Here is a 56,270-nt window from a genome sequence, read left to right on the forward strand (position 1 = left end):
AAGCCAAGATGACCGAAGAGTGCTCCGCCAAGTTCCCGAAATGGAAGAAGCTGAAGAAACAGCGCAACGCACTGAAGGCCTGCATCGAAGCCGACCGTCGCGTGGAACTGAACATCGACACCCGCAAGGAAGTCACCGTCGAGCAGCCGGCCAAGTAATTTTTACGGCCCGCGAAAAAAAGCCCTGCGTCAGCAGGGCTTTTTTCTTGTCGGCGCGCGCTGGACTGTCATGGCGCCGGGCGGCTAAAATCAACCGTTTCAGGATGTGACAGATAGGCGCCCGATGCGAGTTTATTTCGGAGATCCGACACGATTCGGATTGTCTCCTTGCGCGTTGACCATCGGTAATTTCGACGGGGTCCACATGGGGCACCAGAACATGCTGGCCCGCTTGCGGACCGAGGCGACCGCGCGCGGGCTGCCCGCGGCCCTCCTGACCTTCGAGCCGCATCCGCGCGAGTTCTTCGCGGGTGACAAGGCGCCGGCACGGTTGTCCACGCTGCGCGACAAATTGACGTTCCTTGCCGGTTTGAACTGGCTGGACTATGTTTTCGTATTCAGATTCAACCATGGCTTTTCCCGGATGCCGGCGGATGTTTTCGTCGACGAGGTGCTGGTACGCCAACTGAAGACCCGCTATCTGCTGATCGGCGACGATTTCCAGTTCGGCGCCGACCGGCGCGGCGATTTCTCCTTGCTGGCGGGGCATGGCGGTTTCGTGACCGAGGCCATGCCCTCCGTGCTGGTGGAGGGCGAGCGCGCCTCGAGCACGCTGGTGCGCGCCGCGCTGCGGGACGGAGACCTTGAGCGGGCCTGTTCCCTGCTGGGCGGCGACTACCGCATTTCCGGGCGGGTGATGCACGGCCGCAAGCTTGGACGCACGCTGGGGTTCCCGACGGCCAATGTCTACCTGCCTCACCGGCGCCCACCCCTGGAGGGGGTGTTCGTGGTCGAGGCCGATACGCCCTACGGCCGTCTCGGCGGCGTGGCGAGCCTTGGTTTGAATCCGACGGTCAGCCAGACCCGGCATCACAAGCTGGAAGTCCATCTGTTCGACTTCGCCGGTGATCTTTACGGGCGGCGGATCACAGTCCGTTTTTTGAAGAAGCTGCGTGACGAAGCGCGTTATGACGATTTGTCCGCATTGGTGGCGCAGATCCGCAAGGATGCGGCCGATGCGCGAACCTATTTGACCCAATTGCAGCGAGAGCAGGCATGAGTACCGATTATCGAAAGACAGTGAATCTTCTGGACACTCCGTTCCCCATGCGGGGTGACCTGGCCCGCCGCGAACCGGCCTGGGTCAAGAGCTGGCAGGAATCCCGCCGCTACGAAAAGCTGCGCAAAATCGCCGCCGGCCGTCCCAAGTTCATCCTGCACGACGGCCCGCCTTACGCCAACAACGACATTCACCTGGGCCATGCGGTCAACAAGGTGCTCAAGGACATCATCGTTCGCTCCAAGACGCTGGCAGGTTTCGATGCGCCTTACGTTCCGGGCTGGGATTGCCATGGCCTGCCCATCGAACTGATGGTGGAAAAGCTGCACGGCAAATCGATTCCCGCCGCGCGTTTTCGCGAACTGTGCCGCGAATACGCCGCCGAACAGGTCGCCCGCCAGAAAAAGGGCTTCATGCGCTTGGGCGTGCTCGGCGACTGGGACAACCCCTACCTGACCATGGACTACAAGACCGAAGCGGACATCGTGCGCACTCTCGGCAAGATCCATGACAACGGTTTCATGTTCAAGGGCGAGAAGCCCGTGCACTGGTGTATCGAATGCGGCTCGGCGCTCGCCGAGGCCGAAGTCGAGTACGAGGACAAGGTTTCGCCGGCCATCGATGTGGGCTTCTCCGTCGTCGACCCCGCCAAGCTCGCCGCGGCGTTCGGTCTTGCCGCGCCGGTCGCGGACGCGCGGGCCGTGATCTGGACCACCACGCCCTGGACCCTGCCCGCCAACCAGGCCGTCGCCGCCAACGCCGGGCTCGTTTACCGCTTGGTCGGCACGCCGCGCGGCGTGTTGCTTCTCGCCGCGGATCTGACCGAATCGGCGCTCAAGCGCTACGGTATCGAGGACGGCGTCACGATGCTTGGCGAGGCGCGCGGCGAGGCGCTCGAAGGGTTGATGCTCCGCCACCCCTTCCTGGACCGCGAGGTGCCGGTGATTCTTGGCGATCACGTGACGACCGACGCCGGTACCGGCCTCGTGCACACCGCGCCGGCGCATGGTCTGGAAGACTACCAGGCCGGGCTGGGTTACCGTCTGCCGATCGACAACCCGGTGGGGGATGACGGCCGCTACATTTCCACTGCGCCGGTATTCGCCGGCGTGTCGGTATGGGACGCCAATCCGCAGATCGTCGAACTGCTCGGGAAGACGGGCGCGCTGGTGCATCAGACGCGTCTCTCGCACAGCTACCCGCACTGCTGGCGCCACAAGACGCCGATCATTTTCCGGGCGACGGCCCAGTGGTTCATCGGCATGGACAAGGCGGGCAAGGACGGCGAGACGCTGCGCGCGCGCGCCAGCCGCGCCGTCGACGCCACCGAATTCTTCCCCTCCTGGGGGCGTTCGCGCCTGGAGGCGATGATCGGCAACCGTCCCGACTGGTGCGTGTCGCGCCAGCGCAATTGGGGCGTGCCGATGACCTTCTTCGTGCATCGCGAGACCGGCGAACTGCATCCGCGTTCGGCAGAGCTTCTCGAAGAGGTGGCGCTGCGCATCGAGCAGCGCGGCATCGAGGCCTGGTTCTCCCTTGACGCGCGCGAACTTCTGGGCGATGAGGCCGAGACGTACCGCAAGCTGACCGACACCCTCGACGTCTGGTTCGATTCGGGCTCCACGCATTTCGCGGTGCTCAAGGCGCGCCCGGAGCTCGCTTGGCCGGCCGACCTCTATCTGGAGGGTTCCGACCAGCACCGCGGCTGGTTCCAGTCGTCGCTGCTGACCGGCTGCGCGACGATCGGACGCGCGCCCTACAAGCAGCTGCTGACCCATGGTTTCACGGTGGACAGCCAGGGCTACAAGATGTCCAAGTCGCGCGGCAACGGCATCGCGCCGGACGAGATCTGCGGCACGCTGGGCGCCGACATCCTGCGCCTGTGGGTGGCGTCCGCCGACTACTCGGGCGACATGTCCCTGTCGCAGGAAATCCTCAAGCGCACCACCGAGAGCTACCGGCGTCTGCGCAATACCCTGCGCTTCCTCCTGGCCAACCTGTCGGACTTCGATCCGATCGAGCACGCCGTGCCGTTCGGCGACATGCTGGAGCTCGACCGTTACGCGACCTTGCGTGCCCGCCAATTGCAGGAGCAGGTCGCCGGCGAGCACTATGCGCGCTACGCCTTCCATCATGCGATGCAGGATATCGTGCTGTACTGCTCGGAGGATCTGGGTGCGTTCTACCTGGATATCCTGAAGGATCGGCTGTACACCACGCGCGCCGATTCGCGCGCCCGCCGTTCGGCGCAGACCGCGCTCTATCACATCACCCGCAGCCTGCTGTTGCTGCTGGCTCCGGTGCTGTGCTTCACGGCGGACGAGGCCTGGGCCGTGTTCACCCGCAGCGAGGAAGACTCCGCGCTGTTCCACACCCTGCACGAGTTCCCGTCGCTGACGGCGGAGGCCGAAACCGCCCTCGTCGCGAAGTGGGAAGCCATCCGCGCGCTGCGCGCCGAGGTGAACCGCGAAGTCGAGGTGCTGCGCGCGGCCGACAAGCTCGGTTCGTCCTTGCAGGCCGAGGTGGAGATCGAAGCCGCGGGGGATCTGCTCGCTTGGCTGCAGGGTCTGGGCGGCGATCTGAGGTTCGTGCTGATCGTCTCGGCCGTGACGGTGAAGGCCGGTGATGCGACCCGTATTACCGTGGCCGCGTCTTCGCATGCCAAGTGCGATCGGTGCTGGCACTATCGCGCCGATGTCGGCACGCACGCCGGCCATGGCGCCGTGTGCGGACGCTGTGTGGAGAACCTGGACGGCAAGGGCGAGGTGCGCGAACATGCCTGAGGCCGCTTCCTTGCGGCGTGCGTCGGGACGGGCCGTCTGGTTCGTCCTGGCGTTTGTCGTCATCGTGCTCGATCAACTGACCAAAGTGTGGGTCAACGGGAGTTTTCAGTACGGTGAAGTTCGTCCGGTGATCGACGGTGTATTCAATCTGACGCTTGCCTATAATCGTGGCGCGGCGTTCAGTTTTCTGGCCGACGCCGGTGGCTGGCAACGGCATTTCTTCACACTGTTCGCGCTTGGCGTATCCGGCTGGCTGGGCTGGCAGATCCTGCGCGGCGGGTTTTCCCGGCTGATGTGCTGCGCGGGCGCTTTCATCATCGGTGGCGCGCTGGGCAACATGGTCGATCGCCTGCTGCACGGACACGTGATCGACTTCATCCAGATTTATTACGGGAACTGGTACTACCCGGCCTTCAACGTCGCCGACTCGTTCATTTGTGTCGGCGCGGCGCTGATGGTGGTGGACAGTCTGAGAAAGGGCAAGGAGGGGGGATGAGCAAAACCGTCATGCTGGCGAATCCGCGCGGGTTCTGCGCCGGGGTCGATCGCGCCATCGCCATCGTTGAACGGGCCCTGGAGTTGTACGGCGCGCCCATCTATGTGCGGCACGAGGTGGTGCACAACCGCTTCGTGGTCGACGGCCTGAAAAGCAAGGGCGCCATTTTCATCGAGGATCTGGCGGATGTTCCGCGCGGCGCGACGCTGATCTACTCGGCCCACGGCGTGCCTCTTTCCGTCAGGGCGGAAGCCGAGGCGCTGGGGCTTACCGTGTACGACGCGACCTGTCCGCTGGTCACCAAGGTGCATGTCGAAGTCAAGCGCATGCACAAGGCGGGCATGGACATCATCATGATCGGCCATGCGGGACATCCCGAGGTCGAAGGCACAATGGGGCAGGCCGAGTCGGGCATGTATCTGGTCGAGTCGGTCGCCGATGTGGCCACGCTCGACGTGGCGCGTCCCGATGCGCTGGCGTATGTCTCGCAGACAACGCTGTCGGTGGATGAGACCCGTGACATCATCGCGGCCCTCAAGGTGCGTTTTCCGGCGATTTCCAGTCCGAAGAAGGACGATATCTGCTATGCGACCCAAAACCGCCAGGACGCGGTCAAGGAACTGGCGGCGCAGTGCGATGTGGTCATTGTCGTGGGATCGCCCAACAGCTCCAACTCCAATCGCTTGCGCGAAGTGGCGGCGTTGAGGGGAGTGGATGCCTATATGGTTGATAACGCGGACTTGCTCGACGAGGCCTGGTTCGCCGGCAAGCGCTCGGTGGGCGTGACCGCCGGCGCGTCGGCGCCCGAGGTGCTGGTCGAAGCGGTCGTCGAACGTATCCGTTCGTTCGGCGCCGGCGAGGTGACCGAATTGCCGGGCGTGGTGGAGAGCACGACGTTCGCCCTGCCTCCCGGCCTGCGGGAAAGCAAGACCCCGTAACGCGAGCGCAATCCCAACCGAAACGGCACCCTGGCGTGCCGTTTTTCATTGGGTTGCGCGAGCGGGGCGCGAATGCCAGATCAGGCTCACCGCCAATCCGATCAGACCGCCGAGAATCACGTCTTCCACCCGCATCATCCCGATCCCGACTCCTTCCTGCAGCGATGATGAGGCCAGCACGCACAGCGTACCACGCAGTCCGAAGGCCAGCGGGTAATGCTTGATCGTGTCGATGGAAACCCCGATCAGCAGGAGGCAAACACTGTAGAGCACCGGGCCGGCGGGCAGGACATGGGCGAGCACAATGCCGACGGGAACACCGGCGAGCACCCCGATCAGCCGGTCACGGTGTTTCCGGAGAGAGGTGGCCAGCTCCCCGGTCGAGACACTGGCCGATGACCAGATCACCCACTTTTCCGGTTCGATGTGACTGATCTTGACCCAACTGGCGGCCACAAGGACCGCGATGAAACGGATGATCGCAGCATCGCGGTATTGCCGGTACGCCCTCGTGTCGGGAGTCTGGCGGGCGAAGCAGCTGCGCCAGGTTTGTGCCGCGCCGTGGCGTTTGGCCAGCCGCCACGCGATCAGGGCGGGGGGAATGACCGCGGCGAGGTAGCCATGCCAGAACGCGGCATGGGGTGCGGCGCGGGACGCCAGTTCGCAGCCAAGATAGAACGCCGGCAAAAAGAGGTAGGTCGTGAAGGTGGCGGCGTTGGCCGAGCGCATGCCGATGCCGGACGACACGGAGGCGTAGCCCGCGCAAAGCAGCACAAAAACCGTCGCATGCGGTTCGGCAAGGATGAACAGCTCGATCGAGACGGCGATGAGCGTGGCCTGCCCCAGGACCCGTGCCACGGACGGGCCCAGGCGGTTGACCACGATCATCAAGTACACCGCGATGAATGCTTCCTTGAGCCAGACCGCCTCACCGGTCGCGAGGAACAGCAGAACGGCGGGCAGCATGCCAAGCACGGTCAGCCACAATCGCTCCCACTGGATCATCGGGTCCGGCAAAGAGAAGGCGAATCGCACGATGTGTCACGCCTGGCCGCGTATCCAGTCTTCCACGGTGGTGATGCTGGCCAGGTGGGACATCACCCCGGCGAGAGTCGCCGCATGGACGGCATCGCTGGCGGTCGCGCACGCATCGCCCAGCACCGTAACCCGGTAGTCGCGATCATGGGCGTCGCGGGCGGCCGATTCCACGGCGTGGTTGGTCGAGACGCCGGCGAGCACCAGATGCGAGATCCCGCGGGCCCTGAGCAGAGTTTCCAGTTGGGTGTTGTAGAACACGCCGATGCGCGATTTGACGATGACGAAATCTTCGTCGCGCACATCGAGCCCCGCGAGAAACTCGGTGCCCCAGTCGCCCAGCTTGAGGACGCCGTAGTCGGGCGCTTTGCCGAATACCGGCGAGTGCGCCGGGCAATTGGCGTAGTTGGGCTGGAAACCGACTTTGACATGAGCGATCGGGATGCCCAGTTGGCGGGCATGGGCAATCGCCATATTGGCCTTGTCGATAACGTGGTGGCGCGCAACCATCTCCGCGCAATTGGGGATTTTGCCGTCCGCATGACAAATATCGTTGATGTAATCGATCGTCAGTAACAGGGTATCGTGATGGGCCATGTGTTGTTCTCCTGATTGAGGGCGGGACCTGTCCGGCGTCGTAGCCGGAATTGCAGTGTAGATCAGCCCTGTATTGCCTGCTCCGGTGGCTTTGGGCATGATGGACCGTTCGATGAAACGATCTGAAAGCGAGTGACGCCAATGATGGACCGCACAGCGTTTCCCGACCATCGGACACTTCCCAACGTCGCCGTGCGCCGGGCCGGGCACGAGGATTTTCCGTCGGTGGTCCGGCTCTACGAGGAATGGGGCTACGGCGGCACCTACACCCCCTCCGACATGATCTGGCTCGCCGAAGCGGGCGCCGGGCCGGTCGGGGTCGTCCGCCTTGTCCATGAGGAGGGCACGGTTGTTCTTCGGGGCATGTTCGTGACGGCCGCATGGCGCAACAACGGCATCGCCGGCCGCCTGCTGGAGGCGGCGACCCGCGAGCTTGACGAGCCGTGCTGGTGCATTCCCTTTGCGTATCTCGAACCGTTTTACGCGCGTTTCGGTTTCGTCGCCGCCACCGAAACCGAGGCTCCCTCTTTTCTGGTCGAACGACTGGGCCGTTACCGCTGGACCGGGCGGGATTACCGCATCATGCGCCGTAGCGGTTCGTAAGCCAGGTTGTTATCGGCGGGGCTTGAAAAGTCTGGAGGCGTCCCTATCTGATGGCTATTGTCGTCAACCCTTCAGACTTATCCGCAAATCATGAGCGCACAGAAAGAAACACTGGGATTTCAAACCGAAGTCAAACAGCTGCTTCACCTGATGATCCACTCCTTGTACTCGAACAAGGAAATCTTCCTGAGGGAATTGGTATCCAACGCTTCCGACGCCGCGGACAAGCTGCGCTTCGAAGCGATCGCCCATCCCGCCTTGCTGGAGAACGATCCCGAATTGACCATTCGCGTCGAATTCGACAAGGAAGCGCGCACGCTGACCATTCGCGATAATGGCATCGGCATGTCGCGCGAGGAAGTCATCGATCATCTGGGGACCATCGCCAAATCCGGCACCCGCGCGTTCCTCGACTCGCTGACCGGCGATGATCGCAAGGATGCCAACCTGATCGGCCAGTTCGGCGTCGGTTTCTACTCGGCCTTCATGGTGGCCGACAAGGTCACCGTCACCACTCGCCGCGCGGGAGCCGATACGGCCGAAGGCGTGCGCTGGGAATCCAGCGGCGCCGGTGACTACACCATTGAAAACATCGTGAAACCCTCGCGCGGCACGGATATCGTCCTGCACCTGAAAGACGGGGAAGACGAGTTCCTCGACGGATGGCGCCTGCGTCACATCATCCGTACCTACTCCGATCATATCTCCCTGCCGATCATGATGCGCGCGCCGGCCAAGCACGACGACGACGGCAAGGAAATCGAATCGGACGAGATGGAGGCGGTCAACCAGGCCTCGGCCCTGTGGTCGCGCAGCAAGAATGAAATCAGCGACGAACAGTACCGCGAGTTCTACAAGCACGTTGCCCACGATTTCTCCGATCCGCTGGCCTGGAGCCACGCCCGCGTGGAGGGGCGCCAGGAGTACACCGAACTGTTGTACATCCCGTCCCGTGCGCCGTTCGACCTTTATGAACGCGAACGCAAGCAGGGCGTGAAACTCTATGTCCGCCGGGTGTTCATCATGGAGGACACCCAGAAGCTGATGCCGCAGTACCTGCGCTTCGTGCGCGGGGTGATCGACTCCAATGACCTGCCGCTGAACGTGTCGCGCGAAATCCTCCAGCAATCCCGCGATATCGATACCATCCGCGCCGGCTGCGTGAAGAAGGTGCTGTCGCTGCTGGAGGATCTGGCCGCCAACGATGCCGAAAAGTACGCGACTTTCTGGGATGCGTTCGGCCAAGTCCTGAAAGAGGGCGTGGGCGAAGACTTCGGCAACCAGGCGCGCATCGCCAAGCTGTTGCGTTTCACCTCGACGCTGTCGGACGGCGACGGACAGACGGTTTCCCTGGCCGATTACGTTTCCCGCATGAAAGAAGGTCAGGAAAAGATTTACTACATCACGGCCGAGTCGCTGTCGGCGGCGCGCAACAGTCCGCATCTTGAAGTGTTCAAGAAGAAGGGCGTGGAAGTCCTGCTGCTCACCGACCGCATCGACGAATGGGTGACCGGCAGCCTCAACGAATTCGAAGGCAAGGCGCTGCAATCGGTGGCCAAGGGCGCGCTGGATCTGGGCGCGCTGGAGGACGAGTCGGACAAGCAGGCGCAGGAAGCCGCCGAGGAAGCGGCGCGTCCGGTTGTCGAGCGCATCCGTAAGGCGCTGGAAGAGCGCGTGCGGGACGTTCGCGCCACGGCTCGCCTGACCGACAGCCCGGCATGCCTGGTGGTGGGCGAGCACGACATGAGCGCGAACCTGGAGCGCCTGCTCAAGTCCGTCGGCCAGAAAGTCGAAGGCAGCAAACCGACGCTCGAGATCAACCCCGAGCATGTGCTGGTGAAGCGCCTCGCGGACGAGCAGGACGAGTCGCGCGCCTCCGATCTTGCCCAGGTGCTCTATGACCAGGCTCTGCTGGCCGAGGGGGGCAAGCTGGAGGATCCAGCCGCCTTCGTCAAGCGCATCAATCGCCTGATGCTGGAATTGTCGGCCTGACGACTGTTCCGCTCCTCTCCGAAGCCGTCCGCCCTGAAAAGCGGACGGCTTTTTGTTTGTCTCCCGATCCGGGTTTCTCCGTACCTGTCACGCCATTTTTCACGATCGTTACTTAATTGAACCAATGGGTTCAGTTTTTCTTGACGTCATGCCTCGTTGAGATTATAACCGTACCGTTCAGTTTAGTTATGGTTGGTTTTTCATGAAACGCCCCGACTTCGCCGGTTTGCCGTCCCGGCATGCCTGCCTTGCCCTGCTGGTTTCCTGCGCGCTCGCCGGATGCGCCGCGCTGCCGGATCTGCCTGCGGCGGCCACTCCCCGTCAGGATCTGGCTTCCCCGAGACTGGAAAGCGGTACCGGCCAATGGGTTTCCGATCAATGGTGGCACGAGTATCAGGATCCCCAGCTGGATGCGCTGATCGAGGAAGCTCTGGCAGGCTCTCCCGATCTTGCCGCCGCCCGGGCCCGGCTGCTGGCCGCCGACGGGATGCTGCGTCAAAGCGGCGCGGCGCTGGAGCCGACGGCCGATATCGATGCGTCGGTCAGCCACACCAGACAAAGCTACAACAATGGCGCACCGGCCGCCTTCGTGCCGCACGGCTTCAACAACAGCGGGCGTCTGGCGCTGGATATCGGCTACCGGCTGGATGTGTTCGACCGCCATCGCGCGGCGCTCGCCGCGACCCGCTCGAACCGGGCAGCCGTTGCCGCCGAACTGGCCGAAGCCCGGCTGGTGCTGACCACCTCGGTGGCCTCGTCCTATGCCGAGCTCGCGCATCTGTACCGGCGCCGCGATACCGCCGCCGCAACACTGCGGATCCGGGAGCGGAGCGCCGGGATTTTCGCGTCGCGCCAAGCCGGCGGTCTGGAGACGCTGGCCAGCCTGCGAGTGGCCCAAAGCCGGTTGGAAACGGCCCGCGCCGAAGTGGCGATGGCGGACGAGGCCATCGGGCATCAGGCCACGGCGCTGGCCGCTTTGCTGGGCAAGGGGCCGGAGCGCGCGAGCGCGGTTACGCGCCCGGCCATGGATATCGGCCGTTTGCGCGAATTGCCGACCACCGTCGGCGCGAACCTGTTGGGACGCCGTCCGGATATCGTGGTTTCGCGTCTGCGTGTCGAGGCGGCCAGAGGGAGGGTCGATGAAGCTCATGCGGCGTTTTACCCGGACATCAATTTGAGCGCCTCGGTCGGTTTTCAGTCGCTCGGTCTGAGCTGGCTGACCCGGAACGGTTCGGAAACCGCCAGCGTCGGGCCGGCCCTATCGCTCCCGCTGTTCCGGCAGGGAGAGTTGCAGGGACGCTACCAGGTCAACCGGGCCACCTATGACGAGGCGGTGGCCAACTACGACAAAACGCTGGTCCGGGCGTGGCAGGATTTCTCCGATGTCATGACGTCGCGGCACGCCATCACCCCCGTCCTGCGTCATCAGCAGCAGTCCGTTGAGTTGGCCGAGCAAGCGCGAAACGTGGCGGAGCAACGCTATCGCGGCGGTTTGGCCACAGCTCTGGATGTGCTGAGCGCCGAAGACACCTTGCTGGCCGGGCAGCGTCTGCTCGATGACAGCCGGGCACGCCTGATGACGCTGGACATTTCACTGATCGCCGCGCTGGGCGGCGGCTATGGCGCCAACGCGCGCTGATGACTCCCACCGAATACGATCAAAAAGGAAAACTCATGCCGGATGCTTCCATCCTTCCCCCCCACGCCGCCCCGGACAGCCGTCTTTCCGAAGGCCGGAAGCGTAAAACCGCTTTTCTGGCGCTCGGCGGTGTCGTCGCGCTGGGCGCCATCGGTTATGGCGGCTGGTGGATTCTGTATGCCTCGCACCATGTCAGTACCGATAACGCTTATGTGGCCGCCGAAACCGCGCAGGTCACCTCGGCCGTCAGCGGTATCGTGGCCGAGGTGAACGCGGTCGACACCCGCCCGGTCAAGGCCGGTGAATTGCTGGTGAAGCTGGACGACACGGACGCCCGCCTTGCCGTGGCGCAGGCCGACGCCGAACTGGGGCGCGCCCGCCGGCGCGTGGCCGGTTATCTGGCCACCAACGAAAACCTCGCCGCCCAATTGGCGGCGCGCGACGCCGATCTGGCGAGAAGCCGCGCCGAGCTGGAGCGCCGCCAGGCATTGGCCGGCAGCGGCGGAGTGACCGGCGAGGAGGTTGGCAATGCCAGAAGCGCCTGGCTTGCCGCCCGTGCCGCCCGCGAGGCGGCCGCCGCTTCGCTCAAGGCCAACCAGGCGCTGACCCGCGATGCCGATATCGAGCAGAATCCGGAAGTCGCGCTGGCCCGGGCACGGCTGGAGCAGGCCCGTGTCGATTTGTCCCGTACCGACATCCGCGCCCCGCTGTCCGGCGTTGTCGGCAAGCGCCAGGTGCAAATCGGCCAGCGGGTGCAGGCCGGCTCGCCGCTGATGTCCGTGGTTCCGGTGGGCGCGGTTCATGTCGACGCCAATTTCAAGGAGGTGCAACTGGAGAGTGTGCGGATCGGACAAAAGGTCGAGCTGGTTTCCGATATCTACGGCAAATCGGTGGTGTATCACGGTAAGGTGGCGGGGTTTTCCGCGGGATCGGGCGCGGCCTTTTCGATGATTCCCGCCCAGAACGCGACGGGCAACTGGATCAAGGTGGTGCAGCGCCTGCCGGTTCGCGTGGAACTCGATCCCGCCGAACTGGCCGCTCATCCGCTCAAGGTCGGCCTGTCCATGACCGCCACCATCGATACCCGCACCGGATCCCGGTCATGACAACCGACACCTCGCAAGCTCCCCTGAGCGGCGGCATGCTGTGGCTGGCCGCTTTCCTGCTCGCCGCCGCGAACTTCGTGGTGGTGCTGGATACGACCATCGCCAACGTTTCCGTGCCCACTATCGCGGGCGGTCTGGCGGTTTCCTCGAGTCAGGGAACCTATGTCATCACGTCCTATGCCGTGGCCGAGGCTGTTTCGGTTCCGCTTACCGGCTGGCTGGCGTCCCGCTTTGGCACGGTGCGGGTGTTTGTCACGGCGATGATCCTCTTCGGCGTGTGCTCCGTACTGTGCGGCCTGGCCGGCTCGCTCGGCACGCTGGTGGCTTTCCGGGTGCTGCAGGGGCTGGCCGGCGGTCCGCTGATGCCCTTGTCGCAAACCCTGTTGCTGCGGATTTTTCCCAAGGAGAAAGTCGGCGCGGCCATCGGCCTGTGGAGCATGACCACGCTCATCGCCCCGATCATGGGGCCGATCCTGGGCGGCATTCTGTGCGACCACGTCGGCTGGCCGTCGATTTTCTTCATCAATGCGCCGATCGCGCTGGTGTGCGGTTACTTCGGTTGGCGGATGCTCCGGCGTTACGAGTCGGCGCTACTGAAAACGCGTATCGACGGGATCGGTCTGGCGCTGATGGTGGTATGGGTCGCGGCCTTGCAGATCCTGCTCGACGAGGGCAAGAACCAGGACTGGTTCGCTTCGGAAGAAATCGTCGCGCTGGCCATTGTCGCCGCGATCGGTTTTGTCGCTTTTCTGATCTGGGAGCTTACCGAACGGCAACCGGTCGTTGATCTGCGGGTCTTCCGGCACCGGGGCTACAGTGTCAGCGTCCTGACCATTTCGCTGGCGTTCGGCTCGTTCTTTGGCGCCACGGTGCTGACGCCGCTGTGGTTGCAAAGTTACATGGGCTACACCGCGACCGAGGCCGGTTACGCGACGGCGATGTCCGGCATTCTGGCGGTGCTGGTCGCCCCGCTGGCGGCGAAGCTGTCGTCCAGCATGGATCCGCGACCACTGGTATTCTGCGGCGTGATGTGGCTGGGCGGTGTGACGCTGTTCCGCAGTTTCTCGACATCGGACATGTCATTCTGGCAGGTGGCGCTACCCTTGCTGTTCCAGGGGATCGGCATGCCGTTTTTCTTTGTTCCGCTGACCGGTCTCGCGCTGGGGAGCGTGACCGAGGCCGAAACCGCGTCGGCCGCCGGGTTGATGAATTTCATGCGCACTTTGTCGGGGGCTTTCGCCACGTCGCTGGTGAACACCAGTTGGGAGGATCGCGCCACGCTGAACCGCTCGGATCTTGCCGGTGTGGTGGACCAGGGCGGCGAGATGATGGCCAGGTTGACCGACACCGGACTGGATGGCGGGACGGCGCGCCATCTCGTCGATCAACTGGTGCAGGCGCAAAGCATCATGCTGTCGACGAACCAGATTTTCTGGTTGTCCGGTCTGTCGTTCGTGGCGGCCGCCATGGTGATCTGGCTCGCGCCCCGTCCATCCCGGGTAGCCGACACCTCCGTCGCTCACTGAGCGCCGGGGACGCCATCCAGAAACAACGGGCCACCGATCCTTGCGGATGGGCGGCCCGCTGTTCTGCCTTGCCGGATCAGGCGGCGGGCGGGAGGGTATCGACGAACGAGGCGCGCAGCTGCAGTTTGTCCTGCAGGGCCTTCAGGTTGGGATAATCGTCTTTCCAGGCGATCTCGGGGAAGCGGAAGTCGAGGTAGCCCAGGCAGCAGCCGGTGGCGATATCCGCCAGGCTGTAACCGTCGCCATGGCACCAGGGGCGCTCGCCCAGTTCCCGGGACAGGGTTTCGAGGCCACGGTCGATCTTTTCCCGCTGGCGCTCTATGACATCCTCGCAGATCTTGTCCGCGGGGCGGCGGCGTTCGAGCACGATGGCGACCGCCGCATCGATGATGCCGTCGGCGAGGGCTTCCCAGCGGCGCACCAGGATGCTCTGGCGATTGCCATCGGGAAACAGCCGTGAAACCGGCGAGATGTTGTCGAGGTACTCGACGATGACCCGCGAGTCGTACAGGGTCATGCCGTCATCGAGTTCCAGCACCGGTACCTTGCCCAGCGGATTGTACCCGGACACGCGTGTCTCGCCCGACCAGGGATTTTCAATCTCGAGGGGACAGTCGATCTTCTTTTCCGCAAGGACGATGCGCACCTTGCGGGCATAAGGACTGGTGAGAGAGGCGATCAGTTTCATGATTGTCTGCGTGTTGGTCTGTTGATCCGCCGACACGCCGCCAGGCGGCGTGTCACGTCTCTTAACTGTAACGCAACGGAATCCGGACAGGAAGCCGCTTATTTCAGCTCCAGCCGGCCGGTGACCTGCAACTGGATTTCGCTCTGGCCCGGCTGCCAGTTCGGCTGCGCCACATCCATGGCTTCGGCGGCGGCTCCCATGGCCTTCATGCGCAGCATGACCGGACGCACCGGCGAGAGGTTGTTGCCGATTTCCAGCTCTTTCACCTGAACCGCCGATTTGCCGAGCGCCTGGGCGGCGATGCGGCCCTGTTCCTTCAGTTCGCCGATCGCGGCGGGAATCAGGGTTTTCTCGACGGCGCGGCGCGCCTCGTCGGACACTTCGAATTGCAGGTTGCCCAGCGCCAGGTTCTGTTGCAGTTTGGCAACCAGTTCGCTGGCCTGCTTTATGTCGCGGCTTTTGAGACGGATTTCGGCGCGCCCCTGCCATCCCTGGATCCTGCCGTTCTTGTCGTAGTCAGGCCAGGTGTTGTAGGAGCCCGAGGTGGTCTCGACTTTGGTGAACGGCTTCGCATCGGCCAGGGCGCGGTTGATGGCCCGGTTCAGCCGGTCGGCCAGTTGCGCCGGCTGGGCATTCTTCTCCTGCAGGTACAGCGTGGCGCTCAACTGGTCGTTGGCGATCTGGCTTTGGGCACTCGCGGTAAGGCGCAGGTCGGTGGTGGTGTCACCGGCCTGAGCGGCACCCGCTCCGAGGGCCAGGATCAGGCAGGGCAGGGCAATTTTTTTTTGCAGCATGTCGAATCCTTGTTGCTTGGATAAATGGTTATGACCCGTGTTATCTCGGCGGGTTCCTGCAAAACGAATGACTTTACGCATTTCATGATAGGGGCATGGGGCGCAAATGCCCAGCGACACGACAAAAAGCCCGCCATCAAGGCGGGCTTCGTGCGGGGGAGCTCAGGTCAATCGAGGTATTCGTAACCCGGCAGCGTCAGGAACTCGACGAAATCGTCGGAGGTCGTCAGCAGGTCGAACATATTGGCGGCGTCCTCGTACTGGCGTGTCCAGCGCGAACCGGCTTCGCGCTTGAGCGTTTCCACCTCGTCCGCGGCGAGTTGGCGGAACAGTTCGACGGTGACCTTGCGGCCGTCTTCCAGCACGCCCTTGGGCGAACGGATCCACTGCCAGATCTGCGAGCGGGAAATCTCGGCCGTGGCGGCGTCTTCCATCAAATTGTGGATGGGGACGCAGCCATTGCCGGAAATCCATGCCCCCAGATACTGGATGCCCACATTGATGTTCATGCGCAGGCCCGCTTCCGTGATCGGTGTTTCCGGCTGGAAGTTGAGCAGATCGGCGGCCTGGACATGCACGTCTTGACGCTGCTTGCCGATCTGGTTCGGACGCTCGCCCAGAACGGCCGTGAAGGATTCCATGGCGATCGGCACAAGACCCGGGTGGGCGACCCAGCCGCCGTCGTAGCCGTCGGTCGCATCGCGATCCTTGTCGGCCTTCACGCCGGCCAGGGCCTTTTCGTTGGCGATGGCGTCGTTCTTGATCGGAATCAGCGCCGCCATGCCGCCGATGGCCGGCGCGTTGCGCTTGTGGCAGGTCTTGAGCAGCAGCAGGGCGTACGAGCGCATGAACGGCACGGTCATGGTGATCATGCCGCGGTTGGCGAGGCAGAAGTTACGGTTGTTCTTGAACTTCTTGATGCAACTGAAAATGTAGTCCCAACGGCCCGCATTGAGGCCGGCGCTGTGTTCGCGCAACTCATACAGAATCTCGTCCATCTCGAAGGCGGCGAGGATGGTTTCGATCAGCACGGTCGCCTTGATCGTGCCGCGCGCCACGCCGAGCGCTTCCTGGGCTTCCACGAAGATATCGTTCCACAGCCGGGCTTCCAGATGGCTTTCCATCTTCGGCAGGTAGTAGTACGTGGCGGAGCCCTGTTCGATCAGGTAATGAATGTTGTGGAAGAACGACAGGGCGAAATCGAAAATCGCGCCGGAGACGATCTTGCCATCGACCTTGACGTGCTTTTCCATCAGATGCCAGCCGCGCGGGCGCAGCAGCAAGGTGGCGATGGTGTCGTTCAGCCGGTAGGCCTTGCCTTCCGGACTGGTGTAGCCGATGGTCTTGCGGTAGGCATCTCGCACGTTGATCTGCCCCGAGAGCTGGTTGTCCCAGCTTGGGCAGTTGGAGTCCTCGAAGTCCGCCATGAAGCTCTTGGCCCCGGAGTTGAGGGCATTGATCATCATTTTGCGTTCCACCGGGCCGGTGATCTCCACCCGGCGATCCAGAAGGTCGGCGGGCAGGGGGGCGATGCTCCAGTCTCCGTTGCGAACGTCGACGGTTTCCGCCAGAAAATCGGGCAGACGGCCCGCATCGAGTTCGCGCTGGCGTTCTTCGCGGGCCGCCATCAATTCCTGGCGCCGGCCTTCGAAGCGGCGGTGCAATCCGGCGAGGAACGACAAGGCGTCGTAACTCAGGATGGTTTCGTACTCGGGGGTCAGGGGAGCGAGGATTTCCACGCCCTGGGGCAGACGGATGGCCATGACAGTTTCTCCTGAAAACGGGTGCGCAGATGGGGTTGTTTTTTGGAATGGTGCGACGCAACCAGTTTAGATACGTTCCTGTTTATGAGAAAGGGGTAAAATGGCACAACATATTTTACTTTTTCGTCACGAATGGATGCCTTCAAGCTATTGGAAACCTTCATCAGCGTCGTGGATACCGGCAGTCTCACGGCCGCGGCGCGGCGCGAAGGGGTGGTGCCTGCGGTGATCGGCCGGCGTCTGGACGCGCTGGAGGAGCGCCTGTCGGCGCGATTGCTGGTGCGCACCACACGGCGCCTTTCGCTGACGTCCGAAGGCAGCGCGTTCTACGAGGATTGCCAGCGCATCCTGGCCGAGCTCGCCGACGCGGAAGCGGCGGTGTCGTCCGGCACGACGCGCGCGCGCGGCCATTTGCGGCTGAGCGCCCCGGCCGGCTTCGGGCGGCGCCATGTCGCGCCGCATCTGGCCAGCTTCCGCCTGGCTCATCCGGATATCCGTGTGACGCTGGACCTTTCCGACCGACTGGTCGATCTGGTGCGCGAGCAGGTCGACTGCGCGATCCGCATCAGCGATCTGGCCGACTCCGGACTGGTGGCGGTACGTCTTGCCGAGAACCGGCGGGTGGTGGTCGCTTCACCGGCGTATCTGGCTCGCGCCGGCATTCCCCGCTCGCTGGACGATCTGTCCGGACATACCTGCCTGTCGCTGGGCGAGAGCCAGAGCCGTGGCTGGACGTTCCAGCTTGACGGACGGCCGGTCAACCTCAAGGTGTCCGGGCCGCTCGAATGCAACGACGGCGCGGTATTGCACGACTGGGCCGTGCAGGGACTGGGGCTCGCATGGCGCTCATGGTGGGAAGTGAAGGACGATCTGGCCGAAGGCCGGCTCGTCACTGTGCTCGATGCCTTCGCCTCTCCCGATTACCCCATCTTCGCGGTGGTGCCGGAGCGCAAGTACCTGCCCCAGCGCGTGCGCAGCTTCATCGATCATCTCAAGGCGGTGTATGGCGCGCCGGGATATTGGGACTGAGCCGGTTCCCCGGGCTAGGCCAAATCCTTGTCCAGCTGGTGCAGGACGAAATCGCGTGTCCGGCCTGCCGGCATGTCCCGTTTCACGGCTGTCAGAAACTCGCTCCTGATCGATCGGTACAGGGCGTCGGTAAGTGGCCCGGCACAGAGCTTCAGGGTCTCGATGGCGGTTTTTTCCTCTGGCAGGAGCGATGCCGCGTCGCGTTGCTGCAAGCCCAGCCCGATATATTGCCGGTAGAGGCGCATGAAACTGAAGTCCTGGAACGCCCAGAGCGACGCATCCATGGCGCAGAGCGCGGCCATCGCTTCCCGGTGCGCGGCGGCGGCCATCGCCAGAACCCGACGGATGGGGCGCTCGGCGGGCGCGAGGTCGCTCGGCTCCGCCGGCCGGTTGAACAGCGCTTCGATCGTTGCGTCGCTTCCGTTCAGGGCGCCGCACAAGGCCTGACGCGGTTTCCCGGCCCGCAGTATTTCTGGCAACGGCCGGCCGGTCTGTCGCCACACCGCGGCGAGGGTGTCGGCCAGCATCTCGAGCCCGGTCCGTTTGGTGTCATCCGCGGCGGTTTTTTGCCGCGGGGGCGTGACAGGGCCGGAGGCTCTCGCTTCGAACGCGGCGGCAAGCTCGCTCACCTTGACGGCTTGTGCGCCAATGCGGCTGGCGAGCTGGATGGCCGGCGCCGGGGTGGGGCGCACGTGGCTGGGTGTTACCGTGAAACCGTCGCTCGGTTCTCTTCGGGCGCCGTTGGTGACGATGGACGGCGGGGCATAAATTCTCATGACCGGACTCCTGAGTCGGATGCAATCAGGCTCATGCTAGCCGTTGACGCGACACCGGGCTTTCAGATAATGCTGTTCCACAGTGATAGAATCCCGCCATCCCCGCCAAACAAAGGATCCATTCATGCAAGCCGTGGTCGATTTCATTCTGGAACTGGACAAACTCAAGGGCGTGACCCGCAAGACCCGTCCGCTCGGACTCGAACGTTACGAAAACTCCGCGGAGCACAGCTGGCAGATCGCGCTATTGGCGGCGTCGCTGGCGCCCTACGCCGAAGAGGCGATCGATATCGACCGTGTGATCGGCATGTTGCTGGTTCATGATATCGGCGAGATCGAAACCGGCGACACCATCGTGTACGCCGAGGATGGCTGGGAAGAGCGCAAGGCCGCCGAACTGGCCTGTGTGACGCGGATTTTCGGGATGCTGCCCGACGCCGTCGGCGGAAAATTCCTCGCGCTGTGGCAGGAGTTCGAGAAGGGCGCGACGCCCGAGGCGCGTTTCGCCCATGCCGCCGACCGGGCGATGCCGGTGCTGCTCAATCTGGCCAATCAGGGCCAGAGCTGGCGGGAAAACGGCATCAGCCACGAGCGGGTGGTGCGGCGCATCGCGGCGCCGATCCGCGAGGGCTGTCCGGCCCTGTGGGCTTATCTGGATGCGAGGCTGGATGCCGCGCGCGACGAGGGCTGGTTCGGCGCCTGACCGGGGGCGCGCAGCACATGATATTCGCCATCGGTGTCGTGGCCCTTCTCCTCGAAGGTCCAGCCTTGCGAGGCGTAGAAGGCCAACGCTTTGTGATTGGCCGACAGGCACTTGAGTGTCATCGTGTCGCGACACAGCGCGGCGCACCGCTCGACCAGCGCCTTGCCGATGCCCCGACCCTGATGGGCGGGCAGGATGTAGAGGTGGTGCAAAAAGCTGTCCGGCTCCCAGACCGAGGCGAAGCCGACCGCTTCGCCATGCCAGCAGGCGACGACCAGGCGTTCATCCTTCGTGGCCCGGTCGAAGTCTTCGGCAGTTTCACGCCCGGTATCTAGCCAGGAGAAGGTGGCCTTGCGGGTGGCCCGGTAAATCTCCTGTAGCGCAGCTCGGTCGTTTTCTTCGAAAGGCCGGATAGTCAGCATCGTGAACTCCTGTGGTGGAATCCCATTATCCTGTGCCGTCCGGCCCGCGGCAATGAGGGAGGGCGGGCCTCCCCGTTCGCCTGTCTAGCGGCGCTCCAGTTCCGCCCTGCCTGCCGGTTCCTGGCGCGGTTCGGTCGAAATCGCCTTCATGAACTCCATCAGCGCGTTCATTTCCATCTTGTTCAAGCCCAGCGAACGGATTTCCGGCGAGGTGACCGGGTACAGGGGATCATACTTGAATAATCCTGTCGGCAGCGTTTGCACCATTCCGGCGTTATACATGGCTAGCACGCCGGTGGTGTTGCTCATCGGGAAAAGCCCGTTGTGCATGTAGTTTCCGCTGTACAGGATATCGCGCAGCGTCGGCGTTCTGAAAAAGCCGACGTCCCTCGGGTTGCCGGTGACAAGATAGCGGCCCAGGTCTTCCAGTTCCCGTCCATAATAATGCAAGCCGTCGCTATGGAAACGGTTGTCCGAAAACAGCGGCGAGTTGTGGCAGTTGATGCAGCGCGCCTTGGTGCGGAACAGGTGCATGCCCCACAGTGCGTCATCCGACAGCGCGGAGGTTTCGCCCTTGAGGAAGCGGTCGAAGGCGCTGTCTTTGCTGATGATGGTGCGCTCGAAGGTCGCGATGGCGCGGGTCATGCGTTCGGCGGTGACGGACGCATCGCCGAAGGCGGCCCTGAACAGCTCGGCATATTCCGGAGCCGCCGCGATTTTGCTCACCGCGTGGCCAAGCGACTGATGCATCTCCAGCGGATTGGCGATCGGACCGGCGGCCTGGTCTTCCAGCGATTTCGCCCTGCCATCCCAGAACAGCTCGGTGACATAGGCGGTGTTCAAAATCGTCATGGCGTTGCGCTTGCCAAGCTGGCCAATGTGTCCTTCGGAGAGTTCCTTGCTGTCGCTCCATCCTGCCTTTGGATCATGGCAACTGATGCAGGCGGTCTTGTTGTTGCGCGATAATCTGGTATCGGAAAACAATTTCTCCCCGAGAGCGACTTTTTCCGGGGAATAGGGATTAGCGGCCGGGAAAGGAACCGGCGGCAGCAAACCGATGTCCTGAAAACCTGCCTTCACCGAATCGTCGATTTCCGGCGCGGGCCAGTCAGGCTGGGTGGCGCTGCCCGGAACGTAACGCGAATAGCTCGTGCGCCAGGCGGCGAATTGCCCCGCATCGGGACGGACGGCGGCCCCTGGCGTCTTGCGCACGAAAACCGGCCGCGACACGCGATGGAACAGCATCACGCGGGCCGTTTCGCCAGGCTGCGGAGCGCGGACCGAGCCGTCTTTGCCGATCAGCACCATCATCCCTTTATCGAGGGCCCACCAGGAGGCGGTCGGCACGAAGGACGGGAAAGCCGCCTTGAATTCGGGGTCGACCAGATCGGCGTTCTCGCTGCTCGCGGAGACGCTCAGCAGTTTGGCCAGATCGGCCACCTCCGGCACGCGCCAAGCGGCTATCCTGCAACGCTGGGCCTGGTTGCTGGCGTTGGCAAGACGCGTGGCGCCGGCGGCGTCGACCGGCAGGTTGGCGCTGTCCGTTACCGCTGCCGGGGACAGGACGAACATTTCGTTTTTCTGCAGATCTCCGGCGATCGATCGCAGATTGATGTCGACGCAGACCCCCGGCTCTCCCTTGCTCGCGGGGCGTTTCGCTTCGCCAAGCGCGATGAAGGACGGCTCGGGCGTATCGTCCTTGCTCGGCTCATCGGGCAGCACCGGCCCACGGACCAGCCGGACGGCCCCGTAGCGGCCCTTGGACAGCGTGGTGCTGGGCAGTGTCTTGTGGGTGGCGTCGAACCAGACCGCGAGGAAGCCCTGCACTCCACGCATCGTGTCGCTCCAGTAGAACGTCGGCTCCGCATCGGTGAAGACCTGGCGATCGATGGCGGCGAGTTGTTGTGAGGAATTGTATTGCGACGGATCCCACAGTGTCTTCAGTTCCCGCTCGGTCGGCACGCGCCAGTCGGAGAACCCGCAATACCCTGATTCGTTGACCTTTTCGGCATAGTCGCCGGCCACGCACTGCGCCATGGCCGGGTCGCAAGTACCGTCGTTGGATAGTCCGCGTTCGGTGGTAGGCTTGAAGCGGTGGCGGGCGGCGCGCAGTCCGTCGCTTGACTTGATTTCCCAGGTCAGGCCGGTTTCCTTGTCGCTCGCGCAGATATCACCGCCGGCGGCGTCACCATGCTGAACCGTGAAGCGGGCCGTCGGGGGGCGCCCCTTGAGGGCGGCAAGGCTGAGTTTGACATGACGGCGAGCGTAGTCGGCATCGACCAGCGTGCGGTCGACGCCGGCCCCGGCCAGCAGGGTTTGCAGATCCGCTTGCTCATCGAGTTTTGCTGCGCGGGCAAAACGCGCGCTGTCGGCCGCGTCGATCTGGATGCCGTTACCGGCGTCGTCGTCGGCATCGAGCGTGAGCAGCAGCTGGGCCATGCGCACCACCGACGGGTCGTCGGCGTTGGCCGCGCGGGTCAGGTCCAGTGGGGTCAGAACGGCCGATGCGGACGCGGCGCCGAGTTCCAGTTGTCCGATGCGGAAAGTGACGGTTTCACCCGGTAGATACCGGAATTCGCCGGCGGCGGTCGTGGTGCCGTGCTGGGTTGGCGTGTCGTAGGTCAGACCGGATACCGGGGCATCGACAAAGGTGCCGGTAAGTGGTTGGCCGGAAGTTGAACCGCCTCCTCCGGCGCAAGCCGCAAGCAGGCCGGCCAGAGGGAGGAGGCGAAGAAGACCGAGTTCTCTCATGTTTGCAGTAGTGATAATTATTATCATTACTATTGTAAACATGAATAACCCGTGCGTAAACAGCCGGGCCAGCGTCGCACCCGGAAGGGAGCGGCGGGAGCGCTGTCCATGAAAAACCCCGCCAGTCCTTGTGGGAGAGCGGGGCGGCGATGAAGGGCGGAGGGTATCCGCCCGGATCGGAACTCAGTGGAACTGCTCTTCTTCGGTCGAGCCCTTGAGCGCGGTGGTCGAAGACTGACCTCCCTGAATGGTCTGGGTCACGGCGTCGAAGTAGCCGGTGCCCACTTCGCGCTGGTGTTTCACGGCGGTGAAGCCCTTTTCGGCGGCGGCGAACTCGTTCTGCTGCAGTTCGACGAAGGCCGTCATGTTGTCGCGGGCGTAGCCGTAGGCCAGGTTGAACATCGAGTAGTTCAGGCTGTGGAAGCCGGCCAGGGTGATGAACTGGAACTTGTAGCCCATCGCGCCCAGCTCGCGCTGGAAGCGGGCGATGGTGGCATCGTCCAGGTTCTTCTTCCAGTTGAACGACGGCGAGCAGTTGTAGGCCAGCATTTTGCCCGGGAACTTGGCGTGGATCGCTTCGGCGAACTTGCGCGCGTAGTCGAGGTCCGGCTTGCCGGTTTCACACCAGATGAGGTCGGCGTAGGGGGCGTAAGCGAGGCCGCGGGCAATGGCTTGCTCCAGGCCCGGCTTGGTGCGGTAGAAGCCTTCCACGGTGCGCTCGCCGGTGCAGAACGGCTTGTCGCGGTCATCGATGTCGGAGGTCAGCAGATCGGCGGCTTCGGCGTCGGTGCGGGCGACCAGCAGGGTCGGCACACCGTAGATGTCGGCGGCCAGACGGGCGGCGACCAGTTTTTCCACGGCTTCGCGGGTCGGCACCAGTACCTTGCCGCCCATGTGGCCGCATTTCTTCACGGAAGCGAGCTGGTCTTCGAAGTGAACGCCGGCGGCGCCCGCTTCGATCATGCCCTTCATCAATTCGTGGGCGTTGAGCACACCGCCGAAGCCGGCTTCGGCGTCGGCCACGATCGGCGCGAAGAAGTCGATATCGTCATTGCCTTCGGCGTGGTGCAGTTGATCGGCGCGCTGGAAGGTGTTGTTGATGCGCTTGACGACCGCCGGTACGGAGTTGGCCGGATACAGGGACTGATCCGGGTACATTTCGCTGCCGAGGTTGGCATCGGCGGCGACTTGCCAGCCGGACAGGTAAATGGCTTTGAGGCCGGCCTTTACCTGCTGCATGGCCTGATTGCCGGTCAGCGCGCCCAGCGCGTTGATGAACGGTTCCTGGTTCAGCAGCGTCCAGAGTTTTTCCGCGCCGCGGCGGGCCAGGGTGTATTCGATCTGAACGGAGCCGCGCAGGCGTTCAACGTCGGCGGCGGTGTAACCACGGGTGATGCCTTTCCAACGGGGGTTTTCGTCCCAATCTTTCTGGATGGCGGCAATGCGCTGTTCGCGAGTAGTCATGTTATACCCTTCTCGATACGTTTTCTCGTCGCCCGGCACGCCATGTGCCCGGCCCTCCTCAGTCGCGGAGCCGGCTCCCGGTGGGTGAATCCGGGCCCGCTTCGGCCGAGGTCCCGGAATGGTCGCCGGAGGTCTCGGCCCTGGTGATCCGGTGGTTCCGGAATCTCGTTGTCGCGGTTCCGGAAGGGATCCGGAATCGGGAAAATCGCACGCTTCGCCGAGGGTGCCGGGAGCGCGGTTTTCCTTGTGCTGTTGCAGCATTTAAGCATAAAGAATGCCGTTTGTGTGCGGTGCAGCAGAAAAAAAGTTGTTGATTTTCAAAAGATCACAAAGCGGCGCGCAATCGAATATTCATAATGGGTTTTGAGGCGCGCAAATGAACAAAAAGTCCGAAAACGCGCATTTCGCATCGGCGCTTGAATTTGGCGAAAGTGCCCCTACCTAGCGTGAGGACTATGTTTTTGACTTTGCCGATTGGTAACCGAGGATTTGTTATGCAGGAAAAAGAGACCAGCCTACCGGAAGAACACGGAGAGAACACCGTCGCCCCCGAAACCGGATCCGAATCCCCTGTCGCCGATACAAGTCCGGACACGGCGGCCGAGCCGACCGCGGAACAACGCATCGCCGAGCTCGAGGCCGAACTGGCCCAGGTCAAGGATCAGTATCTGCGCAGTCTGGCCGATCTTGAGAACCAGCGCCGCCGGGCGAGCGAAGATGTCGCCAGCGCGCACAAGTTCGCCATCAACAAGCTTGCCGCCGAACTGTTCCCGGTCAAGGACAGCCTGGAGATGGCGCTGGCCGACCAGAGCGGCCAGTTCGACAATCTGAAGTTCGGCGTCGATCTGACGCTCAAGCAACTGCTCTCGGCCTTCGAGAAAGCGCAGATCAAGGAAATCAATCCGCTGGGCGAGATGCTCGACCCGCACCGCCATCAGGCGATCAGCATGGAAGAATCGGAAGCCGAACCCAACTCGGTGATCCGCGTCATGCAAAAAGGCTATATGGTGGCCGAGCGCGTGCTGCGTCCCGCCATGGTTGTGGTCGCCAAGGCGAAATAAGACACGACAAACCCGGCGATTTCCCCTCTTGAAAACAGGGATGTCGCCACGATTTTCCAGAACATGCGATAGATGGCCGGTTTCTTCCGGTCAACCAGGATTTGAAAATAAGGAATTGAGATTATGGGCAAAATCATCGGTATCGACCTTGGCACCACCAACTCGTGCGTTGCCGTCATCGAAAACGGCAACCCGAAAGTGATCGAGAACGCCGAAGGCGCGCGCACCACGCCGTCCCTCATCGCCTACATGGAAGACGGCGAGATCCTGGTCGGCGCGCCGGCCAAGCGCCAGGCCGTCACCAACCCGCGCAATACCCTCTATGCGATCAAGCGCCTGATCGGCCGCCGCTTCGAAGACAAGGAAGTGCAGAAGGACATCGACCTGATGCCTTACGAAATCAAGAAGGCCGGCAATGGCGACGCCTGGGTGTCGGTTCGCGGTCAGGACCTCGCTCCGCCGCAAATTTCCGCCGAAGTGCTGCGCAAGATGAAAAAGGCCGCCGAGGACTACCTGGGCGAGGAAGTGACCGAAGCCGTCATCACCGTGCCGGCCTACTTCAACGACAGCCAGCGCCAGGCCACCAAGGACGCCGGCCGCATCGCCGGTCTGGAAGTGAAGCGCATCATCAACGAACCGACCGCCGCCGCGCTGGCGTTCGGTCTGGCCAAGCAGGAAGGCGACCGCAAGATCGCCGTGTATGACCTGGGCGGCGGTACCTTCGACATTTCCATCATCGAGATCGCCGACGTCGATGGCGAGCACCAGTTCGAAGTGCTGTCCACCAACGGCGATACCTTCCTGGGCGGCGAAGACTTCGACCAGCGCCTCATCGACTACATCATCGGCGAATTCAAGCGCGAACAGGGCGTGGACCTGAAGAACGACGTGATGGCCCTGCAACGCCTGAAGGAAGCCGCGGAAAAGGCCAAGATCGAGCTGTCCTCCAGTCAGCAGACCGAGGTGACCCTGCCGTACATCACCATGGATGCGACCGGTCCGAAGCACCTGTCGATGAAGATCACCCGCGCCAAGTTCGAATCGCTGGTCGACGAACTGGTCGAGCGCTCCATCGAGCCGTGCCGCGTGGCCCTGAAGGACGCCGGCCTGTCCATCAACGATATCAGCGACGTGATCCTGGTCGGCGGTCAAACCCGCATGCCCAAGGTCATCGACAAGGTCAAGGAATTCTTCGGCAAGGAACCGCGCCGCGACGTGAACCCGGACGAAGCCGTGGCCGTCGGCGCCGCGATCCAGGGCTCCGTGCTCTCCGGCGAGCGCAAGGACGTGCTCCTGCTTGACGTGACCCCGCTGTCCCTGGGTATCGAAACCCTGGGCGGCGTGATGACCAAGCTGATTCAGAAGAACACCACGATCCCGACCAAGGCGACCCAGACCTTCTCGACCGCCGACGACAACCAGACCGCGGTGACCATCCACGTGCTGCAGGGCGAGCGCGAAAAGGCGGCGGCCAACAAGAGCCTTGGCCAGTTCAACCTGTCCGACATTCCGCCGGCGCCGCGCGGCATGCCGCAGATCGAGGTGACCTTCGACATCGACGCGAACGGCATCCTGCACGTCAGCGCCAAGGACAAGGCGACCGGCAAGCAGGCCAACATCACCATCCAGGCGTCCTCCGGCCTGTCCGAAGAGGAAATCCAGCGCATGGTGAAGGATGCCGAGGCCAACGCCGAGGAAGACAAGAAACTGCACGAACTGGTACAGGCCCGCAACCAGGCCGACACCCTGATCCACTCGGTGAAGAAATCGCTGGCCGACTACGGCGACAAGATCTCCGCCGACGAGAAAGCCGCCATCGAAACGGCCCTGAAGGAAGCCGAGGAAGTGGCCAAGGGCGACGACAAGGCCGTGATCGAAGCCAAGGTCGAAGCGCTGATGCAGGCGTCCCACAAGCTGGCCGAGAAAATGTACGCCGACCAGCAGGCCGACGGCGCCGAAGGCGGCGCATCCGCCGAAGCCAAGAAGGACGATGGCAACGTGGTTGACGCCGAGTTCGAAGAAGTCAAGGACAAGAAGTAAGCTTTCCCGGCCAAAGGCGGGCGCGGCCGGAGCCGCGTCCGCCTTTTCGCGGATGACAGAAACGGAACTGTATGTCAAAACGTGATTACTACGATGTGTTGGGGGTGAACCGCGACGCGTCGGAAGACGACATCAAGAAGGCCTACCGCAAGCTGGCGATGAAGTACCATCCGGACCGCAATCCGGACAGCAAGGAAGCCGAAGAGCGGTTCAAGGAAGTCAAGGAAGCCTACGAGATTCTCTCCGACGCCCAGAAACGGTCCGCCTACGACCAGTTCGGCCATGCCGGTGTCGATCCCAACGCCGGCGCGCGCGGTGGCGGTGCCGGCTTCGGCGATTTCGCCGATGCGTTCTCGGACATTTTCGGGGATATCTTCGGTGGTGGCCGTGGCGGCCAGGGCGGACGGTCCAACGTCTACCGCGGCGCGGACCTGCGCTACAACCTGGAAATCACGCTGGAAGAGGCGGCCCGCGGCTGCGAACGGCAAATCCGCATTCCGTCGCATGAAAACTGCGACGTGTGCCATGGCACCGGCGCCAAACCCGGCACCCAGCCGAAAACCTGCTCGACCTGCGGCGGGCATGGCCAGGTGCGGATGAGCCAGGGGTTCTTCTCCATCCAGCAGACTTGTCCGACCTGCCACGGCAGCGGCAAGGAAATTTCCGATCCGTGCGTGAAATGCCGCGGCGCGGGTCAGGTGAAGACCAACAAGACGCTGAACGTGAAAATCCCGGCCGGCGTCGACGAGGGCGACCGCATCCGCCTGTCCGGCGAGGGCGAACCCGGTCAGAACGGCGGTCCCGCGGGCGACCTGTACGTGGTTACCCACATCAAGCCGCACGCCGTATTCCAGCGGGATGGCAAGGATCTGCATTGTGAAATGCCGGTCAGCTTCGCCACCGCGGCGCTGGGCGGAGAGGTGGAAATCCCGACCCTCGACGGCGTGGTGAAGGTGAAAATCTCGCCGGAGACCCAGACCGGACGCGTCTATCGCGTGCGCGGAAAAGGTATCAAGGCGATCCGCGGCAACGATTATGGCGACCTGATGTGCCATATCGTGGTGGAAACCCCGGTCAGCCTGACCGAACGTCAGAAAGAGCTCCTGCAGGAGTTCGAGGCGATCAGCCAGGGCGACAGCGCCAAGCACAACCCGCGCGCCAAGTCGTTCATGGACAAGCTCAAGGATTTCTTCGCCTGAGAATCATGCGTCGTCAACCGCCCCCGCCGGACAGTGCTCCGCCGGGGGCTTTTGTTTTCCGGTCATGATGTTGTGGCTATTCATAACGTGTTATTGATCTCTTTTTCAATGACGAAAGGATTGTCTCATCCCGCAAAGGATGGGCACCAACCGGCAACCGGCGTACAATAGGCACGTTTAAAACCCACGGACTGAAAACATGGATCTGGTTCATTCGACCGGGTTTTGGGTCGTGATCATTCTGGGGCCGCTCGGTACCGTTCTCGGAATTTTCGCCCGGTTGTCGCAGAAGGAGCCACCTCCTGTCCTGCCGCCCGGCGTCGCTCCGGGAACGACACGGCCCCGCGCCGAAAAGGGCGACCCGCCGGCTTCCGATAACCCTTGAGAACTTCGAGTCTGACCATCATGATTTTTGCCAACCGCCGTTTCCCCGCCGCCCGTCCGCGCCGCATGCGCAAGGATGATTTTTCCCGCCGCCTGATGCGCGAGCATACCCTGACGCCGAACGACCTGATCTATCCGGTCTTCGTGCTCGCCGGTGAAAAACGCTCCGAGCCGGTGTCGTCCATGCCCGGCGTGAACCGCCAGAGCATCGATGTGCTGCTGCGCACCGCGGAAGAAATGCTGGAACTCGGCATTCCGATGATTTCGCTGTTCCCGTACATCGAATCGGGCAAGACACCGCTCGCCGAAGCCGCCTACGATCCGGAAGGTCTGATTCCGTCCGCCGTGCGCGCGCTCAAGTCGCGTTTCCCCGAGCTGGGCGTGATGACCGACCTTGCTCTCGATACCTATACCTCGCATGGCCAGGACGGCATCATCGATGAGAGCGGTTATGTCCTCAACGACCTGACCACCGAGATCCTCGTCAAGCAGGGGCTGTGCCATGCCGAGGCGGGGGTCGACATGGTCGGACCCTCCGACATGATGGACGGCCGCATCGGCGCGATCCGCGAAGCGTTCGAAAACGCCGGGCTCATCCACACCCGGATTTTCGCGTACTCGGCGAAATACGCGTCGGCCTTCTACGGCCCCTTCCGCGAAGCGGTCGGTTCCGCCGCCAATCTTGGCAAGGCCGACAAGTACACCTACCAGATGGATCCGGCCAATATCGACGAAGCCGTGCAGGAAGTGGCGATGGACCTGGAGGAGGGGGCCGACATCGTGATGATCAAGCCGGGCATGCCTTACCTGGACGTGATCCGCCGCGTCAAGGACACCTTCCGCGTTCCGACCTACGCCTATCAGGTATCCGGCGAGTACGCGATGCTGCAGGCCGCGTTCCAGAACGGCTGGCTCAAGCGCGAGGCCTGTATCATGGAAAGCCTGCTCGCCTTCAAACGCGCGGGCGCCGATGGTATCCTCACCTACTTTGCCATGGACGCCGCCCGATTGATGAAAGAAGGCCGCGGCTACTACTGAGACATCCCCCGAGGTGAACCATGAACCATACTTATCTTGCCCACCTTGACGCCACGCTCGCCCAGATCCGCGCCGACGGCTTCGAAAAACCCGAGCGGGTGATCGCCGGCGCGCAAAGCGCCGACGTCGCGCTGGCGGGCGGCAAGCGCGTCCTGAACTTCTGCGCCAACAACTACCTGGGACTCGCCGACGACGCCCGCCTGGTTGAGGCCGCCAGGAAGGGACTCGACCAGTACGGTTACGGTTGCGCCTCGGTGCGTTTCATCTGCGGTACCCAGTCGGTGCACAAGGAGCTCGAGGGGGCCATTTCGGCCTTCCTCGGCACCGACGACACCATCCTCTACTCCAGCTGCTTCGACGCCAACGGCGGTGTGTTCGAGACGCTGCTCGGCGAAGAGGACGCGGTGATTTCCGATGAGCTGAACCACGCGTCCATCATCGACGGGGTGCGGCTGTGCAAGGCGCGCCGTTTCCGCTACAAGAACAACGACATGGCCGATCTGGAAGCCCAGCTCAAGGCGGCCGATGCCGCCGGCGCGCGCTTCAAGCTGGTGGTCACCGACGGAGTGTTTTCCATGGACGGCATCATCGCCGACCTGAAAACCCTGTGCGATGTGGCGGACCGCTACGGCGCGCTGGTCATGGTCGACGATTCGCACGCCGTCGGTTTCATCGGCGAAACCGGCGCGGGCACGCCAGAGCTGTGCGGTGTCGCCGATCGCGTGGATATCTACACCGGCACGCTGGGCAAGGCGCTGGGCGGCGCTTCGGGCGGGTATGTGTCTGGCCGCCGGCAGATCGTCGATCTGTTGCGCCAGCGCTCGCGCCCCTACCTGTTCTCGAACAGCCTCGCGCCTGCGATCACGGCGGCCAGTCTGGAAGTGTTCCGCATCCTCAAGGAAGACGGCGCCGAACTGCGCGCCCGTCTCAAACGCAACGCCGAGCACTTCCGCCGCGATATGGCCGCCGCCGGCTTTACGCTGGTGCCCGGCCAGCATCCGATCATTCCGGTCATGCTGGGCGACGCGCGTCTCGCCTCCGAGATGGCGGCCGCGCTGCTGGCCGAGGGGGTGTACGTGGTCGGTTTCTCCTTCCCGGTCGTTCCCAAGGGCAAGGCGCGCATCCGCACGCAGATGTCCGCCGCGCACACTCCGGAGCAAATCGACCGCACCGTGGCCGCCTTCATCCGGGTCGGCCGCGAGCTGGGTGTGATCAAGCACGCCTGAGCAACTGACGCATCCGACGATCACAATGACAACAGACCGGCGCCCCGAGGGAGCGCCGGCAGGAGACATGGCATGAAAGTGCTATCCAAACTGAAATCCGAGCGCGGCCTGTGGATGGCCGACGCGCCGGTGCCGGAAGTCGGCCCGAACGACCTGTTGATCCGCATCCGCAAAACGGCGATCTGCGGCACCGACATTCACATCTACAGCTGGGACGAGTGGGCGAAAAAAACCATTCCCGTGCCGATGCATGTCGGCCATGAGTACGTCGGCACCGTGGCCGGCATGGGCTCCGAAGTCCGCGGCTTCAAAATCGGCGACCGCGTATCCGGCGAAGGGCATATCACCTGCGGGCACTGCCGCAACTGCCGCGCCGGGCGCCGGCATCTGTGCCGCAACACCGTCGGCGTGGGGGTCAATCGCGAAGGCGCGTTCGCCGAGTATCTGGTGATCCCGGCTTTCAACGCCTTCCCCATTCCCGACGATATTTCCGATGATCTGGCGGCGATTTTCGATCCGTTCGGCAATGCGGTGCATACCGCGCTGTCCTTCAACCTGGTCGGCGAAGACGTGCTGATCACCGGCGCGGGTCCGATCGGCATCATGGCCGTGGCGATCGCCCGCCATGTCGGCGCGCGCCATGTGGTGATCACCGACGTGAACGACTACCGTCTGGATCTGGCGCGCAAGATGGGCGCGACCCGCGCGGTGAACGTCGCCCGCGAAGATCTGCGCGCGGTGATGGCGGAACTGGGCATGACCGAAGGCTTCGATGTCGGCCTGGAAATGTCCGGCAATCCCCAGGCGTTCCGCCAGATGCTCGACACCATGAACCATGGCGGCAAGGTGGCGCTGCTGGGCATTCCGCCGGCCGATACGTCGATCGACTGGAACCACGTGATTTTCAAGGGACTGGAGATCAAGGGCATCTACGGCCGCGAAATGTTCGAGACCTGGTACAAGATGGTTGCCCTGTTGCAATCCGGACTCGATATCTCGCCGATCATTACCCATCATTTCCCGGTCGATCGTTTCGAAGAGGGGTTCGAGGCGATGCTCTCGGGCCAGTCCGGCAAGGTCATTCTCGATTGGGCCGACGCGGCGGTCTGATCGCCCGGTCAAACGGAGCAAGCACGGAGCCGTACGGCGACTCCGTGTTTTTTGTTTATAAACCAGTTTTGATTATTCTTTTTGTATAAAAGATTGACCCGTTGATGGCAGTCAACGCCGGTCTCCCGGCTCCTCGTGAGAATGAGGCGGAAACAATAAGTGGGAACTGGGGACATGATTGCCGTTATCGGGGCCGGGATTTCCGGCCTGTCCTGCGCCTGGTGGTTGAAAGAGGCGGGACTGGATGTCGAAGTATTCGAAGCGGAGCCGCATTGCGGCGGTAAAGTGGATACGGTCAGCGATGTCGGCGCGTGTTTCGAAACCGGACCCAACACCTTGCTGTTGAATGCCGGACATCGCGAGTGGCTGACAAAACTCGATCTGACGGTGGTGCCGGCCAACGCGATCACCGGCAACCGCTTCATCCTGCGCAACGGGCGCTACCGCATGCTGCCCGCCGGTCCGGTCTCCTTCCTGTTCTCTCCTCTCTTTTCCGCGCGGGCCAAGTGGTGCCTGCTTCGCGAACCCTGGCGCCGGCCCGTCGCGCCGCCGCACGAAACGGTGGCGGATTTTTTCCGGCGACGGCTCAATGATGAGTGGGTGGACACATTGGTCAGTCCCTTTGTCGCCGGCATCTACGCGGGCAATCCCGACACTTTGCTGATGGAGGAGTGTCTTCCCTCCATGCAGCGGGCCGAGCAACGCTCGGGTTCGCTGGTCGGCGGCATGGCGTCGGCGCTGTGCTCCGGCGCGCTCAAACGCCGCGAGGCCTGTACGATCGAAGGGGGGCTCGCCGCCTTGCCAAGAGCGCTGTCGCGCGGCATGAACCTGCATGCCGCGGAGCGGGTCGAGCGCCTGGTTAGGCAGTCCAGCGGCTGGGGGATCGAAACCCGGCACGGCCTGTACCGGGCCGAAGAGGTCGTGCTGGCGGTGCCCGCACCCGAGGCATCCTGTTTGCTGAAAGACGCTTTCCCCGACCTTGCCGGAGCGCTGGACGCCATTGTGTATGCGCCCATGGCCGTTGTGATGTCGCTGGGGGCCCGCGCCGACATGACGCGGCCCATACGCGGATTCGGCGGGCTCAATCCGGTTCGCGAGTCGCCCTTCGCCGCCGGTCACCTGATGGCGGGCGACATGTTCGACGACCGCTGCTCCATCGACGACTATCTGATCGCGAGTTATGTGGGCGGCGAGCTCTTTCGCGACCGTTACGCGCTGTCCGACGCGGGCCTGCTCGATGCCTTGAACCGCGAGCTGGCCGCCTTGTTCGGCCTGACACGGGCGCCGCGCCGGCAGTGGCTGGTCCGTCATGAGGCGGCGTTGCCACAGGCCACGGCGGCGATGCCCGCGGTGCGCCGTCACCTGGCCGCCCTGGATGACACGGGGCTGCATGTGTGCGCCAACTGGCTTGGCGGGGTGTCGGTGCCGGACTGCCTGGACAAGGGCCGCGATCTCGCCGCGCGTTTTGTCCGGCGCTATCTGGCCCTCTGAAACAGGAGTCGGCTTTTCCCGCACCGCGTGAACCGGTAGAATCGATCTTTATTTCTTTATCTATCGATCAGCGGTCATGCTTACTTTCCAGGAAATCATCCTTACGCTGCAGAACTATTGGAACCGTCAGGGCTGCGCCTTGCTGCAACCTTACGATATGGAGATGGGCGCTGGTACTTCGCATACCGCCACTTTCCTGCGATCCATCGGACCCGAGCCGTGGAACGCGGCCTATGTCCAGCCCTCGCGTCGTCCGAAAGACGGCCGTTACGGCGAAAACCCCAACCGTCTGCAACACTATTACCAGTTCCAGGTCGTGCTCAAGCCGTCGCCGGACAATATCCAGGACCTGTACCTGGGGTCGCTGAAGGAACTGGGCATCGATCCGACCGTGCACGATATCCGCTTCGTCGAGGATGATTGGGAAAACCCGACCCTGGGCGCCTGGGGCCTGGGCTGGGAAGTCTGGCTCAACGGCATGGAAGTGACGCAGTTCACCTACTTCCAGCAGGTCGGCGGCCTCGATTGCAAGCCGGTGCTCGGCGAGATCACCTATGGTCTCGAGCGTCTGGCCATGTACCTGCAGGGCGTGGAGAACGTCTACGACCTGACCTGGACCGTGTACCCGAACGGCCAGAAGGTCAGCTACGGCGACGTGTTCCATCAGAACGAGGTCGAGCAGTCCCGCTACAACTTCGAACACTCCAACGTGCCGTTCCTGTTCGAGCAGTTCAACCATTTCGAGGCGGAGTCGCGCCGCCTGCTCGAGGCCGGGCTCGCGCTGCCGGGCTATGAAATGATCCTGAAAGCCGCCCACACTTTCAACATGCTCGATGCCCGCGGCGCGATCTCGGTGACCGAGCGCGCGGCCTACATCGGACGCATCCGCGCCCTGGCGCGCCAGGTGGCCCAGGCCTACCACGACTCCCGCGAGGCGCTCGGTTTCCCGATGTGCCGGAAGGACTGAACACCATGAAACGCAGGACCTTCGTCCCTTGCCTGACGCTGCTGGCGGGAACCGCCTTCGCCGCGCCGATGTCCGACTGGGTGGTCTACCAGCAGGGCAGCGCGCTGGAGCTGGCGGTCGACCGCAATGCCATCGGCCTCGACAAGGACGGTCTGGTCCGCTTCGTCAACCAGGAGCGGTTTGCCGAACGCCAGCATGACAAGGATCATGATGTGGACTTCCACATCCGCCGCGTCGAAGGGGTCGCCGACTGCAACAAGGCGACCTATGCCTTCACCAGCGTGTCGTTCTACAGCAAGAGCAACCGCCACGTCTGGTCGCAGATGTACCCGGTGCCCCGCTACGCCTGGCGCTGGGAGCCGGTCGTTTCCGGCTCCGTCGCCCATGCCATGATGCGCCAAGTCTGCACCCTGGCCCGATCCGCCCCCAAAACACGAACCGAATGAACATGAACGCCACTTTGCTGATTGAGCTTCTGACCGAGGAGCTGCCGCCCAAGGCCCTGTCGAAACTGGCCGACAGTTTCGCCTCCACCATTACCGACGAACTGAAAAAGCTGCAGTTCGCCGATGCCGCCGCCGAGCCGGCGATTTTCGCCAGCCCTCGGCGCCTGGCGGTATCCCTGCCCGGCGTGCTCGCCATTCAGCCCGAACAGCGCATCGTGCGCAAGGGACCGGCGGTGTCCGCCGGTATGAAGGATGGCCAGCCGACTCCCGCGCTCGCCGGTTTCGCCCGTTCCTGCGGCGTGGATGTTTCCGCTCTGACCACCCTGCACGACGGCAAGCAGGATGTGTACGCCTACTCGTCGGTCAAACCGGGCGAGACGCTGGATGCCGTGCTGGCCGGCATCGTCGCCACCGCCCTGAAAAAACTCCCGGCGCCCAAGATGATGCGCTGGGGCGACTCCGAGCACCAGTTCGTGCGACCCGTGCACGGCCTGATGATGCTGCACGGCGACCGCGTGGTCGAAGGCGGCGTGCTCGGCCTGTCGAGCGGCAGGACGACGCGCGGTCACCGCTTCCTGTCCTCCGGCGAGGTGACCGTGCCGGATGCCGGAAGCTACGCGCGCGTGCTCTTCGAGCAGGGCAAGGTGGTGGCGAGCTTCGCGGCCCGCCGTGAACTGATCGGCCGGCGTCTTGCCGAGGCCGCCGACAGGCTTGGCGCCCGCATCGCGGCCGACGATGCCCTGTTCGATGAGGTGGCCGGGCTTGTCGAGTGGCCCGTGGTGCTGGAGGCCGGCTTCGAGGAGGACTTCCTCAAAGTGCCCCAGGAGTGCCTGATCCTGACCATGCAGCAAAACCAGAAGTACTTCCCGCTGCTGGATGCCCGGGGCCGCCTGCTGAACCGTTTCCTGCTGGTGTCCAACCTGGAAGCCGGGGACCCGTCGCATATCGTGCGCGGCAACGAGCGCGTGCTTCGTGCCCGGCTGTCCGACGCGCGCTTCTTCTTCGAGCAGGACGGAAAGACCCGCCTCGAGGACCGTCTGCCGCGTCTTGGCGAGGTGGTCTACCACAACCGCATCGGTACGCAGCTGGAGCGCATCGGCCGTCTGGAGACCATCGCCGCGTCGATCGCCCGCGAACTGGGCTGCGACGAGGCGCTGGCGCGCCGCGCCGCGCGCCTTGCCAAGGCCGATCTGGTTTCCGATATGGTGGGCGAGTTCCCCGAACTGCAGGGCGTGATGGGCATGTACTATGCCCGCCACGATGGCGAAGCGGAGGAGGTGGCGCTGGCGATCGAAGGGCACTATCACCCGCGCTTCGCCGGCGACAGCCTGCCGGAGGGCCCGATCGCCACCGCCGTTTCGCTGGCGGACAAACTGGAAACCCTGGTGGGCATCTGGGGTATCGGCCTCGTGCCGACCGGCGACAAGGACCCGTTCGCGCTGCGCCGCGCCGCCCTCGGCGTGCTGCGCATGGCGCTGACCCTGCCGCTTGACCTGAAAACCCTGATCGGCGCGACGGCGGCGGCCTTCCCGGAAGGCAAGCTCTCCGCCACGGTGGGCGAAGAGGTGTTCGCGTTCTGCCTCGAGCGCCTGAAGCACTACCTGGCCGGCGACTACCAGGGCGACGAGATCGATGCCGTGCTGGCGCTCGTGCCGAGCCGCCTTGACGAGATCGGCGCGGTGCTCGACGCCGTGTCGGCGTTCAAGGCGCTGCCCGAAGCCTCGGCGCTCGCCGCGGCCAACAAGCGTGTCGGCAACATTCTGCGCAAGGCCGAAACCGAGCCGGGCAAGGTGGATGCCTCGCTGCTTTGCGAAGACGCGGAAAAGGCGCTCTTTGGCGCGGTCGACCGCGTCGCGCCGGACGTCGAGGCGCGCTTCGCGGCGCGCGACTTCGCCGGAGCCCTGTCCTTGCTCGCCACGCTCAAGGTGCCGGTCGACGCGTTCTTCGACGGCGTGATGGTGATGGCCGACGACGCGGCGGTCCGCGCCAACCGCATCGCGCTCTTGGCGCGTCTGGCGGGGCTTTTCAACCGGGTTGCCGACATTTCGCTCTTGGCGGATTGACAGGGAGGGCTGCCATGAAACTCGTCATTCTCGATCGCGACGGTGTGATCAACGAAGATCGCGACGACTTCGTGAAGAACACCACCGAGTGGGTGCCGATCGAACACAGTCTGGAAGCGATCGCCAACCTCACGCAATCGGGGTGGCGGGTCGTGGTGGCCACCAACCAGTCCGGTATCGCCCGCGGGCTGTTCGATGTGCACGCGCTCAATGCGATGCACGAGAAAATGCACCGCCTCGTCAACCAGGCCGGCGGCAGGATCGACGCCGTCGTGTTCTGCCCGCACAAGCCGGACGACGAATGCGAGTGCCGCAAGCCCCTGCCGGGCATGGTCAACGAGATCGCCGAGCGTTTCAACGCCCGCCTGGAAGGGCTGCCGCTGATCGGCGACAGCCTGCGCGATCTCGTGTCCATCGACGCGGTGGGCGGCCAGCCCATTCTGGTGCGCACCGGGAAAGGCGAGGCGACCCTCGCCAAGGGCGGTCTGCCGGACGGCAGCCTTGTGTTCAACGACCTGTTCGATGCGGCCGAGTACCTCATCGAATCGCGCCAATCCTCGTAAACGGAAAACCGCATGCTGTTGATCCGCAACCTGTTGTACTGGCTCGTGGTGGTGTTCATCACGCCGGTCTTTTTCGTGCTGCTGATGATTTCGCTGCCCTTGCCGCGCCGCCGGCGGCATATCTTCGGTGTGACCTGGGCGATGACCCTGCTGTGGACGCTCGAGCACGTGGTCGGGCTCAAATGGCGCGTGATCGGCGCGGAGAACATTCCCGACACGCCGTCGGTGATCTGCTCCAAGCACCAGTCCGGTTGGGAGACCTTCGCCCTCCAGAAAATCTTCCCCTACCAAATCTATGTCGCCAAGCGCGAATTGTTGTGGATTCCGCTGTTCGGCTGGGGCCTTGCCGCGATGAATCCGATCACCATCAATCGCAGTGATCGGGCACGTTCGAACCAGCAGATCATCGAACAGGGTCGCGAGCGCCTATCGCACGGTTTCTGGATCACGGTGTTTCCGGAAGGGACGCGCGTGCCCCCGGGGGTGCCGGGCAAATACAAGCTGGGCGCCGCGCGCATCGCCACCACGCTCGGCATGCCGCTGGTTCCGGTGGCCCACAATGCCGGTGAATTCTGGGCGCGCAACGCGTTTCTCAAGCATCCCGGCCTGATCACCGTGGTGGTCGGCAAGCCGATCCTGCCGGTCGACGGCGCGACGCCCGAGAGCATGATGGCCGAGGCCTCGGCATGGATCGAGGCCCGCCAGAGCGAGATCGGCGGCACCGGTCCCAATGCGCATCCCGGGCAGAAGCGGGTCCACAGTGAAGACACTCGCGCTGCCTGACGCGAATCTGGCCGTCACGGTGATTCGCCGCCCGCGTAAAAGCATCGGCTTGCGGGTGACGGCAGAAGGGGTCGAATTGATCGCGCATCCGCGCGTATCGAGCGAAACCCTGCAGGAAATATTGCTGACAAAGCGTGATTGGATACTCAAGCACCATGCCCGTTTACTGGAGCAGCGGGCAAATGCTGACACCGATCGGCGAAATGTGACGATTGTCGGGGAACCCCTGCCAATTGTTCAAGTCGAAGGAATACGCCGTATCGCCAGAAGGCTGCCGGACCGCATAGAAATCGCGGGAGCCGCCGATGGCGATGCCCTGCGGGACGCGGTATCCCGTCTGCTCAGGCGCGAAGCCGCGCTGCTGTTTCCGGCGCGGCTGGCGCGTTTTGTTCCGGTCCTCAAACGCCAGCCCGGCCGGCTGTTGCTGTCCTCGGCCCGTTCCCGTTGGGGCAGCTGCTCGGCCGCCGGGGCGGTGCGCCTGAACTGGCGCCTGATCCAGGCGCCCCTGCCGGTGCTGGACTATGTGCTGGCCCATGAATTGGCCCACCTGGTGCACATGAACCATTCGCCCGCTTTCTGGGAGGAGACCGCCCGCCTGTGTCCCGATTGGCGGGATCGGCGGCGCTGGCTCAAGGATCATGGAAGCGGGCTGTTCGATTTTGGATGACGGGTCGCGGCCTGTCGAAACCTGGAGAAAATCATGCGTCTTTTGCATACCATGCTGCGAGTCGGCAACCTTGAACGTTCCCTGGCCTTCTATACCGAGGTGATGGGCATGCGGCTTCTGCGCCGCAACGATTTTCCAGAGGGACGCTTCACGCTGGCGTTTGTCGGCTACGGCGATGAAGAAGACAACACGGTGATCGAGTTGACCCACAACTGGGATACCGAAAGCTATGACCTGGGCAATGGCTTCGGCCATCTGGCCGTCGAGGTTCCCGATGCCCATGCCGCCTGTGAGGCGGTGCGCGCCAAGGGCGGCAAGGTGGTGCGCGAAGCCGGTCCGATGAAACATGGCACCACGGTCATCGCTTTCGTCGAGGATCCGGACGGTTACAAGATCGAATTCATCCAGCGCGGTACCCGGTAATCCGGTTCAGTTTTCGACCAGGCCGGTACTCCCGGCCTTTTTTATTGTGGGTTAATGATGAGCGTATCCCGTATTCCTGTTGCATGGGGGGCTGGCTTGTTGGCCTGTCTCCCCGTCTCGGCGCTGGCTTCCGCGCCCGGTGGTCCGGACCTGAGCCTGGCCTGGGTCGTGCCGTTCGCCGGCATTCTGTTGTCCATCGCGCTGTTTCCGATTTTCGCGGAATCGGTCTGGCACCACCACGCCGGCAAAGTCGTCGCCGGCTGGACGGCCCTGTTTCTGCTGCCCTACGGCCTGTACTTCGGCCTCGCGTCGGCCGCCCACCTCGTGGCGCATGCCATGCTGGCCGAATACCTGCCGTTCATCATTCTGCTGCTGACGCTTTACACGGTGTCCGGAGGCGTGCTGGTGGAGGGCAATCTGCACGGATCGCCCGCGCTCAATACCGGCCTGCTGGCGCTCGGCACCCTGCTGGCTTCCGTGATGGGCACCACCGGCGCCGCCATGCTCTTGATCCGGCCGTTGCTGCGCGCCAACGACAACCGCCGCCACAGGGTGCATGTCGTGGTGTTCTTCATTTTCCTGGTGGCCAATGTCGGTGGCGGCCTGACCCCGCTGGGCGACCCGCCGCTGTTTCTCGGGTTTCTCAACGGTGTGAGCTTTGGTTGGACCTTCCTGCACATGATCACGCCCGTCGCGATCGCCGCCGCTGTCTTGCTGGCGCTGTTCTATGTGCTGGACAGCTGGTGGTACCGCAAGGAAGGCGTGGAGCCCGTCGACCCGACCCCGGATTCGCCCTTGCGCTTTCGCGGCCTGTTCAACCTCGTTCTGCTGGGATTGGCGGTGGGCGCCGTGCTGCTGTCCGGTTTCTGGAAGCCGGGGATCCGTTACGAGGTGCTGGGTACGCCGATCGAGCTGCAGAACGTCACCCGCGATGTGTTGCTGCTGGCCATCGCCGGTTTGTCCTTATGGCTGACGCCGCGGGCCATCCGCGAGGGAAACCGCTTCAACTGGGGGCCGATCGAAGAGGTCGCCGTGCTGTTCGCGGGGATTTTCATTACCATCGCGCCGGCTATCGCCATTTTGCGCTTGGGCGAGGCGGGGCATTTCGCCGACGTGCTGCGCATGGTCAGCCGCCCGGACGGTACACCGATCGATTCCATGTACTTCTGGATGACGGGGCTGTTGTCGAGCTTCCTCGATAATGCGCCGACCTATCTGGTGTTCTTCAACCTGGCCGCCGGCGATGCCCATACCCTGATGGGGCCGATGGCGAGCACACTGCAGGCCATTTCCATGGGGGCGGTGTTCATGGGGGCGAACACCTACATCGGCAATGCGCCGAACTTCATGGTGAAGGCCATTGCCGAGGAGCGCGGTGTCGCGATGCCGAGCTTTTTCGCCTATATGGCCTGGTCGATGGCGATTCTGCTGCCGCTGTTTGTCCTGCTGACCCTGCTGATGTTCTGAGCCGTGCGGCGGGGCTTCTTCTTGAGGCTCCGCCGTTTCCGGCGTAAGCTAGCCGGTTTGTCGTTTTCTGGTTTGGCATCGATCATGCATATCCACATCCTGGGCATTTGCGGTACCTTCATGGGCGGTATCGCCGCCATCGCGAAAGAAGCCGGCCACACGGTCACCGGTTGCGACGCCAATGTTTACCCTCCCATGAGTACCCAGCTTGAGGCGATGGGCATCGGCCTGATTCCCGGTTTCGATCCTTCCCAGGTGTCGATCGGCGCGGACCTGTTCGTCATCGGCAACGTGGTGAGCCGCGGCAACCCACTGATGGAAACCATTCTCGACCTGGGGCTGCCGTATTGCTCCGGCCCGCAGTGGCTCGCCGAGAACGTACTGGCTGGCAAATGGGTGCTCGCCGTGGCGGGAACGCACGGCAAGACCACCACCAGTTCCATGCTGGCCTGGATTCTCGAGGATGCCGGATTGGCTCCTGGCTTCCTGATCGGCGGCATTCCGGCCAATTTCGGCGTGTCGGCGCGTCTGCCGGGGCGTCCCGCGCAAGATACGGCCAGTGTCAGCCCGTTCTTCGTCATCGAGGCCGATGAATACGACACGGCCTTCTTCGACAAGCGTTCCAAATTCGTTCACTACCATCCCCGCACGGCTGTTCTCAACAACCTCGAATACGACCACGCGGACATCTTCCCGGATCTTGCGGCGATCGAAACCCAGTTCCACCATCTGGTGCGCACCGTGCCGCGCAACGGCCGCCTGATCGCCAACGGCCGCGAGGCCAGCCTCGATCGCGTGCTCGAGCGGGGGGCCTGGACGCCGGTCGAACGTTTTGGCGGACCGGACGGCTGGCGGGTCGGCGACGCCGATGCGGACGGCGCGTTCGATGTGTATCTGGATGGCAAGCTCGAGGCGCGTGTCGAATGGCCACTGATCGGCGAGCACAATCGCCTCAATGCCCTGGCGGCGATCGCGGCGGCGCGGCATGTGGGTGTCACGCCCCGGCAGTCCGCCGAGGCGCTGTCGCGTTTTCTGAGTGTCAAGCGGCGCATGGAAGTGCGTGGCGTGGTGAATGGCGTGACGGTTTACGATGATTTCGCCCACCATCCGACCGCGATCACGACGACGGTAGAGGGTTTGCGCCAGAAAATCGGCGCGGCGCGCATTCTCGCGGTGCTCGAACCTCGCTCCAACACCATGAAGCTCGGCGCCATGAAGGAGGCGCTGGCGCCGTCGCTGGCTCGGGCCGACAAGGTGTTCTGCGCGGCGCACAATCTGAACTGGAATCCGGCCGAAGCGCTCGCGCCGCTGGGCGACAAGGCCGCGACGTTCGGGGCGTTCGCCGATCTGGTCGATGCCATCATCGCCGAAGCGCGCCCCGGCGACCACATCCTGGTGATGAGCAACGGCGGCTTCAACGGCATCCACGCCAAGCTGCTCGAGCGGCTGGCCCAAGCCGGGTAAATCGGCGGCCCGTTTGGCGCGTCAGCGATCGACGATGGCGCGCCGGTGACGCCGGAACACCCACTTTTCCCACATGGGACGGGTAATCTCGCCCAGTCCCTCGCGAATGTCCGCCACCAGGTTGTAGTGACCGTCCGCCGCGCGCGCGCAGCGGGTCACCACCCCCGGCAGTGCCAGGCGCAGGGCGGAGTCGGGATTGGGGTACAGGGTGAGGAGCACCGCGTCGCCAGCCTTCAGGGGCGCCGCCTGGCTCCAGGACAGCGCTTCCAGCCCGACCCGGCATGGTGTCAGCGGCGGCCGCTCGGTGTGGCGGTTCCGGAGGCTGACTTCCAGCGCCAGATCCAGCTTGGCTTCGAGTCTCAGAAGAATCGGCGCCGGATCCTCCTGGGCGTCGGACGGCGCGGCCAGGACTTTCATGGCAAGCCTCGTTTCGCGCAGCATGTCGTCAAGCTCGTCAGCGCTTTCCCTTTGTGCGCAGGCGAACGGCAACAGGGCGCTGAAGCTCGCCGTGTCCAGCGCGGCCAGGGTATCCAGCCGGTTCATGATGTTTCTCCCGCGAAAAGACCGACAATGCCGTCAAGGCCCATGTGGTTGATCGCCACATCGGCCTGGCGGCGCACCACGGGCTTGGCGCGGAACGCGACGCCGATCCCCGCTTCGCCAAGCATCGCCAGGTCGTTGGCGCCGTCCCCGACCGCCAGCACCGTGCCGGGCGCGAGTCCGAGTTCGTCGCGCACGCGCACCAGCAGGTCGCGCTTGGCGCGGGCGTCGACGATGTCGCCGATCACCCGGCCGGTCAGCCGGCCGTCCCTCACTTCCAGCTGGTTGGCGAACGCGTAATCCAGCCCCAGCTGCGCCTTGAGCCGGTCGGTGAAGAATGTGAAGCCGCCCGATACCAGCATGAAGGCGACGTTCGAGGCATGGCACGTGTCGATCAGCGTTCGCGCGCCGGGCGTCAGTGCCAAGCGTTCGCTCCACACCCGCTCCAGCGCGCTTTCTTCAAGTCCGGCGAGCAGCGAGACACGTTCCCTGAGCGACGCCGAAAAGTCCAGCTCACCGCGCATCGAGCGCTCGGTGATGGCGGCGACCTTGTCCTTGATGCCCTGCATGTCGGCGATCTCGTCGATGCATTCGATGGTGATCAGCGTGGAGTCCATGTCCGAGACGACAAGGCCCAGGTCGGCGAAACGGAGACCGGCCGGCATCAGGGCCAAGTCGCAGCCGAGCTGTTCGGCCAGCGCGCAGGTTTCGTCCGAAAGCGGAGCGGATACGCCCGAGAGACGGGCCGCCGTGGGCGACACGCGAAGAATGTTGTTCGCGCCACAGGCGCGGGCCAGTCGGTCAAGGGGGGCGTCGTCCAGGGAAGAGGGGGCCTGGACCACCAGAATAGGCTCAGAATGTGTCATGCCGCAGCGCATCGGTGGTGGATGATGACAGAATTATGCCACCGCGCGGGCCGGCAGGGCGAGGGGGAGACCCCCTCGTACCCCGGTCGGGATTATTTTTTCTCGGGTTGCGGCTTGCCGCCCATTTTTTCGCAGGTGCCCTTGGCAACGTACTTCCAGTCGGCGGGGGCGTTGTCGGTCTTGGCCTGGCCCGCGCAGCTGTGGGAACCATCCGGCGCGGCGCAGTCGTTCTTGCCGGCCTGGGCGATGCCATAGCATTTTTCCTTGTCGGCGGCATGGGCCGCGGGACTGGACAGCGAACCGGCCGCCACCAGGGCGCCAATGGCGGAAAAAACGAGTGCGCGCGACGTTTTCATCGGGTCTCCTGATCAGCGAATGTTGACGATCTTGTGCGTCTGCACCGACAGCCGCCATTCGGGGTGCTTCATGCACCAGTCGATGGCCGCCGCGGTGTTTTCGGCCCGCTCCGGGCCGTCCATCGGTTGAACGAAATAATGCGCGAAATCCGTGTCGCCGAGCATGTCAGGCAACAGGGCCGGTTGCGGGTACACCAGCTTGAGCTCGTGGCCCTGGCGCTGCACCAGCGGCGCGCCGGCCTTGGGGCTCACGCAGATCCAGTCAAGCCCGGCCGGCGCCGGCAGCGTGCCGTTGGTTTCGACGGCCACTTCGAAGCCCAGCCGGTGCAGGGCGTCGATCAGGGGCGCATCCAGTTGCAACAGCGGCTCGCCGCCGGTGCAGACCACATAGGGCGTTCCGCCGGCATCGGCCGGCCACTGCGCCGCGATGCGCGCCGCGAGCTCCCCGGCGTTGGGGAACTTGCCGCCGTCAGGGCCTGTGCCGACGAAGTCGGTGTCGCAAAAGCGGCAGACGGCCTCTTCACGGTGCCGCTCCTTGCCGCTCCACAGATTGCACCCGGAGAAGCGGCAGAACACCGCCGCGCGGCCGGCCTGGCAACCTTCGCCCTGCAGGGTGTAAAAGATTTCCTTTACGGTATACATGAAAACCCTACCTTTGCACCAGAGGCCAGTGCATGTCGTGGCGGAACGTCAGGGATGCGCCGCGGTCGTCGTTTTCCATGATGTCGATGCGTGACAGTTCCGGCACCAAGGGCGAGAGGTGGGCGTGCACCCATTCGGCCACCGAGGCGCTGTGGCCGTCGCGCACACCGGCGAGCTTGTCCAGCGGATTGTGGTCGAGCTGGCGATACAGCGGCTTGAAGCGGTCCTTGACGTCGCCAAAATCGAGCAGCCAGCCCATGGTCCGGTCAAGATCGCCGGAGAGCATCAGGCGGATCAGGTAGCTGTGACCGGTGTACTGGCCGTTCTCCCCGAACGGGGTGGCGCTTTCGAAGCGCTGCTCCTTCCAGATCCGGAACACTTTTCCGTCGAACTGGCTGCCGGCGGTGTGGGTTTCACGCACTTCGACCCATTTGAGACCGGGAAGCGCCGGCGCCAGTTGTCCGAACAGCCAGGCGGCCAGCACCTCGCTGGTCGGGTTGGCGAGACCTTCTATGTCGTTCAGGTAGCGGTGATGCAGGCGAGCGCGCAGCGGGAGCCAGGCCCGTTCGATCGCGCTCGCGTCGGCGGCCTGCGCATCCGCCACCAGGCGTACGCCGAAGCCGTGTCCGTGCAGGCGACCGCACTTGTGCCCGGCCGGGACATGGGGCAGATGGTGGGCGGCTTCGAAACCGGTATCCAGCCAGGCCAGCGCCGTGCCGTTGTCCACCACCACTCCGCGGTCGGGGGCGCCGCGCAGCATCAGCGTGACCGGCATCGGCAGCCGTTCGGCGATGCCGCGCGCGATGGACAGGTCGCCGGCGTCGAAGACGCAATCGTTGAGCAGTGTGTAGTCGAGCGGAGCGATGGCGTCGCCCAGCGCGGCTTCCAGCGTCGGCATGTCGGTGTGGGTGGTGTCGGCGCGGGCGAGCACACGAAAACTGTGACCGTGCATCCGCGCCAGGCGCGGATCGGTCTGGCCGGCCAGTTGCCGGGCGGCTTCGAAGCCCGTTCCGGCCAGAATCAGGGAAGCATGCATGGCTCAGCGTCCCCCGGTGCGTTCGACCAGCGGGTCGGGGATGCCGGCCTCGGCGAAGCCCTTGGCGCGCAGCAGGCAGGAGGCGCAGTGGCCGCAGGGGGGCTGTTCCCCGTTGTAGCAGGTGTGGCTGTGGGCGAGGGCGCCCAGCGCGCCGACATCGCGCGCCAGGAACACCGTTTCGGCCTTGCTCAGGTACATCAGCGGCGCATGGATTTCCAGGCGGGTTTCCATGCCGAGCCGGATGGCGACTTCCAGCGCCTTGAGGGTGTCTTCGCGGCAGTCGGGGTAGCCCGAGTAGTCGGTCTGGGCGACGCCGGTCACCAGATGCCGGATGCCGCGGGTGTAGGCCAGCGCGGCGGCGAAGGTCAGAAACACGAGGTTGCGGCCCGGCACGAAGGTATTGGGCAGCGTCTTGTCGTGATCGGCGCGCACGCCGTCTTCCGGCTCGATGCCGCTGTCGGTGAGGGCATTGCCGCCGATGGCGGCGAAGGTGTCGATCGGCAGCACATGCTGGACGACGCCGGCCATCGTGGCGATGTCGCGCGCGCAATCGAGCTCGATGCGGTGACGCTGACCGTAGTCGAAGGTCACGGCTTCCACGTTGCCGGCGCCGAAGCGTTGCAGGGCCCAGTAAAGGCAGGTCGTCGAATCCTGTCCGCCGGAGAGCACGACCAGGGCTTTTTCAGGTGTTTTCATGAGTTCGCTTTCCATCGATACACAGTCGAGGCAAGGTTGGGGCTGAGGCACGGGATCGGTCTCACCCGGCCGCCGATTAAAAATCAACCCGTTATTTTAACAGCCGGGCGTCCGGCCAGCCAGCATCTCTCGTCACCTGTCGCCGCGGTCCGATGGCATGTGCGCGGCACACTGGCATAATGCTTTTTTGACCGCCTCTTTACGTATTTGTTATGGCTCAACCCAAGATAGCTTTCATCCTCCACGGCAAACGCTGTCCGCGCGGCATGCCCGACGATCTGCTCAAAGTGTTCGCTAACGACTTTCAGGTGGACATTCATATCACGACCTCCTCCGTGAGCGCCGAGGAGGTCGCGTTCCAGGCGGTCAGGGACGGATGCGTTTATCTGATCGCCGCGGGCGGCGACGGGACGATCCACGAGGTGGTCAATGGCGTGATGCGCTGCCCGGCCGAGTCGCGCGGGCATGTGGCGGTCGGCGCGTTGCCCCTGGGCAGCGGCAACGACTTTGTCCGTTCCATCGGAATGACGGGAGGCATCCGCGAGTTGCGCGCGATGATCCGCGACGAGGCCGTGCGCGCCATCGATCTGGGGCTGGCCGTGGTGACGGAGCCGGATGGCGGAGAAAAACGCGTGTATTTCGACAACATCGCCTCGCTTGGCATCGGCTCGGCGATCGTCGAGAAGGTCAACCGCCGGCCTTCGTGGTTGTCCGCGTCGGCGGCCTTCCATGGCGCGATCCTGTCGACGCTGGTGACCTGGCGTCCGCAGCGCATGCGCGTGAGGGTGGATGGCGGCGAATGGATCGATGGGGCGTTTCAGGCGGTGTGTATCGCGAACGGGCGGTTTTTCGGAAGCGGTCTGGGGGTGGCGCCGGATGCCCGCCTGGACGATGGCCGCTTCGAGGTGGTGCTGATCCGCGATGCCGGCGCGCGTGATTTCGTGCGCTTTTTGCCGCAGCTGAAAAAGTCGCAACGGATCGCCAGCCCGAAAATCGAGTACCTGTCGGGCGGTCTTGTCGAGGTGGCGGGAGTCGGAGGGGCGCCCTCCATCGAAGCCGATGGAGAGCACCTGGGGCGGGGAGCGGTACGGTTTTCCGTGGTGCCCGCCGCGTTGCGTTGCCTCGTTCGTCAGACCTGAGCTTCGGCGAGCGTCGGGTAGTCGAGGTAGCCCTCCGCGCCGCCGCCGTAGAAGGTGGAGGCGTCAGGCGTGTTCAGCGGCGCGTTTTCGCGGATGCGCTCGGCCAGGTCAGGGTTGGCGATGTAGCTGCGTCCGAAGGCGGCGGCATCGATGAACCCCTTGCCGACCATCTCTTTCGCCTTGTCGGCGGTATACCCGCCGGCGCCGATGATCACGCCCGGGTACAGCGCGCGCAGCTCGGTGCGGAAGCTGTCCTGGTAGGCGGGCCCGCCCGCCCAGTCCGGCTCGGAAATGTGCAGGTAGGCCAGTTTGCGCTTGGCCAGTTCGCGGGCCAGATAGCGCGCCATGTCTTCCTGGCCGACATCGGACAGACCGTTGAAGATGCCCAGCGGCGAGAGGCGGATACCGACGCGGTCGGCGTCCCATTCGGCGACGACCGCGTCGACGACTTCCAGCAACAGCCGGGCGCGGTTTTCCACGGAGCCGCCATAGCGGTCCTCGCGCAGGTTGGACGACTCGGACAGGAACTGATTGATCAGATAGCCGTGCGCCGCGTGGATTTCCACGAGATCGAAGCCGGCGCGCCGGGCGTTGTCCGTCGCGGTGCGGTAGTCTTCGATGAGGTCTTCGATTTCGGGCAATTCCAGCGCGCGGGGCGTATCGCACGGGGCGCGCACGAGATCGCCGTTCGCCGTGCGGATATTGGTGTTGCTGTCGGCCTTGAGCGCGGAAGGGGCCAGCGGCGCTTCCCCGCCCGGTTGCAGCGAGCGGTGGGAGATCCGTCCGGTGTGCCACAGTTGCATGGCGATGAGACCGCCGGCCCGGTGCACGGCGTCGGTGACGCGAGTCCAGGCGCGCACCTGTTCTTCGCTATAGATGCCGGGCGCGCCCGCGTAGCCCTTGGCGGTCGGGGAAATGTGCGCGGCCTCGGAAATCAGCAGCCCGCCGCTGGCGCGCTGGGCATAGTACTCCGGCGCGAGCGGGGTGGGAACATCGCCAGGCTCGGTGCTGCGCAGCCGGGTCAGCGGAGCCATGACAATACGGTTCTTCAGGGTAACGGCGCCGACTGTCAGCGGGGTGAAAAGCGTCTCGTACATTCGGGTCTCCTTAAAATTAGACCGGTCATCTAGTCAACATCGAAAAAACAATCCGCGAAAAGCGGATTGCCGTTATTCAGTGCGGCCGGCCAACAGTTCGGCCGTCCGTTCCAGCGCGCCGTCCAGTATCGCCGGATCGTGCTGGACTTTGAACAGCAAGGACGCGCCGATCCACAGACTGTACAGCGAGCGGGCCATGTTTTCCGGCGCTCCCGCGGTGCGGATCGATCCATCCGCGGCGCCTTCGCGCAGCGCGTCGGCGATACGCCGCATCACTCGGTCCATGCCGCGCGACAAGGCTTCGCGCATCGGTTCGGAAAGATCCGAGACCTCCCCGGCGAGTTTGACGGCAAGGCAGCTCATGTGTGAACTGCACTCGCAGTGCCGGTGCATCCACCGCTGAAAATACCCCAGCAGCCTGTCGCGGGCGGAGCCTTCCGCCTGAACGAGCAGTTCGGCAAGACGCGCGTCGTAGTTGTCGAAATAGCGCTCCAGCATCTGCACGCCAAACGCTTCCTTGGACGGGAAGTAGTGGTAGAACGAGCCCTTGGGTACGCCGGCCGTGCCGAGAATCTCGGACAGCCCCACCGCCGCGTAACCCTTGCCCAGGATGATGTTCTCGCCGGTGGCCAGAAGGTGTTCCCGGGTATCGCCAAAGTGTGTCATGCGTGTCATGGACGAATAATACTAGACCAGTCGTCTAGTTTGCAAGTCCCGACTGCGTCCGAATGCCGCGGGTATGGCGCCGCATCCGTGCCGGAAGGTTCAGAGCGCTTTTTTCAGGTAGTAGAAACAATTGCCGCCGGCGTAACCGTCGCGTTGCAACTCCACCTCGAAGCCGAGCCTGGTGTAGAAGCCGGGCGCCTGATGACCCAGTGTTTCGACAAAGGCGAAGCGGCATCCTTCCGATGCGCCGAATGCCAGGGCCTGTTCCATCAGCGCGTGTCCCCATCCTTTGCCGCGCTGCGTTTCGTCGACCAGAAGGTACTTGATGTGCAGTTGCCCCCAAAACAGCCGCACCACCACACAGCCGACCCAGTGACCGTCTTCACGGGCTTCGAAGGCGACCGGTTCGCCGACCATCCGTTCCGCGCCGGCGCTTTGCCGGTCGTGTCTGGCGAAGGCCGCATAGATTCGTTCTTTCAGTTCGGCGTTCAGTGGTGTTCGGGTGAGGGTACGGTTCATCGCGCGCGAGGAGGGGGAAGGGAACCCGCAGCAGTGTAATGGCGCGCGCGGGCCGGAACAAGGGCGCGAGGATGGCCATGCGGCCATCGGCCTGCGCTCGGGAATATTTGATCCTGGCCAATGAAATACGTGTTCTTGCCGACCGGATCGCGCCATGCCAATTCGCTTTGAAAACAATATCTTGCGACGGTGTAAGCGCGCGCTGTCCGGTTTTTCTCATTGCGCCATTGTGAGATGTGCGTAGACGCTTGCCGGATTTGCGTATGCCGGAGCCGGATGCCCCGCCGCTAGAGTGGAGGTCGTGAAAGAGGATGAACGGTAACAAAAAAGGAGGCGTCCATGAGACAAGTGGCATGGGCTGTGGGGCTCGCGCTGATGGCCGGCACTGTCCGGGCCGCGTCGGCGTTCGATGCGGCGTCGGTCAAGCGGGGCGAATACCTGGCCCGGGCCGGCGATTGCATCGCGTGTCATGCCCGGCCAGGCGGTTCGCAGATGTCCGGAGGACTGGGGCTGCCGACTCCGGTCGGCACCCTTTACGCGACCAATATCACGCCGGATCGGGAGACCGGGATCGGGCGCTATAGCTTCCGGGAATTCGCCGCGGCGGTTCGCGAAGGTGTCCGCAAGGATGGCGCGACGCTGTATCCGGCGATGCCGTATCCCTCGTATTCGATCATTTCCGACGAGGACATGAGGGACTTGTACGCCTATTTCATGGCGGGAGTGAGGCCGGTCAGGCAAGTCAACCGGGCGGCCGATATTCCCTGGCCGCTTTCCCTGCGCTGGCCGCTGGCGTTGTGGCGCCGGTTGTTCGCGCCACAGGTCGCGGCCTATCGCCCCGATCCCGCGCGCGATGCGATCTGGAATCGCGGCGCCTACCTGGTCAAGGGGCCGGGGCATTGCGGCGCCTGTCACACGCCGCGGGGCGTGGCCTTTCAGGAAAAAGCCCTGGATGAACGGGACGGCCCGGCATTCCTGGCCGGCGCCACTATCGGCGGCTGGTTCGCCAAGAGTCTGCGGCGTGAGGGCGCCGACGGTCTGGGACGCTGGAGCGAAAAGGAGATCGCCGAGCTGCTTGGCACCGGCCGCAACAGTCACAGCGTGGCGTTCGGCGCCATGGCGGAGGTCGTGGCGCACAGCACCCGTCACTTGAGCGAAGGTGATCTGGGCGCGATAGCGCGCTATCTGGCCAGTGTTTCCGGCGGAACCGCCGCAAGAGAGCTCGCCACCCGGTCGACCACCTTCCAGGATCTGGCCGCCGGCCGTTATTCGGGCGCCGGCGCCGTGATCTACATGGAGCGTTGTGTCGTGTGTCACCGTCAGGATGGCGAAGGGGTCGAGCACCTGTTTCCGGCTCTGGCGCGCAGCAGTGTCGTGAACAGCCCCGATCCGGCTTCGCTGATCCGCATCGTGCTGGAAGGCAGTCGCCTGCCGCCCGTCCGTCACGAGGCGTTCGTGCCGGCCATGCCGTCCCTTGCCGCGTTGAGCGACCGGGAGGTGGCCGATGTGATGAGTTTTGTGCGCGCGTCGTGGGGCAATACGGCCCCGGAAGTGACCGAGCGCGATGTCGGCAAGGTGCGCCGGCTGTTGTCCGCCGAGGTTGATTCGTTGAACGCGGCTCGTTGAGGAGTGTGTCGTCATGATGAGAATCGTTGCCGTTTCCCTGTTGCTCTGTACCGGCGCCGCCATCGCCGAGGCGCCGTTCGCGCCGCCCGCGGATACGGCCATTCCGGGTACGCCAGAAGGGGCGAGGATCCGCCTGGGGCAGCGGCTGTTGTCCGACACCGCGCGGCTTTTGCCCGACAAGGTCGGCGCGGCGATGAATTGCACCAGCTGTCATCTGGGGGGCGGCAAGGTCGCCCACGCATCGCCGTTTGTCAGGGTGTGGAACAAATACCCGTCGTATAACCCGAGAGCCGGGCGCGAGGTCACCCTGACCGACCGCATCAATGGCTGCATGCTGCGCTCCATGAACGGCAAGAAGCTGGCTCAGGACTCGCGGGAAATGCGCGCCATGCTCGCTTACATGCAATGGTTGTCCAAAGACGTGCCCAAGGGGACGAAGATGGGGGGCGGCGGCATTGGCGCTATCGACAAGACCCTGACGCCCGATCCGGTGCGCGGCAAGGCCCTGTATGGCACCTATTGCGCGGTATGCCACGGCGCCAATGGCGAAGGCCGCTGGCGCAAGGGCGCGCTGGTGTTCCCGCCCTTGTGGGGCGAGAAATCGTTCAACATCGGCGCCGGCATGGCACGCACGTTCACGGCGGCGGCCTGGGTCAAGCAGAACATGCCGATGGCCGCGCATGCGCGCGGCGCGCTGGGCCAGGGCGGCGTGCTGAGCGACCAGGAGGCGCTCGATGTGGCCGAATATTTCAGCCACCAGCCTCGGCCGGATTTCCCCGGCAAGGAAAAGGACTGGCCCAAGGGCGGCAAACCGGCCGACGCGCGCTATTGAGCGCGCGGGCTTAGACTTCGCCCAGCCGCATCAAGTCCTGGACGAGTTCCGCCGCGGAGCCGGCCCGCATCTTGTCCATGACATTCTGCCGGTGCACCTGGACGGTGCGCTCGCTGATGGACAGTTCGCCGGCGATGATCTTGTTACGCCGGCCCAGCACGACGAGCTTCGCCACCTCCCGCTCCCTCGGCGTCAGCGACATGAACCGCCGGCGCACCTCGTTGAGGTAGCGTTCGGCGGGCAGGCGTCGCAGGGCCAGGCCGACCGCTTCGAGGAGCGTCTGCTCGCGGAACGGTTTTTCAATGAAATCGACCGCGCCGTTCCGCACCGCCTGGACCGCCATCGCGATATCGCCGTGCCCGGAAAAAAACACAATGGGCAGCATCCGTCCGGTCCTGGCAAGCCTATCCTGAACCTCCAGCCCGCTCATGCCGGGCATCCGCACATCCAGCAGCAGGCAGGCGGTCTCGCCCGGGGCGAGGTGCGCGAGGAAGGCTTCGGCGTCATGAAACACGCGCGAGCGCCAGCCGACCGAATCGAACAGGTAGACCAGCGAGCGGCATAACTCGGCATCGTCGTCGACGACATAAATCAGTGGTATCTCTTCCATCAATGGATTCCGGGGCGGGAGGTGGGTTCCAGGGGCAGAGTGAAAGCCATCGTCATGCCTGACTCCGGGGGCGTGTCGGCCCTTTGCAGGTGGCCGCCATGGCGTTCGACGATGGAGCGGCAAATGGACAAACCCAGACCCAATCCCTGCGGCCGGGTAGTGAAAAACGGTTCGAAAAGCCGCTCGGCGAGTTCTGGGGGCAGGCCGGGCCCCGAGTCGCACACGGTGACAAAAGCCTGCCCGTTGTCCAGCCGCGCGTCGACCGCGAGACGGCGGTCCGATGCCGGCTGGCCGGCCATGGCATCGGCGGCATTTTGCAGAAGGTTGAGCAGCACCTGCTCGATCTGCAGCGGATCGGCAAGCAGGTGGCGTCCCTGCAGGTTCGCGTCCAGCGACAGGGTGAAGCCCGGCGCGATGCCCGGATGCAGTTGCAGGAACCATTCGCACACCGGTGAAATCAGTTCGGCCAACTCCACGCGACGTCGCTCCGGCGGCGCCTTGCGCGCAAGCTGGCGGACATGGCGCAGAATGTGCTCGGCCCGTTCGGCCTGGGCGCGGATCGCCCGTCCCGCCTCGGCGAGCCGGCCGGTGTCCTGCGGCGCTCTTCCGAGATTGCGCATCAGGCCGTTGGCGTAATTGGTGATCGAGGTCAGCGGCTGGGCCAGTTCATGGGCGAGGGTGGTCGACAGTTCGCCCAGAATGCCCAGGCGCGCGGCGTGATCCAGTTCGTCCTGGCGGCGCCGGGCTTCCGCCTGGGCGAGGTCGCGGGCGGCGAGCGCCTCCCGAAGTTCGGCGGTCCGGAGCCTCACCACGGTGTCGATGCGGCGACTGTGCCAGGCCAGCGCCGCCAGCAGCGTTGCCACGGCGGCCAGCGCATACCAATAGCGCCGTATCAGCTCGGCAAGGCCCGGCGGGGCGAGATGGGCATAAGGGCCGACGCGCAGCTCCCGCATCAATTCCCGCACGCTGCCGTAATCCTCCGGGATCGTCCAGCCTATTCCGCTGTCCGGAGCGGCCGTCAGCACGGCGACCGCCAACCGGCGCGCCGCCTCCTCCGGTGTGTCGCGCAAGGCGGCGAGCGGCCAGTCCGGATAGAGCCGCGTGCTGTGGCCGCAGGGCATGCCTTTGTCGCGGCGCGGCGCGAGCACCCGCAATGCACCGGACGCCACGCTCCCGTCGCGTTCCATCCGCTCGATGAGGCAGACCGGAATCACACCGGCGTCGGTGCGGCCCTGCGCCACCGCGTGCACGATGTTGCCCAACGGAAAACCCGTGAACGTCAGCGATTGCAGTTCATCCGGCGGAACGCCGGCGGCTTCGAGTTCGCGCCAGGCGGTCCGCCATCCGCCAAAGGCGTCCGGCGCGGCGGCCAGCAGGCGTTGATTGCGCAAATCGGCGAGTTCCCGCAGATCATGCCGGTCGCCGCGCACCACGATGGCCGAGCCGATCGCTTGCCCGGGCGCGCCGGTCGCGCGGCGCAGGCTGGCGATGCGCCGCACGCCGTAGCGGTGCTCGAGTTCGATGTACTGGCCGCTGTTGGTGACGACGAAATCGAGTTCGCGGCGAGCCACGGCGCGTTCCAGCGCGGGCAGGTCAAAGTGTTCGATGCGGCTTGCCGGCGCGGCGCGCTCGAGCGAGGCGGCGATCTGCTGTGTGCTGCCTTGGCCCGGAGCGGGATCGAGCACGCCGATACGCAGGGTGTCCGCCCGGCCTGCCGCGGTGTGGGCGAGCAATGCGGCGGCGGCCAGCGATGTGATCAACCGGACAGGGCGGTGCCGCGCCCGGACAGAGGGTGGGGCATCGGAGACGGATGGGCAACCTGGGATACGTGGCATGGAGGATGACGGGACAACCTTGGCGTGGTTTCGCGGGGGGCGGTTTTTATCATCGCATTTCTATTATATAAAGACAAATTGCTAATTAATTAGCATTGATTCATGCCAAAGTTCTTGGCATGGAGGGCCGGCTGCAATGAGCGCATGGGGTTGCCATGGACAGTTTTGTCTCCATCGTCCGTGAACTGTGGCTGTGTTTTTTCTCCGGTTTCGACGATTCTGAAGATTTTGGATGCGTAGCCCTGATTCAGACTGCACACGGAGAAGAATGGTGTTCGAACGTTCACTGAGTGGTATGACGGTGATGCTGGTGTGCCTGGCATTGCCTGCCCAGGCCCTGGCTAAAGCCCTGCCCGGCGCGGTGCGCCAGGATGCGCCGGAGATCGAGCGAGCCGCTGGCGTCGATTCGCGTCCGTACGAGACGCTGCGTCGGGCTGGCGAAGTGTTCAACGCGTTCCACCGGCTGGCGCCCGAGGCGGTACTGCGTTACCGCCTCCATTCCCTGTCGGGCAGGCTTGAGCTGTACGCGCACGGTTTTGCCGGCAAACTTTCCGTGCCGCTGGACAAGGACCGCGGTTTTACGCTGCCGCCTGGCGCAAAACAGCAAACCGTGATCACCAATCGCCCGTCAGGCAGCGTGCAATGGCGTGTCGATGTCCGTACGCCCGGTTTGCCCGCAGACACCCGGCGGCTTGGCGATCTGAGGCTCGAATGCCTGATCGACGACATCAGTCATTTGAATCTTTCCGATGGCAGCGGGGTGAACTGCATGCCAAAACCCCGTGTGAACAAACATTGTCGCGACGACTGGAAAGTTTGCGCGAACCGCGCGGCCGAGGCGCTGTCCGGGGCCGTGCAAGAGAGCGTTAACCGAATGGGGCAGCTCAAGCTGGAGAAAGACCTCTATGAAAAGCGCAGCTATCCTTATCTTTTCATCGCCGATCGCCCGGTCTTCACGATAATTCTGAGCGAGGGTGAACGGCGCGTTACGCTCCCCGCCGCCTGGCTCTATGGCGAACAGCTCAAGCCCGGACCGTCATTCGCCTGGCCTTATCCACGTGAATTCTTCTACTCCGTTCCGTTGTCCGACGGGGA

General features: G+C 64.0%; 53 protein-coding genes (2 of these 53 only partly in view). 33 read left to right on the forward strand and 20 right to left on the reverse strand.

From position 1 onward, the window contains the following. The 5 genes from JNO50_RS04340 to ispH all read left to right on the forward strand — a co-directional run. On the forward strand, positions 1-158 hold the 3' end of the coding sequence (locus JNO50_RS04340) for an OmpA family protein (protein ID WP_189535057.1). It extends 517 nt beyond the left edge of the window; 158 of the gene's 675 nt are visible here — the last part of the coding sequence; its start codon lies off the left edge, out of view; the stop codon is at positions 156-158. Positions 159-282: 124 nt separating this feature from the next. After that, positions 283-1,218: a bifunctional riboflavin kinase/FAD synthetase gene (locus JNO50_RS04345; protein WP_189535059.1), complete on the forward strand. Its 936-nt coding sequence runs from the start codon at positions 283-285 to the stop codon at positions 1,216-1,218. Then, positions 1,215-4,001 (forward strand): isoleucine--tRNA ligase, encoded by a 2,787-nt coding sequence (ileS, locus tag JNO50_RS04350; RefSeq protein WP_189535061.1) that lies wholly within the window; start codon positions 1,215-1,217, stop codon positions 3,999-4,001. The genes JNO50_RS04345 and ileS overlap by 4 nt, the downstream gene beginning before the upstream one ends. Then, positions 3,994-4,497 (forward strand): signal peptidase II, encoded by a 504-nt coding sequence (gene lspA / locus JNO50_RS04355; protein WP_189535063.1) that lies wholly within the window; start codon positions 3,994-3,996, stop codon positions 4,495-4,497. Before ileS ends, lspA begins: the two co-directional genes overlap by 8 nt. Then, complete coding sequence (ispH, locus tag JNO50_RS04360; protein ID WP_189535065.1) at positions 4,494-5,435, forward strand: 4-hydroxy-3-methylbut-2-enyl diphosphate reductase; 942 nt, start codon at positions 4,494-4,496, stop codon at positions 5,433-5,435. The genes lspA and ispH overlap by 4 nt, the downstream gene beginning before the upstream one ends. A gap of 45 nt (positions 5,436-5,480) precedes the next feature. Here ispH and JNO50_RS04365 read toward each other — a convergent pair whose 3' ends face one another. Both JNO50_RS04365 and JNO50_RS04370 read right to left on the reverse strand, forming a co-directional pair. Next, positions 5,481-6,470: an FUSC family protein gene (locus tag JNO50_RS04365; RefSeq protein WP_189535067.1), complete on the reverse strand. Its 990-nt coding sequence runs from the start codon at positions 6,468-6,470 to the stop codon at positions 5,481-5,483. Positions 6,471-6,476: 6 nt separating this feature from the next. Further along, entirely contained in the window at positions 6,477-7,067 is a 591-nt protein-coding gene (locus tag JNO50_RS04370) for a cysteine hydrolase family protein (RefSeq protein WP_189535069.1), read from the reverse strand. A 141-nt stretch (positions 7,068-7,208) separates the two neighbouring features. Between JNO50_RS04370 and JNO50_RS04375 the strand changes: the two genes are divergently transcribed. From JNO50_RS04375 to JNO50_RS04395, 5 genes are all read left to right on the forward strand, one after another. Next, positions 7,209-7,670, forward strand: a complete 462-nt coding sequence (locus tag JNO50_RS04375) for a GNAT family N-acetyltransferase (protein WP_189535070.1) — start codon at positions 7,209-7,211, stop codon at positions 7,668-7,670. A gap of 90 nt (positions 7,671-7,760) precedes the next feature. Beyond that, complete coding sequence (htpG, locus tag JNO50_RS04380; protein ID WP_189535072.1) at positions 7,761-9,662, forward strand: molecular chaperone HtpG; 1,902 nt, start codon at positions 7,761-7,763, stop codon at positions 9,660-9,662. Positions 9,663-9,864: 202 nt separating this feature from the next. Further along, a complete protein-coding gene (locus tag JNO50_RS04385) occupies positions 9,865-11,301 on the forward strand; it encodes an efflux transporter outer membrane subunit (protein WP_189535075.1) in 1,437 nt (478 codons plus the stop codon). 35 nt (positions 11,302-11,336) lie between these two features. Next, the gene (locus tag JNO50_RS04390; RefSeq protein WP_189535076.1) at positions 11,337-12,407 is read left to right on the forward strand and encodes an HlyD/EmrA/EmrK family protein; all 1,071 of its coding nucleotides are present in this window, start codon (positions 11,337-11,339) and stop codon (positions 12,405-12,407) included. Then, positions 12,404-13,933 carry a DHA2 family efflux MFS transporter permease subunit gene (locus tag JNO50_RS04395; RefSeq protein WP_189535078.1) on the forward strand — a complete coding sequence of 510 codons (1,530 nt, stop codon included), beginning with the start codon at positions 12,404-12,406 and terminating at the stop codon, positions 13,931-13,933. Before JNO50_RS04390 ends, JNO50_RS04395 begins: the two co-directional genes overlap by 4 nt. A 76-nt stretch (positions 13,934-14,009) precedes the next feature. On the opposite strand, the gene JNO50_RS04400 is transcribed toward JNO50_RS04395, so the two are convergent. The 3 genes from JNO50_RS04400 to aceB form a co-directional block, all read right to left on the reverse strand. Then, positions 14,010-14,621, reverse strand: a complete 612-nt coding sequence (locus JNO50_RS04400; protein WP_189535080.1) for a glutathione S-transferase — start codon at positions 14,619-14,621, stop codon at positions 14,010-14,012. Between the two features lie 98 nt (positions 14,622-14,719). Further along, positions 14,720-15,415 carry an SIMPL domain-containing protein gene (locus JNO50_RS04405; protein ID WP_189535082.1) on the reverse strand — a complete coding sequence of 232 codons (696 nt, stop codon included), beginning with the start codon at positions 15,413-15,415 and terminating at the stop codon, positions 14,720-14,722. Between the two features lie 167 nt (positions 15,416-15,582). Next, positions 15,583-17,178, reverse strand: coding sequence for a malate synthase A (aceB, locus tag JNO50_RS04410; protein ID WP_189535084.1), 1,596 nt, complete (start codon positions 17,176-17,178; stop codon positions 15,583-15,585). Between the two features lie 132 nt (positions 17,179-17,310). Between aceB and JNO50_RS04415 the strand changes: the two genes are divergently transcribed. Beyond that, positions 17,311-18,207 carry a LysR family transcriptional regulator gene (locus tag JNO50_RS04415; protein WP_189535086.1) on the forward strand — a complete coding sequence of 299 codons (897 nt, stop codon included), beginning with the start codon at positions 17,311-17,313 and terminating at the stop codon, positions 18,205-18,207. A gap of 14 nt (positions 18,208-18,221) precedes the next feature. Here the strand turns inward: JNO50_RS04415 and JNO50_RS04420 are convergent, their stop codons facing one another. Continuing rightward, positions 18,222-18,983: a hypothetical protein gene (locus JNO50_RS04420; RefSeq protein ID WP_189535088.1), complete on the reverse strand. Its 762-nt coding sequence runs from the start codon at positions 18,981-18,983 to the stop codon at positions 18,222-18,224. Between the two features lie 124 nt (positions 18,984-19,107). Here JNO50_RS04420 and JNO50_RS04425 point away from each other — a divergent pair, with 124 nt between their 5' ends. Further along, on the forward strand, positions 19,108-19,686 hold the full coding sequence (locus JNO50_RS04425) for an HD domain-containing protein (RefSeq protein ID WP_189535091.1): 579 nt from the start codon (positions 19,108-19,110) through the stop codon (positions 19,684-19,686). On the opposite strand, the gene JNO50_RS04430 is transcribed toward JNO50_RS04425, so the two are convergent. The 3 genes from JNO50_RS04430 to aceA all read right to left on the reverse strand — a co-directional run bounded on the left by JNO50_RS04430 (position 19,632) and on the right by aceA (position 24,323). Then, on the reverse strand, positions 19,632-20,108 hold the full coding sequence (locus JNO50_RS04430) for a GNAT family N-acetyltransferase (RefSeq protein ID WP_189535093.1): 477 nt from the start codon (positions 20,106-20,108) through the stop codon (positions 19,632-19,634). The genes JNO50_RS04425 and JNO50_RS04430 overlap by 55 nt on opposite strands. Before the next feature lie 84 nt (positions 20,109-20,192). Continuing rightward, the gene (locus JNO50_RS04435; RefSeq protein WP_189535096.1) at positions 20,193-22,859 is read right to left on the reverse strand and encodes a cytochrome c peroxidase; all 2,667 of its coding nucleotides are present in this window, start codon (positions 22,857-22,859) and stop codon (positions 20,193-20,195) included. 183 nt (positions 22,860-23,042) lie between these two features. Further along, the gene (gene aceA / locus JNO50_RS04440) at positions 23,043-24,323 is read right to left on the reverse strand and encodes an isocitrate lyase (RefSeq protein ID WP_189535098.1); all 1,281 of its coding nucleotides are present in this window, start codon (positions 24,321-24,323) and stop codon (positions 23,043-23,045) included. 494 nt (positions 24,324-24,817) lie between these two features. Between aceA and grpE the strand changes: the two genes are divergently transcribed. The 17 genes from grpE to mpl all read left to right on the forward strand — a co-directional run bounded on the left by grpE (position 24,818) and on the right by mpl (position 42,715). Continuing rightward, on the forward strand, positions 24,818-25,384 hold the full coding sequence (grpE, locus tag JNO50_RS04445) for a nucleotide exchange factor GrpE (protein ID WP_189535100.1): 567 nt from the start codon (positions 24,818-24,820) through the stop codon (positions 25,382-25,384). Between the two features lie 123 nt (positions 25,385-25,507). Then, positions 25,508-27,424 (forward strand): molecular chaperone DnaK, encoded by a 1,917-nt coding sequence (gene dnaK, locus JNO50_RS04450; protein ID WP_189535102.1) that lies wholly within the window; start codon positions 25,508-25,510, stop codon positions 27,422-27,424. A gap of 71 nt (positions 27,425-27,495) precedes the next feature. After that, positions 27,496-28,623, forward strand: a complete 1,128-nt coding sequence (dnaJ, locus tag JNO50_RS04455; RefSeq protein WP_189535103.1) for a molecular chaperone DnaJ — start codon at positions 27,496-27,498, stop codon at positions 28,621-28,623. 199 nt (positions 28,624-28,822) lie between these two features. Next, positions 28,823-29,008, forward strand: coding sequence for a hypothetical protein (locus JNO50_RS04460; protein WP_189535105.1), 186 nt, complete (start codon positions 28,823-28,825; stop codon positions 29,006-29,008). A gap of 20 nt (positions 29,009-29,028) precedes the next feature. After that, complete coding sequence (gene hemB, locus JNO50_RS04465) at positions 29,029-30,045, forward strand: porphobilinogen synthase (protein WP_189535107.1); 1,017 nt, start codon at positions 29,029-29,031, stop codon at positions 30,043-30,045. Between the two features lie 20 nt (positions 30,046-30,065). Beyond that, a complete protein-coding gene (locus JNO50_RS04470) occupies positions 30,066-31,271 on the forward strand; it encodes a glycine C-acetyltransferase (RefSeq protein ID WP_189535109.1) in 1,206 nt (401 codons plus the stop codon). A 72-nt stretch (positions 31,272-31,343) separates the two neighbouring features. Next, positions 31,344-32,381 carry an L-threonine 3-dehydrogenase gene (tdh, locus tag JNO50_RS04475; RefSeq protein WP_189535111.1) on the forward strand — a complete coding sequence of 346 codons (1,038 nt, stop codon included), beginning with the start codon at positions 31,344-31,346 and terminating at the stop codon, positions 32,379-32,381. Between the two features lie 174 nt (positions 32,382-32,555). Continuing rightward, positions 32,556-33,872 (forward strand): protoporphyrinogen oxidase, encoded by a 1,317-nt coding sequence (gene hemG, locus JNO50_RS04480; protein WP_189535113.1) that lies wholly within the window; start codon positions 32,556-32,558, stop codon positions 33,870-33,872. Positions 33,873-33,948: 76 nt separating this feature from the next. After that, the gene (gene glyQ, locus JNO50_RS04485; protein WP_189535115.1) at positions 33,949-34,839 is read left to right on the forward strand and encodes a glycine--tRNA ligase subunit alpha; all 891 of its coding nucleotides are present in this window, start codon (positions 33,949-33,951) and stop codon (positions 34,837-34,839) included. A 5-nt stretch (positions 34,840-34,844) separates the two neighbouring features. Continuing rightward, on the forward strand, positions 34,845-35,285 hold the full coding sequence (locus JNO50_RS04490; protein ID WP_189535116.1) for a surface-adhesin E family protein: 441 nt from the start codon (positions 34,845-34,847) through the stop codon (positions 35,283-35,285). A 2-nt stretch (positions 35,286-35,287) separates the two neighbouring features. Further along, positions 35,288-37,348, forward strand: coding sequence for a glycine--tRNA ligase subunit beta (gene glyS / locus JNO50_RS04495; protein ID WP_189535117.1), 2,061 nt, complete (start codon positions 35,288-35,290; stop codon positions 37,346-37,348). A gap of 14 nt (positions 37,349-37,362) precedes the next feature. Continuing rightward, positions 37,363-37,911, forward strand: a complete 549-nt coding sequence (gmhB, locus tag JNO50_RS04500) for a D-glycero-beta-D-manno-heptose 1,7-bisphosphate 7-phosphatase (protein ID WP_189535119.1) — start codon at positions 37,363-37,365, stop codon at positions 37,909-37,911. A 12-nt stretch (positions 37,912-37,923) separates the two neighbouring features. Beyond that, positions 37,924-38,694: a lysophospholipid acyltransferase family protein gene (locus JNO50_RS04505; RefSeq protein WP_189535120.1), complete on the forward strand. Its 771-nt coding sequence runs from the start codon at positions 37,924-37,926 to the stop codon at positions 38,692-38,694. Next, positions 38,672-39,361 carry a M48 family metallopeptidase gene (locus JNO50_RS04510; protein ID WP_229804759.1) on the forward strand — a complete coding sequence of 230 codons (690 nt, stop codon included), beginning with the start codon at positions 38,672-38,674 and terminating at the stop codon, positions 39,359-39,361. The genes JNO50_RS04505 and JNO50_RS04510 overlap by 23 nt, the downstream gene beginning before the upstream one ends. Positions 39,362-39,394: 33 nt before the next feature. Continuing rightward, complete coding sequence (gene gloA / locus JNO50_RS04515; protein ID WP_189535124.1) at positions 39,395-39,784, forward strand: lactoylglutathione lyase; 390 nt, start codon at positions 39,395-39,397, stop codon at positions 39,782-39,784. A 57-nt stretch (positions 39,785-39,841) separates the two neighbouring features. After that, positions 39,842-41,251 carry a sodium:proton antiporter gene (locus tag JNO50_RS04520; RefSeq protein ID WP_189535248.1) on the forward strand — a complete coding sequence of 470 codons (1,410 nt, stop codon included), beginning with the start codon at positions 39,842-39,844 and terminating at the stop codon, positions 41,249-41,251. Positions 41,252-41,332: 81 nt separating this feature from the next. Then, positions 41,333-42,715: a UDP-N-acetylmuramate:L-alanyl-gamma-D-glutamyl-meso-diaminopimelate ligase gene (gene mpl / locus JNO50_RS04525; RefSeq protein ID WP_215796561.1), complete on the forward strand. Its 1,383-nt coding sequence runs from the start codon at positions 41,333-41,335 to the stop codon at positions 42,713-42,715. A 21-nt stretch (positions 42,716-42,736) separates the two neighbouring features. Here mpl and JNO50_RS04530 read toward each other — a convergent pair whose 3' ends face one another. The 6 genes from JNO50_RS04530 to queC all read right to left on the reverse strand — a co-directional run bounded on the left by JNO50_RS04530 (position 42,737) and on the right by queC (position 46,851). Continuing rightward, entirely contained in the window at positions 42,737-43,258 is a 522-nt protein-coding gene (locus tag JNO50_RS04530; RefSeq protein WP_189535128.1) for a PilZ domain-containing protein, read from the reverse strand. Continuing rightward, positions 43,255-44,121, reverse strand: a complete 867-nt coding sequence (gene serB / locus JNO50_RS04535) for a phosphoserine phosphatase SerB (RefSeq protein WP_189535130.1) — start codon at positions 44,119-44,121, stop codon at positions 43,255-43,257. Before serB ends, JNO50_RS04530 begins: the two co-directional genes overlap by 4 nt. Before the next feature lie 92 nt (positions 44,122-44,213). Beyond that, positions 44,214-44,477: a BufA1 family periplasmic bufferin-type metallophore gene (locus JNO50_RS04540; protein ID WP_189535132.1), complete on the reverse strand. Its 264-nt coding sequence runs from the start codon at positions 44,475-44,477 to the stop codon at positions 44,214-44,216. Between the two features lie 12 nt (positions 44,478-44,489). After that, entirely contained in the window at positions 44,490-45,119 is a 630-nt protein-coding gene (gene queE / locus JNO50_RS04545; protein WP_189535134.1) for a 7-carboxy-7-deazaguanine synthase, read from the reverse strand. Positions 45,120-45,126: 7 nt separating this feature from the next. Further along, positions 45,127-46,155 carry a 6-carboxytetrahydropterin synthase gene (locus JNO50_RS19185; protein ID WP_189535136.1) on the reverse strand — a complete coding sequence of 343 codons (1,029 nt, stop codon included), beginning with the start codon at positions 46,153-46,155 and terminating at the stop codon, positions 45,127-45,129. Between the two features lie 3 nt (positions 46,156-46,158). Beyond that, entirely contained in the window at positions 46,159-46,851 is a 693-nt protein-coding gene (queC, locus tag JNO50_RS04555) for a 7-cyano-7-deazaguanine synthase QueC (protein WP_189535138.1), read from the reverse strand. A 212-nt stretch (positions 46,852-47,063) separates the two neighbouring features. Here queC and JNO50_RS04560 point away from each other — a divergent pair, with 212 nt between their 5' ends. Continuing rightward, positions 47,064-47,990, forward strand: a complete 927-nt coding sequence (locus JNO50_RS04560; protein WP_189535140.1) for a diacylglycerol/lipid kinase family protein — start codon at positions 47,064-47,066, stop codon at positions 47,988-47,990. On the opposite strand, the gene nemA is transcribed toward JNO50_RS04560, so the two are convergent. The 3 genes from nemA to JNO50_RS04575 all read right to left on the reverse strand — a co-directional run bounded on the left by nemA (position 47,981) and on the right by JNO50_RS04575 (position 50,272). Continuing rightward, positions 47,981-49,087, reverse strand: coding sequence for an N-ethylmaleimide reductase (gene nemA, locus JNO50_RS04565; protein WP_189535142.1), 1,107 nt, complete (start codon positions 49,085-49,087; stop codon positions 47,981-47,983). The genes JNO50_RS04560 and nemA overlap by 10 nt on opposite strands. A gap of 72 nt (positions 49,088-49,159) precedes the next feature. Continuing rightward, positions 49,160-49,753, reverse strand: a complete 594-nt coding sequence (locus tag JNO50_RS04570; protein ID WP_229804761.1) for a TetR/AcrR family transcriptional regulator — start codon at positions 49,751-49,753, stop codon at positions 49,160-49,162. A gap of 99 nt (positions 49,754-49,852) precedes the next feature. Continuing rightward, positions 49,853-50,272: a GNAT family N-acetyltransferase gene (locus JNO50_RS04575; protein ID WP_189535146.1), complete on the reverse strand. Its 420-nt coding sequence runs from the start codon at positions 50,270-50,272 to the stop codon at positions 49,853-49,855. A gap of 339 nt (positions 50,273-50,611) precedes the next feature. Between JNO50_RS04575 and JNO50_RS04580 the strand changes: the two genes are divergently transcribed. Both JNO50_RS04580 and JNO50_RS04585 read left to right on the forward strand, forming a co-directional pair. After that, positions 50,612-51,898 (forward strand): cytochrome c, encoded by a 1,287-nt coding sequence (locus tag JNO50_RS04580; protein ID WP_189535148.1) that lies wholly within the window; start codon positions 50,612-50,614, stop codon positions 51,896-51,898. Positions 51,899-51,911: 13 nt separating this feature from the next. Continuing rightward, positions 51,912-52,730, forward strand: coding sequence for a c-type cytochrome (locus tag JNO50_RS04585; RefSeq protein ID WP_189535150.1), 819 nt, complete (start codon positions 51,912-51,914; stop codon positions 52,728-52,730). Between the two features lie 10 nt (positions 52,731-52,740). Here the strand turns inward: JNO50_RS04585 and JNO50_RS04590 are convergent, their stop codons facing one another. Continuing rightward, positions 52,741-53,340, reverse strand: coding sequence for a response regulator transcription factor (locus JNO50_RS04590; RefSeq protein WP_189535152.1), 600 nt, complete (start codon positions 53,338-53,340; stop codon positions 52,741-52,743). Then, complete coding sequence (locus tag JNO50_RS04595) at positions 53,340-55,175, reverse strand: sensor histidine kinase (RefSeq protein ID WP_215796490.1); 1,836 nt, start codon at positions 55,173-55,175, stop codon at positions 53,340-53,342. Before JNO50_RS04595 ends, JNO50_RS04590 begins: the two co-directional genes overlap by 1 nt. Positions 55,176-55,443: 268 nt before the next feature. On the opposite strand from JNO50_RS04595, the gene JNO50_RS04600 reads away from it, so the two are divergent. Next, positions 55,444-56,270, forward strand: the 5' portion of a protein-coding gene (locus tag JNO50_RS04600; RefSeq protein ID WP_189535158.1) for a hypothetical protein. It continues 40 nt past the right edge of the window; 827 of the gene's 867 nt are visible here — the first part of the coding sequence; it begins with the start codon at positions 55,444-55,446; the stop codon falls past the right edge of the window.

Source organism: Paludibacterium paludis, assembly GCF_018802605.1.
Taxonomy (GTDB): Bacteria; Pseudomonadota; Gammaproteobacteria; order Burkholderiales; family Chromobacteriaceae; genus Paludibacterium; species Paludibacterium paludis.

Bases quoted from the DNA above. Each gene is read 5' to 3' on its own strand.
- JNO50_RS04345 (WP_189535059.1), top strand. From the start codon at position 283: ATGCGAGTTTATTTCGGAGATCCGACACGATTCGGATTGTCTCCTTGC.
- ileS (WP_189535061.1), top strand. From the start codon at position 1,215: ATGAGTACCGATTATCGAAAGACAGTGAATCTTCTGGACACTCCGTTC.
- lspA (WP_189535063.1), top strand. From the start codon at position 3,994: ATGCCTGAGGCCGCTTCCTTGCGGCGTGCGTCGGGACGGGCCGTCTGG.
- ispH (WP_189535065.1), top strand. From the start codon at position 4,494: ATGAGCAAAACCGTCATGCTGGCGAATCCGCGCGGGTTCTGCGCCGGG.
- JNO50_RS04370 (WP_189535069.1), bottom strand. From the start codon at position 7,067: ATGGCCCATCACGATACCCTGTTACTGACGATCGATTACATCAACGAT.
- JNO50_RS04375 (WP_189535070.1), top strand. From the start codon at position 7,209: ATGATGGACCGCACAGCGTTTCCCGACCATCGGACACTTCCCAACGTC.
- htpG (WP_189535072.1), top strand. From the start codon at position 7,761: ATGAGCGCACAGAAAGAAACACTGGGATTTCAAACCGAAGTCAAACAG.
- JNO50_RS04385 (WP_189535075.1), top strand. From the start codon at position 9,865: ATGAAACGCCCCGACTTCGCCGGTTTGCCGTCCCGGCATGCCTGCCTT.
- JNO50_RS04390 (WP_189535076.1), top strand. From the start codon at position 11,337: ATGCCGGATGCTTCCATCCTTCCCCCCCACGCCGCCCCGGACAGCCGT.
- JNO50_RS04395 (WP_189535078.1), top strand. From the start codon at position 12,404: ATGACAACCGACACCTCGCAAGCTCCCCTGAGCGGCGGCATGCTGTGG.
- JNO50_RS04400 (WP_189535080.1), bottom strand. From the start codon at position 14,621: ATGAAACTGATCGCCTCTCTCACCAGTCCTTATGCCCGCAAGGTGCGC.
- JNO50_RS04405 (WP_189535082.1), bottom strand. From the start codon at position 15,415: ATGCTGCAAAAAAAAATTGCCCTGCCCTGCCTGATCCTGGCCCTCGGA.
- aceB (WP_189535084.1), bottom strand. From the start codon at position 17,178: ATGGCCATCCGTCTGCCCCAGGGCGTGGAAATCCTCGCTCCCCTGACC.
- JNO50_RS04415 (WP_189535086.1), top strand. From the start codon at position 17,311: ATGGATGCCTTCAAGCTATTGGAAACCTTCATCAGCGTCGTGGATACC.
- JNO50_RS04420 (WP_189535088.1), bottom strand. From the start codon at position 18,983: ATGAGAATTTATGCCCCGCCGTCCATCGTCACCAACGGCGCCCGAAGA.
- JNO50_RS04425 (WP_189535091.1), top strand. From the start codon at position 19,108: ATGCAAGCCGTGGTCGATTTCATTCTGGAACTGGACAAACTCAAGGGC.
- JNO50_RS04430 (WP_189535093.1), bottom strand. From the start codon at position 20,108: ATGCTGACTATCCGGCCTTTCGAAGAAAACGACCGAGCTGCGCTACAG.
- JNO50_RS04435 (WP_189535096.1), bottom strand. From the start codon at position 22,859: ATGAGAGAACTCGGTCTTCTTCGCCTCCTCCCTCTGGCCGGCCTGCTT.
- aceA (WP_189535098.1), bottom strand. From the start codon at position 24,323: ATGACTACTCGCGAACAGCGCATTGCCGCCATCCAGAAAGATTGGGAC.
- grpE (WP_189535100.1), top strand. From the start codon at position 24,818: ATGCAGGAAAAAGAGACCAGCCTACCGGAAGAACACGGAGAGAACACC.
- dnaK (WP_189535102.1), top strand. From the start codon at position 25,508: ATGGGCAAAATCATCGGTATCGACCTTGGCACCACCAACTCGTGCGTT.
- dnaJ (WP_189535103.1), top strand. From the start codon at position 27,496: ATGTCAAAACGTGATTACTACGATGTGTTGGGGGTGAACCGCGACGCG.
- JNO50_RS04460 (WP_189535105.1), top strand. From the start codon at position 28,823: ATGGATCTGGTTCATTCGACCGGGTTTTGGGTCGTGATCATTCTGGGG.
- hemB (WP_189535107.1), top strand. From the start codon at position 29,029: ATGATTTTTGCCAACCGCCGTTTCCCCGCCGCCCGTCCGCGCCGCATG.
- JNO50_RS04470 (WP_189535109.1), top strand. From the start codon at position 30,066: ATGAACCATACTTATCTTGCCCACCTTGACGCCACGCTCGCCCAGATC.
- tdh (WP_189535111.1), top strand. From the start codon at position 31,344: ATGAAAGTGCTATCCAAACTGAAATCCGAGCGCGGCCTGTGGATGGCC.
- hemG (WP_189535113.1), top strand. From the start codon at position 32,556: ATGATTGCCGTTATCGGGGCCGGGATTTCCGGCCTGTCCTGCGCCTGG.
- glyQ (WP_189535115.1), top strand. From the start codon at position 33,949: ATGCTTACTTTCCAGGAAATCATCCTTACGCTGCAGAACTATTGGAAC.
- JNO50_RS04490 (WP_189535116.1), top strand. From the start codon at position 34,845: ATGAAACGCAGGACCTTCGTCCCTTGCCTGACGCTGCTGGCGGGAACC.
- glyS (WP_189535117.1), top strand. From the start codon at position 35,288: ATGAACGCCACTTTGCTGATTGAGCTTCTGACCGAGGAGCTGCCGCCC.
- gmhB (WP_189535119.1), top strand. From the start codon at position 37,363: ATGAAACTCGTCATTCTCGATCGCGACGGTGTGATCAACGAAGATCGC.
- JNO50_RS04505 (WP_189535120.1), top strand. From the start codon at position 37,924: ATGCTGTTGATCCGCAACCTGTTGTACTGGCTCGTGGTGGTGTTCATC.
- gloA (WP_189535124.1), top strand. From the start codon at position 39,395: ATGCGTCTTTTGCATACCATGCTGCGAGTCGGCAACCTTGAACGTTCC.
- JNO50_RS04520 (WP_189535248.1), top strand. From the start codon at position 39,842: ATGAGCGTATCCCGTATTCCTGTTGCATGGGGGGCTGGCTTGTTGGCC.
- JNO50_RS04530 (WP_189535128.1), bottom strand. From the start codon at position 43,258: ATGAACCGGCTGGATACCCTGGCCGCGCTGGACACGGCGAGCTTCAGC.
- serB (WP_189535130.1), bottom strand. From the start codon at position 44,121: ATGACACATTCTGAGCCTATTCTGGTGGTCCAGGCCCCCTCTTCCCTG.
- JNO50_RS04540 (WP_189535132.1), bottom strand. From the start codon at position 44,477: ATGAAAACGTCGCGCGCACTCGTTTTTTCCGCCATTGGCGCCCTGGTG.
- queE (WP_189535134.1), bottom strand. From the start codon at position 45,119: ATGTATACCGTAAAGGAAATCTTTTACACCCTGCAGGGCGAAGGTTGC.
- JNO50_RS19185 (WP_189535136.1), bottom strand. From the start codon at position 46,155: ATGCATGCTTCCCTGATTCTGGCCGGAACGGGCTTCGAAGCCGCCCGG.
- queC (WP_189535138.1), bottom strand. From the start codon at position 46,851: ATGAAAACACCTGAAAAAGCCCTGGTCGTGCTCTCCGGCGGACAGGAT.
- JNO50_RS04560 (WP_189535140.1), top strand. From the start codon at position 47,064: ATGGCTCAACCCAAGATAGCTTTCATCCTCCACGGCAAACGCTGTCCG.
- nemA (WP_189535142.1), bottom strand. From the start codon at position 49,087: ATGTACGAGACGCTTTTCACCCCGCTGACAGTCGGCGCCGTTACCCTG.
- JNO50_RS04570 (WP_229804761.1), bottom strand. From the start codon at position 49,753: ATGACACACTTTGGCGATACCCGGGAACACCTTCTGGCCACCGGCGAG.
- JNO50_RS04575 (WP_189535146.1), bottom strand. From the start codon at position 50,272: ATGAACCGTACCCTCACCCGAACACCACTGAACGCCGAACTGAAAGAA.
- JNO50_RS04580 (WP_189535148.1), top strand. From the start codon at position 50,612: ATGAGACAAGTGGCATGGGCTGTGGGGCTCGCGCTGATGGCCGGCACT.
- JNO50_RS04585 (WP_189535150.1), top strand. From the start codon at position 51,912: ATGATGAGAATCGTTGCCGTTTCCCTGTTGCTCTGTACCGGCGCCGCC.
- JNO50_RS04590 (WP_189535152.1), bottom strand. From the start codon at position 53,340: ATGGAAGAGATACCACTGATTTATGTCGTCGACGACGATGCCGAGTTA.
- JNO50_RS04595 (WP_215796490.1), bottom strand. From the start codon at position 55,175: ATGCCACGTATCCCAGGTTGCCCATCCGTCTCCGATGCCCCACCCTCT.